Here is a 55,299-nt window from a genome sequence, read left to right on the forward strand (position 1 = left end):
CTTCTGTGAGGCGCTCGCCCTGATCGGTCTGGTCATGCCGTTCGTCTACCCGGCCTCCTGACCCGACCGCAGCGCACGTTTAGACGAAAGGCACTGATATGAGCCCCCTGGTTCAGCTGGCGGCGGAGGAGGCCGAGAACCCCCTCATCCCGCCGATCCCAGAGCTCGTCATCGGCCTCATCGCCTTCGTCATCGTCTTCGGCTTCCTCGCCAAGAAGCTCCTTCCGAACATCAACAAGGTTCTGGAGCAGCGCCGCGAGGCGATCGAGGGCGGTATCGAGAAGGCCGAGGCCGCGCAGACCGAGGCCCAGAGCGTCCTTGAGCAGTACAAGGCGCAGCTGGCCGAGGCCCGGCACGAGGCCGCGCGCCTGCGCCAGGAGGCTCAGGAGCAGGGCGCCACGCTCATCGCCGAGATGCGGGCCGAGGGCCAGCGTCAGCGTGAGGAGATCGTCGCCGCCGGTCATGCCCAGATCGAGGCCGACCGCAAGTCCGCCGCGCAGTCGCTGCGTCAGGACGTGGGCCAGCTGGCCACCGACCTGGCGGGCAAGCTCGTCGGTGAGTCCCTGGAGGACCACGCCCGGCAGAGCCGCGTGATCGACCGCTTCCTCGACGAGCTCGAGGAGAAGGCCGAGGCGGCCCGATGAACGGAGCGAGCCGCGATGCACTGGCAGCCGCACGGGAGCGTCTCGACGCGCTGACGGACTCGACGTCCGTCAACGCGACGCGGCTCGCGGACGAGCTGGCGGCCGTCACCACGCTGCTCGACCGCGAGGGTGGCCTGCGTCGGGTCCTCACCGACCCGGCGCAGTCCGGCGAGGCCAAGGCCGAGCTGGTCCGGCGTCTGATCGGCGGCCAGGTCGGCGCGAACACGGCCGACGTGGTCACCGGCCTGGTCCGGTCCCGCTGGTCGCAGTCCCGCGACCTGGTGGACGCGCTGGAGGAGCTGGCGGCCGACGCCGACCTGACGGCCGCCGAGCAGTCCGGCACGCTGGACGACGTCGAGGACGAGCTGTTCCGCTTCGGCCGGATCGTCTCCTCCAGCACCGAGCTGCGCGCCGCGCTCACCGACCGCAAGGCCGGCACCCCGGCCAAGACCGAGCTGCTGCACCGGCTGCTCGGCGGCCGTGCCAAGCCGGTCACCGAGCGTCTGGTCACGCGCCTTGTGACCGCGCCGCGGGGACGTAGCCTGGAAGCGGGCCTGGAGGCCCTCTCCAAGCTCGCCGCCGAGCGCCGCAGCCGCGTCGTCGCCGTCGTCACCTCGGCGGTGCCGCTGAGCGAGCCGCAGAAGCAGCGCCTGGGCGCCGCCCTCGCGAAGCTCTACGGCCGCACGATGCACCTCAACCTCGACGTCGACCCCGAGGTCGTCGGCGGGATCCGGGTGCAGGTCGGTGACGAGGTCATCAACGGTTCCATCGCGGACCGGCTGGAGGACGCGGCCCGCCGCATGGCGAGCTAGCACCTCGGTAGTCGAGAACAAGCAGTACGTACTTACGACGGCCCGGGTTGGGCCGTACATGAAGAATCCTGGGGGTCGCCCCCAGACCCCCCAAGTGAAACTTCGGGCCCAACAAGGAGAGCAGGGAACCCAGATGGCGGAGCTCACGATCCGGCCGGAGGAGATCCGGGACGCGCTGGAGAACTTCGTCCAGTCGTACAAGCCGGACGCGGCCTCGCGCGAGGAGGTCGGTACGGTCACCCTTGCCGGCGACGGCATCGCGAAGGTCGAGGGCCTGCCCTCGGCCATGGCCAACGAACTGCTGAAGTTCGAGGACGGCACCCTCGGCCTCGCGCTCAACCTGGAAGAGCGCGAGATCGGCGCCATCGTCCTCGGTGAGTTCAGTGGCATCGAGGAGGGTCAGCCGGTGCACCGCACCGGTGAGGTCCTCTCCGTCGCGGTGGGCGAGGGCTACCTCGGCCGCGTCGTCGACCCGCTCGGCAACCCGATCGACGGCCTCGGTGAGATCGAGACGTCCGGCCGCCGTGCCCTGGAGCTGCAGGCTCCGGGCGTCATGGCCCGTAAGTCGGTGCACGAGCCGATGGAGACCGGCTACAAGGCCGTCGACGCCATGACCCCGGTCGGCCGCGGCCAGCGTCAGCTGATCATCGGTGACCGCCAGACCGGCAAGACCGCCCTGGCCGTCGACACGATCATCAACCAGCGTGACAACTGGCGCTCGGGCGACCCGAAGAAGCAGGTCCGCTGCGTCTACGTCGCCATCGGTCAGAAGGGCTCGACCATCGCCTCCGTGCGTGGCGCCCTCGAAGAGGCCGGCGCGCTGGAGTACACGACGATCGTCGCCGCCCCGGCGTCCGACCCGGCCGGCTTCAAGTACCTGGCGCCGTACACCGGTTCGGCCATCGGCCAGCACTGGATGTACGACGGCAAGCACGTCCTCATCATCTTCGACGACCTCTCGAAGCAGGCCGACGCCTACCGCGCCGTGTCGCTGCTGCTGCGCCGCCCGCCGGGCCGTGAGGCCTACCCGGGTGACGTCTTCTACCTGCACTCCCGTCTGCTGGAGCGCTGCGCCAAGCTGTCCGACGAGATGGGCGCCGGTTCGATGACCGGTCTGCCGATCGTCGAGACCAAGGCCAACGACGTCTCGGCGTTCATCCCGACCAACGTCATCTCCATCACCGACGGCCAGTGCTTCCTGGAGTCGGACCTGTTCAACGCCGGTCAGCGCCCCGCGCTGAACGTCGGTATCTCCGTCTCCCGAGTCGGTGGTTCCGCGCAGCACAAGGCGATGAAGCAGGTCTCCGGCCGTCTGCGTCTGGACCTCGCCCAGTACCGCGAGCTGGAGGCGTTCGCCGCCTTCGGTTCCGACCTGGACGCCGCGTCGAAGTCGCAGCTGGAGCGTGGTTCCCGACTGGTCGAGCTGCTGAAGCAGGCTCAGTACCAGCCGATGCCGACCGAGGACCAGGTCGTCTCCGTGTGGGCCGGCACCACCGGCAAGATGGACGACGTCCCGGTCTCCGACATCCGCCGCTTCGAGAAGGAGCTCCTGGAGTACCTGCACCGCAAGGAGCAGGGCCTCATGACCTCCATCAAGGAGGGCGGCAAGATGTCGGACGACACCCTCACCGCTGTTGCCGACGCGATCGCCGAGTTCAAGAAGCAGTTCGAGACCTCGGACGGCAAGCTTCTCGGCGAGGACGCCCCGGCCGCGGCCAAGTGACGTAAGGAAGGGACCTGACTCATGGGAGCCCAGCTCCGGGTCTACAAGCGTCGCATCCGATCCGTCACCGCGACCAAGAAGATCACCAAGGCGATGGAGATGATCGCCGCCTCGCGTGTGGTCAAGGCGCAGCGCAAGGTGCGGGCCTCCGCGCCGTACGCGACCGAGCTCACCCGCGCGGTCACGGCGGTCGGTACGGGTTCGAACACCAAGCACCCGCTCACCACGGAGGCGGAGAACCCGACCCGTGCCGCGGTCCTGCTCCTCACGAGCGACCGCGGTCTGGCCGGTGCCTTCAACTCCAACGCCATCAAGACCGCCGAGCAGCTGACGGCGCGTCTTGAGGCGGAGGGCAAGGAGGTCGACACCTACATCGTCGGCCGCCGCGGTCTGGCCCACTACAACTTCCGCGAGCGCAAGGTCGTGGAGTCGTGGTCGGGCTTCACCGACGAGCCCTCGTACGCGGACGCCAAGAAGGTCGCGGCGCCTCTGATCGAGGCCATCGAGACGGAGACGGCGGACGGCGGTGTGGACGAACTCCACATCGTCTACACCGAGTTCGTGTCGATGATGACGCAGACGGCGCTCGACGCCCGACTGCTGCCGCTGCGCCTCGAAGAGGTCGCGGAGGAGAGGCCCCAGGGCGAGATCCTCCCGCTGTACGACTTCGAGCCCTCGGCGGAGGACGTCCTCGACGCCCTTCTGCCGCGCTATGTGGAGAGCCGTATCTACAACGCGCTCCTCCAGTCGGCCGCTTCGAAGCACGCCGCCACGCGGCGCGCGATGAAGTCGGCGACCGACAACGCGGGCGAGCTGATCAACACGCTCTCCCGGCTTGCCAACGCGGCCCGCCAGGCCGAAATCACCCAGGAAATCAGCGAGATCGTCGGTGGCGCCAGCGCCCTGGCCGACGCGACCGCGGGGAGTGACCGCTAATGACCACCACTGTTGAGACCGCGACGGCCACGGGCCGCGTCGCCCGGGTCATCGGCCCGGTCGTCGACGTGGAGTTCCCCGTCGACGCGATGCCGGAGATCTACAACGCGCTGCACGTCGAGGTGGCCGACCCGGCCAACGCCGGCGAGAAGAAGATCCTGACCCTGGAGGTCGCCCAGCACCTGGGTGACGGCCTGGTCCGCACGATCTCCATGCAGCCCACCGACGGTCTGGTCCGCCAGGCCCCGGTCACCGACACCGGCGACGGCATCACCGTCCCGGTCGGCGACTTCACCAAGGGCAAGGTGTTCAACACCCTCGGTGAGGTGCTGAACGTCGACGAGCAGTACGAGGGCGAGCGCTGGTCCATCCACCGCAAGGCCCCGAACTTCGACGAGCTCGAGTCGAAGACCGAGATGTTCGAGACCGGCGTCAAGGTCATCGACCTCCTCACCCCGTACGTCAAGGGTGGCAAGATCGGTCTGTTCGGCGGTGCCGGCGTCGGCAAGACGGTGCTCATCCAGGAGATGATCTACCGCGTCGCCAACAACCACGACGGTGTCTCCGTGTTCGCCGGTGTCGGCGAGCGCACGCGTGAGGGCAACGACCTCATCGAGGAGATGGCGGACTCGGGCGTCATCGACAAGACCGCCCTTGTCTTCGGCCAGATGGACGAGCCCCCGGGCACCCGTCTGCGCGTGGCCCTCGCGGGTCTGACCATGGCGGAGTACTTCCGCGATGTGCAGAAGCAGGACGTGCTGTTCTTCATCGACAACATCTTCCGCTTCACGCAGGCCGGTTCCGAGGTCTCGACCCTGCTCGGCCGGATGCCCTCCGCGGTGGGCTACCAGCCGAACCTGGCCGACGAGATGGGTCTCCTCCAGGAGCGCATCACCTCGACCCGTGGTCACTCGATCACCTCGATGCAGGCGATCTACGTCCCCGCGGACGACCTGACCGACCCGGCCCCGGCCACCACCTTCGCCCACCTCGACGCGACGACGGTGCTCTCCCGTCCGATCTCCGAGAAGGGCATCTACCCGGCCGTGGACCCGCTGGACTCCACGTCCCGGATCCTGGACCCGCGCTACATCGCGGCGGACCACTACGCCACCGCCATGCGCGTCAAGACGGTCCTCCAGAAGTACAAGGACCTCCAGGACATCATCGCGATCCTCGGTATCGACGAGCTCGGCGAGGAGGACAAGCTCGTCGTCCACCGGGCCCGTCGCGTGGAGCGCTTCCTGTCCCAGAACACCCACGTCGCCAAGCAGTTCACCGGCGTCGACGGGTCGGACGTACCGCTGGACGAGTCGATCGTGGCGTTCAACGCGATCATCGACGGCGAGTACGACCACTTCCCGGAGCAGGCGTTCTTCCTGTGCGGTGGCATCGAGGACCTCAAGGCCAACGCCAAGGAGCTGGGCGTCTCCTGAACTCGCCTGAGTTCGTGTGAGGGGGCGGGCGCGTCCCGCCCCCTCTCTCACGCCCATTAGACTTGTATCCAACACCCGGTGATCCCACCGGGTGGTGACCCGAGGAGCCACCTTTGGCTGCTGAGCTGCATGTCGAGCTGGTCGCCGCCGACCGTCAGGTCTGGTCCGGCGAGGCGACCCTGGTCGTCGCGCGCACCACGTCCGGCGACATCGGCGTCATGCCCGGTCACCAGCCGCTGCTGGGTGTGCTGGAGTCGGGCCCGGTGACCATCCGTACGAGTGAAGGTGGGACGGTCGTCGCCGCGGTGCACGGCGGTTTCATCTCGTTCGCGGACAACAAGCTGTCGCTGCTGGCCGAGATCGCCGAGCTCTCGGACGAGATCGACGTCCAGCGCGTGGAGCGGGAGCTGGAGCGCGCGAAGGCGGAGGGCGACGCCACTGCCGAGCGACGCGCCGACGTCCGTCTGCGGGCGGCGACGTCGCGCTGACACACTGCGCGTATGCGTTGACGTAACTCAGCCGCGGCTGGGACCGGAGCCATCCGGTCCCAGCCGCGGCTGAGGTAGATCTGGGTCTTTTTACGTTCCATTACCTAGGAGACGAGGAGGTCGGTGCCGATGGTCCTCGCTCTGACTGTGTGCGGAATCGTGGTCGCGCTCGTGGTGGTGGGACTCTTCCTGTTCGGGCTGCGGCGCAGACTGATCCAGCGCTCCGGCGGCACCTTCGACTGTTCGCTGCGCTGGGGCGTCCCCGAGAAACCGGACACCAACGGCAAGGGCTGGAGCTACGGAGTCGCCCGCTACAACGGCGACAGCGTCGAGTGGTACCGGGTCTTCTCCTACGCCTACCGCCCCCGCCGGGTCCTGGAACGCGACCGGATCGAGGTGGCCGGCCGCCGCCTGCCGGAGGGCGAGGAGGAACTGGCGCTGCTCTCCGACGCGGTGATCCTCACCTGTGTCCATCGGGGCACCCGCCTCGAACTCGCCATGAGCGAAGACGCGCTGACCGGTTTTCTCGCGTGGCTGGAAGCAGCCCCGCCCGGTCAGCGGGTGAATGTGGCGTAGCCACATTCACCCGCTGGGTGGGGGTCCCCCCGGACGAAGTCTGGGGGAGCGTCAATGTCGCTTAGGGGGTTTTCCCCCGGAGTTCCTACAGGTTGGAGTTGATGGCGCTCACCAGTTCGCCGTCGCTGGTGTCACCGCTGAAGTCCCAGAAGAACGCGCCGCCGAGACTCTGGGACTTGGCCCAGCTCATCTTCCCGGCGATCGTCGACGGCGTGTCGTAGGACCACCAGTTGCTGCCGCAGTGCGCGTACGCCGTGCCCGCGATGGTGCCGGTGACCGGGCAGGACGTCTTGAGCACCTTGTAGTCCTCGATGCCCTGCTCGTAGGTGCCCGGCGCCGGACCGGTCGCCGCACCGCCCGGCGCGTCCTGCGTCACACCCGTCCAGCCGCGGCCGTAGAAGCCGATGCCGATCAGCAGCTTGCTCGCGGGGACGCCCTTGGACTTGAACTTGGCGATCGCGTCGGCCGTGGTGAAGCCGGGCGTCGGGATACCGGCGTAGGTGGTGAGCGGCGAGTGCGGGGCGGTCGGGCCGTCCGCGTCGAAGGCGCCGAAGAAGTCGTACGACATCACGTTGTACCAGTCGACGTACTGGGCCGCGCCCGCGTAGTCCGCGGCGTCGATCTTGCCGCCGGAGGTGCCGTCCGCGGTGGTGGCAGCGGTGACCAGGTTGTTCGAGCCGAACTTGGCGCGCAGCGCGGACATCAGGTTCTTGTAGGCCGCGGCCCCGCTGGTGTCGCAGCTCAGCCCGCAGGCGTTCGGGTACTCCCAGTCGATGTCGATGCCGTCGAAGACATCGGCCCAGCGCGGGTCCTCGACCAGGTTGTAGCAGGAGTCGGCGAACGCGGTCGGGTTGGCCGCGGCCTGGGCGAAGCCGCCGGACCAGGTCCAGCCGCCGAAGGACCACAGGACCTTGATGTTCGGGTATTTGGCCTTCAGCTCGCGCAGCTGGTTGAAGTTGCCGGCCAGTGGCTGGTCCCAGGTGTCGGCGGCACCGCTGACCGACTGGTCGGCGGTGAACGTCTTCTGGTAGTCGGCGTAGGCGTCGCCGATGGCGCACTGGCCGTTGGTGACGTTGCCGAAGGCGTAGTTGATGTGCGTGATCTTGGCCGCGGAACCCGACGTCACCAGGTTCTTGACGTTGTAGTTGCGGCCGTAGATGCCCCACTCGGTGAAGTAGCCGAGCTTGACCTTGGAGCCGGTGGTCGGGGGAGTGGTCGTACCGCCCGTGGTGTGGACGGAGACCGCGCCGCTGACCGGGCCGGTCTGGTTCGCGGTGTCGCGGGCCTGGACCGTGTAGGAGTAGTCGGTACCGGCGGTGAGACCCGTGTCGGTGTACGACGTGGTGGTCACCGTGGAGACGACCTTGCCGTCGCGCAGCACGTCGTAGTTCTTGACGCCCTTGTCGTCGGTGGCGGCGGACCAGCTCAGCTTCACCGAGGTGTCGGCGATGGCGGACGCGGTCGGGGTGCCGGGCGCGGAGGGCGCCGCGTCACCGGGGACGGTGGTGCCGCCGTCACAACTGGCGCCGTTGAGGAGGCAGTTGCTCGGCGCGCCGGAACCCGCGCCGTTGAAGCCGAAGGAGACGGACGCGCCGGGGGCGATGGAGCCGTTGTAGGACTTGTTCTTGGCGGTCCAGTGGGTGCCGGACGAGGTGACGTCCGCGTCCCAGGCGGAGGTGACCGAGGTGCCGGAGGGGTAGTCCCACTCGACGGTCCAGGAACTGATCGACGTGGTACCGGTGTTCTTGACGGTCCACTGGCCGCCGAAGCCGGTGCCCCAGTCCTGGGTCTTGGTGTAGGTGGCGGTGGCCGTCGTCGCGGCCTGGGCGGGGGCCGCGAGGCCGACCAGGCCGGCCAGCGGGAGCAACAGGGTCGCGAACCCTGCCGCGGCTCTGTGTCTGAAGCGCATCCTGCGCCTCCTATGGGGAGTTGGGGGGCGCGACTGAGCCTTCGCACCCACAGTGCCGCGAGAATAGAAAGGTCTGGACCACCGGTCAATAGGTCTGGACCACTATCCGGAAGCGGTGCCGGACGCCCAACTCCTCTGCCGGTGGGGCCGCTTGCCCCGGCTGCGTGGCTCCGGGCCGCCCGGCGGCCGACTGACGTGCGTCTTCGCCGTGGCCTCGGCCGGCTCCGGCCGGCCCGCGACACCGGCGCCGGACGGCCTGCCGTACCCGAGGCGGATCGACGGATCCCGCGGCCGGCCGCCCGAACGGGGACCGTACGCTGGCCGGGCATCAAGTGAGGGAGGCGGCCATGAGCGAGGCGGACACGCCGGGGGCCGTGCTGGTCGTGGACGACGACGCGGCCATCCGGCGCTCCCTGGAGCGCGGGCTGCGGCTGAGCGGCTTCGTGGTGCGGACGGCGGAGAGCGGACCGCAGGCCCTGGCCGCCGTCCGGGACGCCCCGCCGGACGTGCTTGTCCTCGATGTCTCCATGCCCGGCATGAGCGGCATCGAGGTCTGCGAACGGCTCCGTGACGACGGTCAGGACCTCCCCATTCTCATGCTCTCCGCGCTGGACGAGACCGCCGACCGGATAGCCGGACTCCAGGCGGGCGGCGACGACTACCTGGTCAAGCCGTTCGCGCTGCAGGAACTGGTGCTGCGGCTGCGCGCGCTGCTGCGCCGCCGGCCGCCCGCCGGGCGGGAGGTGCTGCGGGTGGCCGGGCTGGTGATCGACCCGGCGGCCCGCACCGCCGCGCGGGACGAACGGCCCCTGGACCTGACCCGCCGCGAGTTCGAACTCCTCGAGGTGCTCGCCCGCAACGCCGGGCTGGTCCTCACCCGGGACCAGCTCCTGGACCGGGTGTGGGGCTACGACTTCGACGTGCGCACCGACACCGTCGACACGTTCGTCAGCTATCTGCGCCGCAAGCTGGAGGCGGACGGGCGGCCCAGGCTGGTGCACACCGTACGCGGCGTGGGTTTCGTGCTGAGGGAGGAGGCGTGAGGCTCTCCACCCGCATCGGGCTCGCCGTCGGGGTGACCGTGCCGCTGCTGGTGCTGGCCTCCGGCTGGCTGCTGCTCCAGCTGGTCGGCCACGACCTGCACAGCGCCGAGGACGACCACCTCCGGGCCCGCGCCACCGCCGTGGCCCAGGACGCCCGCGCCCTGCTGCGGGCCAGCGCGGGCGGCCGGCCCAAGGCGGCCGACACCAGGGAACGACAGCTGTTCAGCGCGGCCCTGGACGTCGGCGTACGGGTCGTCGCCCCGGACGGCACTTTCAGCGGCGGCCCCCAGCCGGACGCCTCGGTCCGGCTGCCGGCACGGGCGGCCCGCACCCCGGTCACCGTCCGGGACGGCTCCACCAGCTGGCGTGCCCTGTCACGGCCGATCACCACCGCCCGCGGCTCGGGCACCCTGTGGGTCTTCGCGCCCGACGCCGCCGACCAGGCCCAACTCCGTCTCGTCCGGCGCCGCGTGCTCGCCACCACCCTGCTCGCCGCCCCCCTCTCCGGCCTGCTCGCCTGGGGCATCGCCACCGGCGCCACCGGCCCCCTGCGCCGCCTCGGCCGCCGTGCCGCCGGCCTCGACCCGCGCACCAGCGCCACCCGGCTGCACCACGAACCGACCGGCGTCACCGAGGTCGACGAACTGGCCGCCACCCTCCAGAAGGCCCTCGCCCGCTACGACGAACAGGCCGCCCGCACCGCCGAAGCCCTGGACACCGCCCGCTCCTTCTCCTCGGCCGCCGCCCACGAGCTGCGCACCCCGCTCATGAGCATGGGCACCAACCTCGACATCCTCGTCGCGCATCCCGACCTCCCCGAGCCGGAACGCGCCGAGGTCCTCACCGACCTGCGTCACGAGCACGCCCGGCTGCTCGGTCTGCTGGTGATGCTGCGCGAGCTGGGGCGCGGCGACCTGGTGGAGGCGGAAGCGCTCCGGACCGTAGACCTCTCCGAGGTCGCCGACGCGGCGGTGGCCGAGGCCCGGCGGCGCACCCCGGACGCCCTGATCACCGTCGACGCGGCCCCCGGGCTCACGGTCCACGGCTGGGAACCGGGCCTGCGGCTGCTGCTCGACAACCTGCTGGCCAACGCGCTGGCCCACGGCCGGGACGCGGACGGCCGGGCATGCGTGGCGGTCGGGCTGCGGGGCGCGGGCGAGCAGGTCGTGATCACCGTCGACGACCACGGACCCGGCGTGCCGCCCGGGGAGCGGGGCCGCGTCTTCGAACGGTTCCGGCGCGGGCCGGGCAGCACCGGCTCGGGGCTCGGCCTGACCCTGGTGGCCCAGCAGACGGCACTGCACCAGGGCGAGGTCACGGTCACCGGCGGTCCGGACGGCGCCGGCGCCCGCTTCCAGGTGCGCATGCCCCGGGCCGGCGGCGAGCTGCCCGCCCACCGGGACTGGCTGATCGGCACAGCCGGGGCAAACCGGTCACAGAGTTTCCCCAAAGACGGTCCCTAGCGTCCGTCGCGTCGGGCGGACCACGGGACCGCCCGGGGAACGGAGGCAGAGATGTATGTACGACGAAGGCGGCGCACCCTCCTCGTGGGGCTGGCCGCGGCGGCGCTGATGACGACCGGCACCGGCGTGGCGACGGCCGACAGCACGCCGGCCCCGGCGGCGACGCCGACCGGTGACGGCGCACAGGCGCTGTGCAAGCGGGCGCCGAAGATCGACCGGCGCATCGACCGCGCGCTGCAGCGGCTGAACGCCGGGGCGGACCGGCGCGGTTCGATCGCCCGGTTGCAGCAGCGGGTGGACAACGCGAAGGCGGCGGGGCACAGCGAGGTCGCCACCTATCTGCAGGACCGGCTGACCTTCCGCAAGTCCCTCGTCCCCACCCTCCGGCAGCGGCAGAGCGATCTGGCCGACGTCCGGACGTGGTGCCGGAACAACGACGCGGGCGCGAGCTGATGCGCACGAGGCTCGCGGCCGCCGCGGTCGCCCTCCTCGCGGGGCTCTGCGTCGGCTGCGCCCACGACGGCGGTACGGCGCAGCACGCCCCCGCGACCCCCTCCGGCTACCCGGAGATGCAGCAGAAGGTGGCCGCGGCCGAGTCCGCGGTCGGGCAGGCGGACAAGGACGCGGCCCAGGACGACACCGGCCGCTGAGAAGCGGGGGAGGGGCGGGGACCGCCCGGACTCAGCGCTCCCCGCCCGGCACCCACAGCACGTCCCCGACGTCCTTGTTGGCCGTGCGGGCGAGAATGAACAGCAGGTCCGACAGCCGGTTCAGGTAGGTCGCGGTCAGCGGGTTCATGCCGCCGTCCTTGCCCTCGGCGCCGTGCACCTCCAGTGCGGCCCACGTCGACCGCTCGGCCCGCCGCACGACCGTGCAGGCCTGGTGGAGCAGGGCCGCGCCGGGGGTGCCGCCGGGCAGGATGAACGAACGGAGCTTCTCCAGCCGCTCGTTGAAGCGGTCGCAGTCCGCCTCCAGCTTGTCGATGTAGAACTGCTCGACCCGCAGCGGCGGGAACTGCGGGTTGGCCACGACCGGCGTCGACAGGTCCGCGCCCACGTCGAACAGGTCGTTCTGCACCCGGGTGAGCACCTTGACGACCTCCTCGTCCAGCCCGCCCAGCGCGATGGCCGTGCCGATCGCCGCGTTCGCCTCGTTGGCGTCCGCGTACGCCGAGATCCGCAGATCGGTCTTGGCGACCCGGCTCATGTCCCCGAGAGCGGTGCTGCCCTGGTCGCCGGTCCTGGTGTAGATGCGTGTCAGATTGACCATGCGACCAGCGTAGTTACGCTCCGGCCGTCCGGAACGCCCGTGTGCCCACCGTCACGGCGAATGTCGTGAAGGCGACGGCGACCAGTACGCCGGACAGCATGTGGCCGGTCGTGTAGGCACCGGCGTACGCGTCGCGCATCGCGTCCACCAGGTAGCGGAACGGAACGAGGTGCGAGAGGACGTCCAGCCAGGCGGGGCCCAGCGAGATCGGCAGCATCAGGCCGGAGAGCAGCATCGACGGCATGGTCACCGCGTTGATCATCGGGCCGAACTCCTGCGGGGTGCTCACCCGCATCGCCGCCGCGTACGACAGCGAGCCCAGTGCGACCGTGAGCAGTGCGACGAAGCCGAAGCCGATGAGCACGCCCGGCAGCGGGGCGCGCAGCCCCAGCGGCATCGCGGCCAGGACCAGCAGCACCGCCTGGAAGACGATCACCGTGGCGTCCCGCAGCACCCGGCCGAGCAGCAGGGCCGGCCGGCTGACCGGCGTCACCCGCATCCGCTCCACGACCCCCTGCGCCTTCTCGACGATGACCCCGAAGCCGGCGAAGGCGGCACCGAACAGGCCGAGTTGGAGCAGCAGTCCGGGGACGAGCACCTGCCAGGAGCTGCTCCGGCCGCCCAGCGGCAGCCGGGTCAGCAGCGGACCGAAGAACAGCAGGTACAGCAGGGGCATCAGCAGGCCGAAGAGCAGTGCGAGCGGCGAGCGCAGGGACTGACGCAGGCAGCGGCCGTAGACCAGCGCGGTGTCGCGGACGAAGGTCATCGGGGTCCTCATCAGGGTCCTCATCGGGGTCCTCATCGGGCTCCTATACGGCGACGGGGGCGGGGTCGGCCGGGGCGGGGCCGCGGCCGGTGACGGCGAGGAAGGTGTCCTGGAGGGAGGCGTCGGGCGAGCCGCCGTGGCGGAGCCTGAGGGCGGCCGGGGTGCCCTCGGCCGCGACCTCGCCGCGGTCGACGATCACCAGCCGGTCGGCCAGGGCGTCCGCCTCGTCCAGGTAGTGGGTGGTGAGGAAGACCGTCGTGCCGTGCTCGTCGCGCAGCCGCCGGACCAGGTCCCACAGACCGGCGCGGCCGCCCGGGTCCAGGCCGGTGGTCGGCTCGTCGAGGAACAGCACGCGCGGGCGGTGCGTCAGCGCCAGCGCGATGTCCAGGCGGCGCCGCTGACCACCGGACAGCGTGGCGATCCGGCGGTCGAGGAGGTCCGTGATCCCCAGGTCGTGCGCCAACTCCTCGGCGCGAACCATCGCCTGGGCCCTCGTCAGCCGGTACAGGCGGCCCTGGGTGACCAGTTCGTCCCGGGCGGCGAGCTGTCCGTCGACTCCGCTCGACTGGGCGACGTAACCGCAGGCGGCGCGCACGCCCGCCGGGTCGGAGGCCAGATCACGGCCCGCCACGGTGGCGCTGCCGCCGGTCGGGGCGAGCAGGGTGGTGAGCATGCGCAGGGTGGTGGTCTTCCCGGCGCCGTTCGGCCCGAGGAAGCCGAGGATCTCACCCTCGTGGACGGTGAGGTCGATGCCGCGGACCGCCTCTACGGGGCCGCGTTTCGTCTGGAAGGTGCGGGCCAGTCCGGCCGCGCTGATGACCGCTGTCATGGCGTCCAGAAAAACAGAGACTCTTAAAGTTTGCAATGACCCCAAGATTTAAGGCTGCCCAGAACGACTAGGATCCGGACATGGCAGAGGGGCTCAGGGAGCGGAAGAAGCGGCAGACCCGGCAGTACATCTCGGACATGGCCACCGGGCTGTTCCTCGAACGCGGCTTCGACGCGGTGACCGTCGCGGAGATCGCGGAAGCCGCCGACGTCTCCGTGAACACCGTCTACAACTACTTCCCGGCCAAGGAGGACCTGTTCCTCGACCGGGCCGCCGCGACGGTGGACCGGCTCTCGCGCTGGGTGCGCGGCCGGGACCCGCAGGAGTCCGCCGCCCGGGCCGTGCTGCGTGAGCTGCGTCGCGAGGTCGAGGCGGTGTCGCCGGGCATCGGCCTGGTCGCGGGCTACGACCGCTTCATGCGCGTGCTGCACGACGCGCCCGCCCTGCGCTCCCGGCTGTGGGGCATGCAGCAGCAGATCCGGGAGCGCCTGGAGCAGACCCTGCGCGAGGAGATCGGCGCCCCCGCCGCCGACCCGCTGCCGGCCCTGATCGCGGGTCAGATCGACTGGGCCCATCAGGCCGTCATGGCGGCCATCGGCCGGGCGATGCTCGAAAAGCGTGATCCGCGTGAAGTGTCCAGAGAAGTCCTGGTCCTCCTGGACGACATCGAGGAGCTGTTGAGCGAGAAGGTGCTCAACTACGCGGTACGTGGCCGGGAATGAACCGTGCCGCAGGGCACGGCTGACGAGACGTGACGGTTGTCTCACGCCCTGAGACCGTGACACGCATTACTTACCGGGTTTCCCGGCCCCTCACGAGCGCTAGGGTCCCGCCCAAGAGGCATACCTCAACAGCGTGTAAGGGGAGCGGAGTGGCACGGAAGCTTGCCGTCATCGGTGCCGGCCTGATGGGTTCCGGCATCGCCCAGGTCGCCGCGCAGGGCGGCTGGGACGTGGTCCTGCGGGACGTCACCGACGAGGCGCTGGACCGTGCCGTGGGAGGCATCCAAACCTCGTACGACAAGTTCGTGAGCAAGGGGAAGCTGGAGGCGCACGACGCCGACGCCGCCCTGGCCCGCATCACCACGACCACCGACCTGGACGCGGTCGCCGACGCCGACATCGTCGTCGAGGCCGTCTTCGAGAAGCTGGAGGTCAAGCACGAGATCTTCCGTGCGCTCGACAAGATCGTGCGCCCGGACGCCGTGCTCGCCTCCAACACCTCCGCCATCCCGATCACCAAGATCGCGGCGGCCACCGAGCACCCCGAGCGGGTCGTCGGTGTCCACTTCTTCTCGCCGGTGCCGATGATGCAGCTCGTCGAACTGGTCCGGGGCTACAAGACCAGCGACGAAACCCTCGCCACCGCGCGGGAGTTCGCCGAGTCCACCGGCAAGACCTGCATCGTCGTCAACCGGGACGTCGCCGGCTTCGTGACGACCCGGCTGATCTCGGCGCTCGTCGTCGAGGCCACCAAGCTGTACGAGTCGGGCGTCGCCACCGCCGAGGACATCGACCTGGCCTGCAAGCTGGGCTTCGGCCACGCCATGGGCCCGCTGGCCACGGCGGACCTCACCGGCGTCGACATCCTGCTGCACGCCACCGGCAACATCTACACCGAGTCGCAGGACGAGAAGTTCGCCCCGCCGGAGCTGATGCGCCGGATGGTTGACGCCGGTGACATCGGGCGCAAGAGCGGGCAGGGCTTCTACACGTACTGAAACATCAGTGCGTCATCAGCCCGGCACCCGTGCCCAGAGCCTCTGAACCGCCTCCGAAAACGCACAGGTCCCGAGAGTTTCACTCTCGGGGGTGAATTCGGTATCGGTTCGCTTACAGATGGCAACCTCTGACCGTCGAACGCAGTCAGAGGTTGCATCACCGGACATCACTTTCACGGAGTAGGACACGCACTCTCGGGGAGCGCATATGCACATCAGGGGCGACCACGCCGAGCTGGTCGTCGGGGGCCGCCTCGACGTGCGCAGCGCGGCGGACGCCCGTACGGTCCTGCACTCGGCCGTCGACGACGGAGTCGGCGATCTGGTGCTGGACCTGTCCGAGCTGGACTCCTGGGACGCCACCGGACTCGGGGTGATCATGGGGGCCCACCGGCGGGCCGGCCGCTGCGGCCGCCGTCTGGTGCTGCGCGGCGTACCGCCGCAGATGCAGCGCCTGCTGGTGGCCACCAGGCTGCACCGGATCCTGGCGATCGAGGGGGGTATCGGGGTGGAGTCGCTGCCCCGGGTCTGACCTCGGGGCCGGGGTGTCACGCCTGCCCCGGGTGTGCGACGGGTGTGCGGCGGCGAACGGGTGGGACACGGTGTGGACCGGGCGACGGGGGAGACCCGGACGGACCGCGCACAAGCCCATGTCGTGCGCAATCCTCACGAGACTGTGATGTCTTGGACGGCGCGGTACCCCGGACTGTCGTAGATACTGTGCGAAGGTTTAGGGTTCGGTCGCCCGCTGCCTAGTCACCCTTCGAGCGCGGGCCCGGACCAGAAGCGACAGCGCAGTGTGCAACAGGCCGGGAGGGGCCCGCATTCACGGCACACCACGCTTTTGGGGGGCTAGGAACCTATGGACCCGATCAACCCGGGACCCGAGGCGTACGGCCACGACGGCGACGGCAGCACGCCGCGCCAGCGCCCGCCGAGGGAATCCCTCACCAACGACTTCGGCCAGAGCGCGCCGGCGCTCGTCCGCACGGCACGGCTGGTCTCCGGCGACTTCCTGCTGACCGTGAACCCGGTCGACGGCAGCGAGATAGAACCCTGCCCGCCGACCGAGCGCCCCGCCAGACCGGAGAAGCGCACCGCCGCCGAGCGCGCCGAGTACGAGCGCGCCGCCCGGCCGCCGGTGCCGCCCGGCCCCGCCCGGCCCGAGCTGCCGCTCCTGGAGCGCCAGGACGACCGCGAGCGTCTGGTACGACTCCTCGCGCGCGGCCGCTCCGTCCGGCTCACCGGCCCCTCGGGCTCCGGCCGTACCGCGCTCCTGGACCTGGTCGCCGACGACTGCTCGGACCTCGCCCCCGACGGCGTGGTCCGCCTCAGCGGCTTCCACCGCACGCCCGCGGACCTGCTCCACGACCTCTTCTGCGCCGTCTACAAGGCGCCCGCGCACCGGCCCGGCCCCGACGAGCTCCTGGAACTGGTGGGTGAGATCGGCGCGGTCGTCGTCCTCGACGACATCGAGTTCGGCGGCTCCGGGCTCGACGAGCTGGTCGACGCCACCCCGGAGTGCGCCTTCCTCATCGCCGCCACCCCGGACGTGCCGGCGCCCACCGCGGACTCGGCGGTCGAGGAGGTCTTCCTCAGCGGCCTGGAGCGGGCCGGGGGAGTGGACATCCTGGAGCGCGCGGTCGGCCGGGTACTCAGCGAGGAGGAGGCCAACTGGGCCGGCGACCTCTGGTTCGAGTCCGAGGGCCTGCCGCTGCGATTCGTCCAGGCGGGCGCGCTGCTGCGCCAGCGAGACCAGCTGCGGGCCAGCGCGGGCGCCGTCGACGAGTTCGGCGTCTTCGCCTCCGACCTGTCCGACCTGTCCGCTCTGTCCGACCTGCCGGTCGACGCGCCCTTCGACGCCGAGACGGCCGAAGAGGTCCCGCTGCCGTCCCTCGGCGAGGCCGCCGCGCCCGCGCCGCTGCTCGCCGCCCGCCTCAGCGCCTCCGCCCGCGCCACCCTGCGCTTCGCGGTCGCCCTCGGCGGTGAGGTCCCGCACCAGGCCCATCTGCCCGCCCTGGTCGGCGACACCCATGCGGACGCCGCCCTCGGTGAACTGGCGGGCTGCGGGCTGGTCTCCCCGGTCGGCTCCCGCTACCGGCTCGCCGCGGGCGTCCTGCAGCAGCTGGAGGCCGCCGGATACGCCGACGACATCGAGACCCAGGCCCTCACCGCCGGCCAGCACTACTCCTGGTGGGCCGGCCACCCCTCCGTCACCCCCGACCGGGTGTGCGCCGAGGCGGACGCGGTCCTCGCCGCCCTGGCGGTCCTCGTCCCGGCCACCGTGCCGCCGGCCGAGGACGAGGAGTCCACCCCGGTACGACTGGCGCGCACCGCCGCGCCCGCGTTCGCGGCCGGGCTGCACTGGAGTGCGTGGGAACGCGCGCTGCGGGCCGGTGCGGAGGCCGCCCGTCTGGCCGGCGAGGTAGGTGAACAAGCCTATTTCCATCACGAGTTGGGGATACTCGCGCTCTGCGGCGACCAGCTGGACCGGGCCCGGGCGGAGCTGGAGGCCTCCATCGGGCTGCGCGGAGCGCTCTCCGACAAGCGGGGTACGACGGCCGGCCGACGCGCGCTGGCGCTGGTCGCCGACCGTTCGGGCGAGGTCATTCCCAGCCTCGCCGCGATGGCGGGCGACGAGATCCCCGACGCCCGCCACGAGGAGTCCATATCCCCGGCGGGCGGTGTCACGACGCCCTTCCCGGCCGTCCACTCCCCGATCTCGGAGACGGTGGTCACCCGCCGCGTCCCGGAGCACTCGCCGGCGGCCCGGGGCGGCAGCGGGCTGGTACGCATGGCCCGCCGCAACCTGGTGGCGGTGGGCTCGGGCGTCCTCCTCACCGCGGTCCTCGGCACGGTGGTGGGGCTCGGCATGACCTCCCACGACAACGCCGACAACCCGGCCAACAACGTGAGCGTCAACCCGTCGGCCGGCGAGGGCACGGGGGACGGCAGTCTGGACGCCGATCCCAAGCAGTCGTCGGGCACGGGCGACACGGGCACGGCGACCACCAGGCCGACGGACCCCGGCCCCGACGGCACGCTCGGCACGTCGGACGACCCGACCCCACCGTCGGACACGGTCACGCCTTCGGTCACGCCGTCGGGGACGAAGGGGTCGTCGAGCGGCAGTCCCACTCACTCGCCGTCCAAGTCGCCCAAGCCGACCCGTTCGACTTCGCATTCGCCGTCGCCGTCCCCGTCGAAGACGACCGAGTCGCCGACGCCGACGGACACCCCCTCGGAGAGCGTCTCCCCGAGCGACACCCCCAGCACGACAGACTCCGCCAGTGGCCCGACCTCCGACACCCCGAGCGTCATCACGTCCAGCGCATCGGAAGGCATCAGCCCGGGAACATCCACCGGCACGGTGATCTGAGCCACGATCGAGGGCCGGTCTCCCGCGTGGAGACCGGCCCTCAGCTGTCTTCGGCGTCAGCCGACCCCGGCGCTCAGAACAACCGCAGCTTGTCGTCCTGTACGCCCCGCAGCGCGTCGTAGTCCAGGATCGTGCAGCCGATGCCGCGGTCGGTGGCGAGGACGCGGGCCTGGGGCTTGATCTCCTGGGCCGCGAAGACGCCTCGCACGGGGGCGAGATGGGGGTCGCGGTTGAGCAGGTCCAGGTAGCGGGTGAGCTGCTCCACACCGTCGATCTCGCCCCGGCGCTTGATCTCGACGGCGACGGTCTGCCCGTCGGCGTCCCGGCACAGGATGTCCACCGGCCCGATCGCCGTCATGTACTCGCGGCGGATCAGGGTGTAGCCCTCACCGAGTGTCTCGATACGGTCGGCCAGCAGCTCCTGCAGGTGCGCTTCCACGCCATCCTTGATCAGGCCCGGGTCCACGCCCAGCTCGTGCGAGGAGTCGTGCAGGACCTCCTCCATCGTGATGATGAGCTTCTCGCCGGCCTTGTTGATGACCGTCCAGACGCCTGCCTCGTCGCCCGCCCCCTCCTTGAGGGTGCACGGCGGCGACATCCAGTTGAGGGGCTTGTAGGCCCGGTCGTCCGCGTGGATGGAGACGCTGCCGTCCGCCTTGACCAGGATCAGACGGGGGGCCGAGGGAAGGTGGGCGGTGAGCCGGCCGGCGTAGTCGACGGAGCACCGGGCGATGACGAGACGCATGGTCGGCAACGCTACTCGACGCCCCGCCCTCCACGCGATTCGCCCGCCCGCCCGCAACCCGGGCCCCGCGGGCCGCGCTGCTTGATCCGCCCTCTCGGCAGGCCCCGGCGACCGTTCCTGACGGGTCGCCTGCACACCCGTGTTCAACCCTGGCCGATTGTGTGCCTAAAGGGACCGTCGCATATACGCAATCTCCTGGTGGCGTCACCGTCCGTTGCCTACCGTAGTGAACGGGAGGTCGCTGTGTGTGTACTCAGCGTGTTCGGTATCGCGAACTCCCCATACCTGTCCGGCAACCCCTGCTGTTCGGGGGTGCGAGAGGAGAACCCATGTCGCTCGACGTCTCACCGGCCCTACTCGAACAGGCCGAGCGAGGCGAGGTCGACGAAGCAGATTTCGTCGACTGCGTCCGGACCTCCCTGCCCTACGCATGGGAGATGATCAGCTCCCTGGTGGCCCAGCTGAAGGTGGACGGCGGAGAGTTCGCCGACAACCAGACGCCCCCGCCGGACGAGCAGGCACGCGGTCAGCTGCTGCGTGCGCTCGCGAGTGACGCCATACGCGGCGCCCTGCAGCGGCACTTCGGTGTGCGGCTGGCCTTCCAGAACTGCCATCGTGTTGCGGTGTTCCCGCTGGACGTCTCGGTGGACGCGAGGCTGGCCCGCTTCACCTCGGTGCGCAGTCAGCTGCTGAACCAGTCCCCGGAGCTCCGGGACTGCTGACGCGGAGCTCCGGTACTGCTGACGCAGTGAGCCGCTTGCTTGCCGCTCCACACGCGGGAGGTGCAATAAGTCACTGGGGCGGCAAGCTCCCCGCGGAGGTGTGCGGTCACCGGAGGTGCGGCAGTACCTCGGCACCCAGCCGTCGTACGTTCTCCTCCGTGGCCGCAAGGTCCCCCGAGCCCTCGGTCAGCAGGGCGAATCGGGAGATGCCGGTCCGCTCGGAGGTCGCCGCGAGCCGGTCGGCACACAGTCGCGGGGTCCCCACCGGGTGCAGTCCGCAGAGCAGTTCGGTGTAGGCGAGCGGATCGCGCATCGAGCGGAACCGGCCGTCCACCGTCACATGGGCCTCCAGGCCCTGCTTCAGCCAGCCCGGCATCGCCTTCGTCAGCGTCTCCACGGCGTCGGTGCGGCGGTCGGCGATCTGGCAGACGCCGGCCGAGACATGGGCCGCGCCGAGGATCTCCTCGGCGGGCCGTCCGGCGGCCCGCGCGTGCTGCCGCCACAGCGCGACCATCTCGGCCTTCTCCTCGTCCCCGACATGCATTCCGAGCAGCATCGCCAACCCCCGCTCGGCGGCCAGCCGGACGCTCGCCGGCGAGGTGCACGCGACCACCACCTCCGGCCCGGGGACCTCCGTCAGCGCCTCCGACGGGCGTGGCACGACCGGGACTTCACGGAACGAGAAGCGCGGCCCGGAGGCCGACACGGCCGGTTCGCGCAGCCAGCGCATCAGCAGTTCGAGTGATTCCGGGAAGCCGCGTTCGTAGGCGTCGAGGCCGCTGCCGAACACCTCCAGATCCACCCAGGGCCCGCCCCGGCCCACGCCGAGGGTGAAGCGGCCGCCGCTCGTCACATGCAGCAGCGCGGCCTGTTCGCCGAGTGCCACCGGGTGGACCGTCGGCAGTACGCTCACCGCCGTACCGACCCGGAGACGCCTGGTGCGGCCCAGCAGTAGAGCGGCCAGCGTGACCGCGGACGGACAGGTGCCGTACGGCACGAAGTGGTGTTCGGCCAGCCAGACCGCGTCCAGACCGGCCTCCTCGGCCACCTCCGCCGTGCGCACCGCCCGGTGCAGCGCCTCCCCCTGGCCCTGGCCCGGGAACTGGGCGGCCAGCACAAAACTACCTACGCGCATCGTTTCTTCCTGCTTTCCTGGCTCCTACCCGGAGCTCCCCCACCGGGCATAACCGTCTGACACGTGCCGAGGACACGGCCTGGCGAAGAGATTTGCGGATTGTCTGGAGAATGGGTCGCCCTGGAGGGGGACTTGTCTGGGTTGGTGCCCTACGCGTACCCCCGGGCGCGCGTCGTAGGCTGGACACAGCCCGTGCTTCCTGTATAGCCCCGAGAGGTGTCCCGTGTCCCCGCGTCGCAACCGACCCCAGGGCCCGAATGGAGCCTCCTCCTCCGGACAGAGCTCCGGCCGGAGCGCCGAGGACGACCGCGCGGACCGCTACGGCGGCTGGCAGTCCAGCGAGAGCTGGCAGGGCGAGGAGTGGAGCGTGCGCCATGTGGCGGGCGCCAGCGCGCTCGGCAAGACGTACCGCTGCCCGGGCTGCGACCAGGTGATCCCCTCCGGTGTCCCGCACGTGGTGGCGTGGCCGGAGCACTCGGGCGTCGACGAGCGCCGGCACTGGCACAAGGCCTGCTGGAACGCGAAGAACCGCCGCACCACGCGGGTGCAGCGGTCCCGGAACGCGCCGAAGTTCTAGGCCGGCGGCTCTGCCGAAGCTTCTACCGGAGGCTCTGGAGGGACGTCACACGTCCCGCTTCTCCAGGAGCAGGTAGGCGCCGCCGAACGCGACGGCGGTCACGAGCAGGATGATCCACAGCGGGTCCCAGCCCGAAGGGCCTGAATCGCTGAGGGAGTTGGAGTAGAACACACTCAGCTGGTTCGGGATCGAGTACTCGAACAGGGCCGTGCGCACCTTCTCCAGCGACTGCGAGAACATGAACAGCGCGATCACCAGCGGGGCGAGCACCGCGCCGATCATGATCGTGATCGCGCCCGCCGAGTGCCGGATGATCGAGCCGATGATCAGCGAGAGCAGCCCGAGCAGCGCGATGTAGAGGCTGACGCCGACGGTGCCCTTCAGCCATTCCCCGCCGGTCGGCGTCCGGGCGACGTCGTTCAGCATCGACACCTGCGTCATGGCCACGAACGCGCTGGCCGTCAGGGTGATCACGAACGCGACCGCGAAGAAGACGATCGCCTTGGCCGCGAGCACGCGGGCGCGGGAGGGGCAGGCCACCATCGTCGTACGGATCATTCCGGTGCCGTATTCGGAGGCCGTGGTCAGCACGCCCAGCGTGATGATGCACATGCTGCCGAGCAGCAGCCCGAAGAAGCCGAGCGACAGCGCGCTCTCCCCGGACAGGTCGTCGGACGAGGCGGAACTGCTGACGACCGAGGCGGTGAGGAGGCCGATGCCGACGACGAGCAGGACGAAGACGCCGAGCGTCCAGATCGTCGAGCGCACCGAGCGGATCTTCGTCCACTCCGAGGCGATGGCGTGCCCGAGGTGGGTGCGCACCACCGGGATCGGCGAGGTGTAGCCGGGGTACGGACCGCCGGGTGCCGCCTGCCAGTCGGGCGCGGCCGGGGCTGCCTGCGGCATCGGGGGCTGGTGGGTGCTCATCGGGCGTCCTCGGGCTTGGTCAGGTCGGCGGGGGCGGAAGCGGGTGCGGGCGCGGGCGCGGGAGCCGGCTGTGACGATTCAGCGGGCACCGGAGCGGGCACCGGCCCCGGGGCGGCGTAGGGGTTGGGAGCGGCCTGAGACGCCCCGTAGGGGGCCTGCGGGGCGCCGTACGCGCCTGCGGGCGCCCCCTGCGCGCCGTAGGCCCCTGCGAACGGCTGGCCGCCCTGCTGGGGCGGCGGCGGGGCGTACCAGCCCGGCTGGCCCTGCCCGGGCACCGGCATCGGCGGCTGCGCGCCGGGCGGCAGCGGCTGCTGGAGGCCGGCCTTCTGGTCGATGCTGGACCGGTAGTCGACGGCGCCCTGCGTCATCCGCATGTACGCCTCCTCCAGGGAGGCCTGGTGCGGGGAGAGTTCCCACAGCCGTACGTCCGCCTCGTGCGCGAGGTCGCTGATCCGCGGCAGCGGCAGGCCGGTCACGCGGAGCGCCCCGTCCTGCTCGGGCATGACATGGCCGCCGGCCTCGGTCAGCGCCGAGCTGAGCTTCTCGCGCAGCTGCGGCTCGGTGTCCGGGGTGCGCACCCGCGCGAAGTCGGCGGAGTTGGCCGAAATGAAGTCCGTCACGCTCATGTCGGCGAGCAGCTGGCCCCGCCCGATGACGATGAGGTGGTCGGCGGTCAGCGCCATCTCGCTCATCAGATGGGAGGAGACGAAGACCGTACGGCCCTCGGCGGCGAGCGACTTCATCAGGTTGCGCACCCAGAGGATGCCCTCCGGGTCGAGGCCGTTGACCGGCTCGTCGAAGAGCAGCACCTGGGGGTCGCCGAGCAGCGCGGCGGCGATGCCGAGGCGCTGGCCCATGCCGAGCGAGAAGCCCTTGGAACGCCTGCCGGCCACGTCCTGGAGGCCGACCACCCCGAGCACCTCGTCGACCCGGCGGGCCGGGATGGCGGACAGCTGGGCCAGGGAGAGCAGGTGGTTGCGGGCGGACCGGCCGCCGTGCACCGCCTTGGCGTCGAGCAGCGCGCCGACCTGACGGGCGGCGTTGGGCAGCCGGCGGTAGGGGTAGCCGCCGATCGTCACCGCGCCCGCGGTCGGGTTGTCCAGACCCAGGATCATCCGCATGGTCGTCGACTTGCCCGAGCCGTTGGGCCCGAGGAAGCCGGTGACGGCGCCGGGCCGCACCTGGAAGGAAAGGTTGTAGACGGCGGTCTTGTCGCCGTAGCGCTTGGTCAGGCCGACAGCCTCGATCATGCTCCGCACCCATCGAAAGGATCAGGACAGCAGGGCAGACGCCCCCGTAAGGGTTAGGAGGATATCCGGGCGCTGACGGTTCCCATCAAGAGCTGGCAAAGCCGGTCCGTATCGGTCCGGTCACTGGGCATCCCGTTTCTTCAGCAATGCGTACCCGCCGGCGAGCACGGCGACCACCCACAGCCCCATGATCCCGAGGCCGCCCCAGGGCCCGTACGGGACGTCGTCGCCGGCCCTCGGCACCACCTGCATGATGTGGCTGCCCGCCTGGTCCGGCAGGAACCGGCCGATCTTCTTGGTGGCGTCGACGTTGCCGAGGACGTTGGAGATCAGGAAGAAGAACGGCATCAGGATGCCGAGGGACAGCATCGGCGAGCGCAGCATCGTGGCCACACCCATGGAGAACATCGCGATGAGGGCCATGTAGAGCCCGCCGCCGACGACCGCGCGCAGCACCCCGGTGTCGCCGAGGTACGCCCGGTGCGAGCCGAGCATGGCCTGGCCGAGGAAGAACGCGGCGAAGCTGGTCACCATGCCGACGACCAGCGCCAGGGCCGTCGCCACCGCGATCTTGCTGAAGAGGAAGGTGGCGCGCTGCGGCACGGCGGCCAGCGAGGTGCGGATCATGCCGGTGCTGTACTCGTTCGACACCACCAGCACCCCGAACACGATCATCGCGAGCTGTCCGAGGGTCAGCCCGGCGAAGCTGATGTTCGTCGGGTCGAAGGAGAGCCGTTCCCGGGCGGGCATGTTGCCGAACTGGCTGTTCGCCAGCGCGGAGAGCAGCATCCCGAGCGCCACGCTGACGACCAGGGCCAGCGACAGCGTCCACACGGTCGAGGAGACCGACCGGATCTTGGTCCACTCGGACCGTACGACCTGAGTGACGACCGCCATCACGCCCCCTTGTCCCAGCCGGAACCCCAGGCCTGCGGCACCGGGGCCGAGTCGGCGTGCGCGTGGTACTCCACGGACTCCGCCGTCAACTGCATGAACGCCTCTTCCAGCGAGGCCTGCTGGATGCTCAGCTCGTGCAGCACGATCCCGTGCTGCGCCGCCAGTTCCCCGACCGGCTCGGACTTCCCGCCCTCCACCTCCAGCGCCCCGGTCCCCGTCTCCACGACGGTGATCCCGGCCCCGTGCAGCACGTCGAGCAGCCGCTCGCGCTGGGGAGAGCGGATCCGGACGTACGACCGCGAGTTCGTCCGGATGAAGTCCGCCATGGAGGTGTCGGCGAGCAGCCGCCCCTGCCCGATGACGACGAGGTGATCGGCGGTCAGCGCCATCTCGCTCATCAGGTGCGAGGAGACGAACACGGTCCGGCCCTGGGCGGCCAGCGACTTCATCAGAGTCCGGATCCAGTGGATCCCTTCCGGGTCGAGTCCGTTCACCGGCTCGTCGAACATCAGGATCCGCGGATCCCCGAGCAGCGCGCCGGCGATCCCGAGCCGCTGCCCCATGCCCAGCGAGAACCCCTTGGCCTTCTTCCGTGCCACCGCCGTGAGCCCGACCATGTCAAGGACCTCGGCCACCCTGCTCTTCGCGATCCCGTTGCTCTGCGCGAGGCACAGCAGATGGTTGAAGGCACTGCGCCCGCCATGCACGGCCTTGGCGTCGAGCAGCGCCCCCATGTACGTCAGCGGGTCCTTGAGCTGCTCGTACCGCCTGCCGTCGATCCGCACCCGGCCGGCCGTGGGGTGGTCGAGCCCGAGGATCATCCGCATGGTGGTGGACTTCCCGGCGCCGTTGGGCCCGAGGAAGCCGGTCACGATGCCGGGCCGTACGGCGAAGGTGAGGTCGTCGACGGCGGTCTTGTCGCCGTAGCGCTTGGTCAGGCCCTCCAGCTCGATCATGCGGCCACGCTATGACCGGCCTCCTGGGGCTGCCACCGGAGCGGGAGCGCCGTCGTCGGGTGCGGCGCCGTGGGGGCCGGTCGCGCGGTTCCCCGCGCCCCTTCCAGGGGCGTCAGGCGCGGCGCCCCTTCAGGGGCGCGGGGAACTGCGCGAGCAACCCCGCACGACCCGCGCTGACGGAGCGAAGACCGGCCGCCCCGGAGACAACCCACCCGCGCCCCACGACGAAGGCCCGCACCCCCGAAGGGAATGCGGGCCTTTGTTGTCGCTAACGATCACCGGGACTGCTGGGCCGGAACCCCACGGGAGATCGGCTCGTCCTCCGCCGGAGAGCTCGCGGCGGCGACCGCCGCACCCGTCAGCGTGGCCAGCATCTCGCGGACGTTGGTCAGCTGGGCGTTGATGCTGTCGCGGCGGTTGGTCAGCGCGGCCAGCTCACGCTCGGATTCCGAGCGGATCCGGTCGGCCTTGGCGTTCGCGTCCGCGACGATGTCCTCGGCCTGACGCTGAGCCGTCTCGACGGTCTGACGCGCCCGGCGCTCGGCGTCGGTGCGCAGCTTCTCCGCCTCGAGGCGCAGCTGCTCCGCGCGGTGCTCGATCTCGGCGAGGCGCTTCTCGGCCTTCTGCTGGCGGGAGGCCAGGTCACGCTCGGACTGCTCACGCCGCTTGGCGAGGTTCGTCTCGAAGTCGGCGGCGGCCTGCGCGGCCTTCGCACGGGTCTCCTCGAAGAGCGCGTCCGCTTCCTCACGCTTGGACTGCGCGTCCTTCTGGGCCTCGGAACGCAGCTGCGACGCGTCGCTCTTGGCCTTCTCGACGATCCGGACGCCCTCGTCCTCGGCCTTCGCCTTGCGCTCCGCAGCGAACGATTCTGCGTCGTTGCGCACCTGCTGGGCCGCCGACTCGGCGAGCTCACGGTGCTGCTCGGCCGCCCGGCGGGCCTCCTCGCGCAGGTCCTTCGCCTCCTCCTCGGCGAGGCGAAGGATCTTCTCGACACGCGCGCCGAGGCCGGCGTACGACGGCTCCGCGTCGCTTACCTGAGCCTGGGCGTTCTGCGTCTCGAGGTGGAGCTCCTCGATGCGCTTTTCCAGAGCGGTGATGCGGGCGAGAGCGCTGTCACGGTCGGAGACGAGCTTGGAGATGCGTTCGTCCACCTGAGCGCGGTCGTACCCACGCCGCACAAGCTCGAAGCCGTAGGGGGAAGTGTCGCTCATGGGGTTCCTGTCGAGTGAGACCGGTGAGGTGATAGGTGGAATCCTAGGGGCCGAAGCGGTGTGTCATCGAGCGGATACGTGTTTGATCTGGAGAATGACACCCCTTTTGGGTGGCTAGCTGTGAGATCGCTTGCCAAAGCCTCTGTCAAAGGTTCGGTCAAATGCCCCAGAAGACTACAGAACCGGCACTGTTCTTTAACCTTCTGACGACTTGCCACCCGATCGAGGGGCGCCCACCGTGCTGCCCGCCTTGACTCCGCCGTCCTTGTTGGACGCCGGGGTCTCGAAGGATTCCAACGCCTCCAGGACGTCCTGGACACGGGAGATCTCGCCGTTGATGTTCTCGCGGCGGCGCTCCAGGATCTCCAGTTCGCGCTTGCCGGCGTCGACCGTGGCACGGGCCTCGCGGATCGCCTCGGCCTTGAGCTCCTCGGCCTCCCGGACCAGCGTGGCCTTCTTCTGCTCGGCCTCCTTGAGCAGCCCCTCGGCCTTCTTGACGGCGGCGATCCGGACCTTGCCCGCCTCGGAGTTGGCCTCCGAGACCAGGTCCTTGGCCTTGGCCTGGGCCTTGGCGAGCTGCTCCTCGGCGGCCTTGATGAGCGCGTCACAGCGGTCGCCGGTGGACTTCATGGTCTCGGCGGCCTCGCGGCGGGCGCGCTCGTGCAGGTCCTCGATCTCGCTGGTGATGCGGTCGCGCAGCTCCTCCGCCCGCTCCCTTATGGCGGTGGCGTCCCGGCGGGCGCCGACGAGCAGCTCGTCCGCGTCCGTGCGGGCCTTCTCCACCAGCGAGTTGCCCTCGACCGTGGCCTCGGACACCAGCCGGTCGGCCTCCTTGCGGGACGCGCCCACCATGCTGTCGGCCTGCGCCTCGGCGTCCGCGGTGGTCTGGTGGGCCTGCTGCTGCGCCTCGGTGAGCAGCTTGTCGGCCTCGGCGGTCGTCTCGTTGATGAGGGTGTCGACCTGCTCGGCCACGTCCTGACGCCGTTTGTTGGCTTCCCTGCGGGCGTCGTCGAGGGTGCGGTCGGCCTCCTCGCGGGCGGCGTTGACCATGCGCTCGGCCTCCGCCTCCGCGTCCGCCTTGAGCCGCTCGGCGTCGCTGCGGGTCCGCTCGGCGTGCAGCTGCGCGGACCCGACCGTCTCGGCGGCCTCGGCCCGCAGCCGCTCCGCGTCCCCGGAGGCGTCCGCGATCAGCTTCTCCGCCTTGGCGATGGCGTCCGCGCGGACGCGGTCGGCCTCGGTGATGGTCTCGTTCTGCAGCCGCTCGGCCTCGTTGCGTGCCTCGGTGATGAGGGTGTCCGCCTGGGTCGCCGCGTCCGAGCGCAGGCGGTTGGCGTCCTCACGGGCCTCGGCACGGGTGCGCGTGGCGTCCTGCTCGGCCTGCGCGGTGGTGTCGGAGGCCTCGGTGCGCACCTGCTGGGCGTGCGCCGCCGCCTCCGAACGCAGCCGCTCCGACTCCGTCATGGCGTCGGCCACGGTCCGCTCGGCCAGCGCCTTCGCCGCCTCGGACGCCTCGGCGGCCTCCCGGCGGATCCGGGTCGCGTCCTCGCTGGCCCGCTCCCGTTCGGCGTAGGCGTCCGCGCGGACCCGGTCCGACTCCTCCTCGGCCTCCCGGCGCGTGCGGTCCGCGACATGCTCGGCGGCCGAACGCAGCCCGGCGATCTCCTCCTGCGCCTGCTCGTGAAGCCCGGAGACCGAGTCCCGTACCTGCTGGGCGTGGAGCTCGGCGGCCGACACCATCTCGGTGGCCCGCCGGTCCGCCTCCTCGACCAGCCGTACGGCTTCGGCCTGCGCCTCCTCGACCCGGTTGCGCGCCTGGGCCAGCAGGTCCTCGCTCTGCTCGCGGGCCCGCTCGCGCTCCTGGTCGGCCTCCTGGCGGGCGGAACCGAGCAGCTCCTCGGCCTCCCGGCGCCGCCGGGTTGCCTCCTCCTGGGCCGCGGCCAGGGTCTCGGACGCCTCGGTGGACAGCCGCTCGGCCGCCGCCTGCGCCTCGGCGCGGACCCGGTCGGCGGTGTCCTGGGCCTCCTGCTTGAGCCGCTCCGCCTCGGCCGCGGCCTCGGACCGCAGCCGTACGGCGATGGACTCGCCCTCCGCACGGGAGGCGGACGCGTCGGCGGCGGCCTCGTCGCGCAGCCGCTGGGCCTCGGTCTCGGCCTGCTGCTGCAGCGTGCGAATGCGCTCGGCGGCCTCGGAGCGGAGCCGGTCGGTCTCCTCGCCGGCCTCCCGGCGGATCCGGCCCGCCTCCTCACGGGCCTCGGTGAGCGACTGCTCGGCGTTCGCGAACCGCTCCTCGGCCTCGGTGTGCAGCCGGGTCAGCTCCTCGGCGGCCTCCGCGCGCCGGGCCTCGACGCCCCGCTCGGTCTCCTCGCGCAGCTCGCGCGCGGCCCGCTCGGCGTCCTCCTTGAGAGCCTCGGACTGCTCCAGGATCTCGGTGCGGTGCCGGTCGGCCTCCTGGCGGGTGCGCTCCAGGGTCTCCTCGGCCTGCCGGCGCAGCGTGGTCGCGCGCTCGATGGCCTCGGTGCGGACCTTCTCGCTGTCCGTGGTGGCGGTCTGCCGCAGCTCGTCCGCGTCGGCCTTGGCCTTGGCGAGCAGCTCCTCGGCGGACTTGGCCCCCTCCTCGATCTGCTGTACCGCCTCGCGCCGGGCCTCGGCGCGGATCGACTCGCCCTCGGCGACCGCTTCGGAACGCAGCTGCTCGGCCTCGCCGCGCAGCCGGCGGGCCTCCTCCTGCAGCTCGACCGTCTTGGCGCGGTACTCCTTGGTGTCGTCCTTCGCCGTGCCCTTGAGCTGCTCGGCGATGTCGTGCGCCTCGGCGCGCAGCCGGTCCGCCTCGGTCTCCGCCTCGGTGCGGATCCGCTCGGCCTCCTCGGCGGCGGCCTTGGTGGTGTTCTTGGCCTCCTCGGCCGCCCTGTTCAGGACGTCCTCGGCGGTCTTGGCGGCCTTGGACAGCTGGGAGGCGCTCTCCTCGGCGGTCAGGGTGCGGGCCTTCTCGGAGGCCTCCGCGATGATCTTCTCGGCCTCGGCCTTGGCGTCCGCGACGACCTGCTCGGCGCTCGCCTTGGTGGCCTCGGCGTCCTTGGTGGCCTCGCTGACCAGCCGGGCGACCTGCTCTTTCGCCGTGCGGGTGCGCTGCTCGTTGGTGGCCTCGGCGCTGGAGAGGGCCTTCGTGGCGTTCGCCTCGGCCTCGGTGACCAGCTTCTCGGCCTCGGACTGCGCCTTGCGCAGCGCCTCCTCGGCCTCGGCCATCCGCTGCTCGGCGGCCCGGCTCAGCTCACCGGCCTGCCGGCGGGCCGTGTCCGACTCCGTCGCGGTGGAGCTGCGCAGCTGCTCCGCGTGGTCGGTGGCCTCCTGGGCCTGCGTGGACGCGGCGTTCAGCAGCCGCTCGGCGTCCCGGCGGGCGCGCAGCAGCAGCTGCTCGGCCTCCGCGCGAGCCGCCTCGGCGTCGCTGGTGACCCGCTGCCGGGCCTCGGTGGCCAGCCGCTCGGCCTCGGCGCGGGCCGCGGTCATGGCCTGCTCGGCCTCGGCCCGCGACTCGTCGAGCAGCCGCCGGGCCTGGGACTCGGTCCGGGCCCGCAGCTGCTCGGCCCACGCCACGTTCTCGTTGACGTGCGACTCGACGGTCTGCCGGCGCTCGGCCAGCTCCTGGTCCAGCTGCTGGCGGCGGGTCACCGCCTCCTGGTGCAGCTCGGCCTGGAGCCGGGCGGCCTGCTCGGCATGCTCCTGGAGGATGCGCTGGGTCTGCGCCCGGGCCTCCGCGGCCACCCGCTCCGCCTCCTGGCGGATCTGGTCGGCCTGCACCTGGGCGTTCCGCAGCAGCTGCTCGGCGTGATAGCCGATGTCACCGCCCTCGAACGCGGGCCGGGACATGATGGTGCGCCGCGCCTCGTGCAACTTGGCGCGCAGCACCTCGACCTGGTAGCCGAGGTCCTCGGCATGCTGGATCGCCTTTTCCCGCTCGGTCTTCAGCCGTTTCATCTCGGCCTCGAACCGAGAGAGGTGGTCGACGTCAGCCGCCGGCTCTCGCTCCTGGCTCTCGTAGCCCCGCACTGCGCGGTCCCATCCGTCCCCTGGTCGCAACCTTCTCCGAACGAGCTCCGTCCATCCGCCGAACGGGGCCCCCGGGGAATGGTGTCAGATCAACGGCGGAGCACGGGCTGCTGCCCCGACGCTCGTCCCCCGAAACCCGGACCCCGGCATGCGGCCGCCCCGGCCCTGCGAACGTGCGAAGGGACGACCGCCCCCAACCCTACCGGCCCATATGTACGAGGGTCAGTGCTCAGGTGACTCAACCGCCGCCGAAGTGACCAGTTCTGTCAGTACTCCGTGGCAATCCTTCGGGTGCAGGAAGGTGATCCGCGACCCCATGGAGCCGATCCGTGGCTCCTCGTACAGAACGCGTACGCCCTTGGAACGGATGTCCGCGGCGTCACCGTCCACATCCGCCGTACCGAAGGCGATGTGGTGCACCCCCTCGCCGTTCTTCGCGAGCCACTTGCCGACCGCCGAGTCCTCCCGGGTCGGTTCCAGAAGCTGCAGGTAGGAGGCGCCTCCGTCGGACGTCTCGTTGATCTTGAGCATGGCCTCCCGCACGCCCTGCTCCTCGTTGACCTCGGTGTGGAACACCTCGAAGCCGTACGTGGCCCGGTAGAACTCGACGGTCGTGTCGAGGTCGTGGCAGGCGATCCCGATGTGGTCGATTCGCGTCAGCATGGATTCAGTGCAGCGCCACCGCGGTGGTTACGCAACGTGCCAGCGATCACACTGACGGCCCGATGACGGCACGGAGTGCCACGCAATACATTCGAAGTAAACCCTCGTTCACTCCTCGGCAGTGCAGCCGGTAAGGGGATTCGCAGCTCATGACTTCTGGAACCACCGGAACCACCTCAGTGATCGTCGCGGGCGCGCGGACGCCCATGGGACGACTGCTGGGCTCGCTGAAGTCCTTCTCCGGAGCCGACCTGGGCGGCTTCGCGATCAAGGCCGCCCTCGACCGTGCGGGGATCGGCGGCGACCAGGTGCAGTACGTGATCATGGGCCAGGTGCTGCAGGCCGGCGCGGGCCAGATCCCGGCCCGCCAGGCCGCCGTGAAGGCCGGCATCCCGATGAGCGTCCCGGCGCTCACCATCAACAAGGTCTGCCTCTCCGGCCTCGACGCCATCGCCCTGGCCGACCAGCTGATCCGCGCCGGCGAGTTCGACATCGTGGTCGCGGGCGGCCAGGAGTCCATGACCAACGCCCCGCACCTGCTCCCCAAGTCCCGCGAGGGCTTCAAGTACGGCGCCATCGAGATGCTCGACGCGATGGCGTACGACGGCCTGACCGACGCCTGGGAGAACATCCCCATGGGCGAGTCGACCGAGAAGCACAACACCCGCCTCGGCCTCGGGCGCGAGGAGCAGGACGCGGTGGCCGCCCTGTCCCACCAGCGGGCCGCCGCCGCGCAGAAGAACGGCGTCTTCGAGGCCGAGATCACCCCGGTCGAGATCCCGCAGCGCAAGGGCGAGCCGGTCGTCTTCAGCAAGGACGAGGGCATCCGCGGCGACACCACGGCCGAGTCGCTGGGCCGGCTGCGCCCCGCGTTCACCCGTGACGGCACGATCACGGCCGGATCCTCCTCGCAGATCTCCGACGGCGCGGCGGCCGTGGTCGTGATGAGCAAGGCCAAGGCCGAGGAGCTGGGCCTGGAGTGGCTCGCCGAGATCGGCGCCCACGGCAACGTGGCGGGACCGGACAACTCCCTGCAGTCCCAGCCGTCCAACGCCATCAACCACGCCCTCAAGAAGGAGGGCCTGGAGGTCGGCGACCTGGACCTCATCGAGATCAACGAGGCGTTCGCCGCGGTCGCCGTGCAGTCAATGAAGGACCTCGGGGTGTCCACCGAAACGGTGAACGTCAACGGCGGTGCCATCGCCCTGGGCCACCCCATCGGCATGTCCGGCGCCCGTCTCGTCCTGCACCTCGCCCTGGAGCTCAAGCGGCGCGGCGGCGGGGTCGGCGCGGCCGCGCTGTGCGGTGGCGGCGGCCAGGGTGACGCCCTGATCGTGCGGGTACCGAAGGCCTGAGCACGCTTCTCCGAGCCGGCGGAAGCGAACGGAAGCGAACGGAAGCGAACGGAGCTGTGATGCAGGACGTCTCCTCACTGGTGGCCCAGGCCAGGGAGGGCCGACCGCGTGCGGTGGCCCGGCTCATCTCCCTGGTGGAGGGGGCGTCCCCGCAGCTCAGGGAGGTCATGGCGGCGCTCGCGCCGTTGACGGGCAACGCGTATGTCGTCGGCCTGACGGGCTCCCCGGGGGTCGGCAAGTCGACCTCCACCTCGGCCCTGGTGACCGCCTACCGCAAACAGGGCAAACGTGTCGGCGTGCTGGCCGTCGACCCGTCCTCGCCCTTCTCCGGGGGCGCCCTGCTCGGTGACCGCGTCCGCATGTCCGACCACGCCTCGGACCCCGGCGTCTACATCCGCTCGATGGCCACGCGAGGCCACCTCGGCGGCCTCGCCTGGGCCGCCCCGCAGGCCATCCGCGTCCTGGACGCCGCGGGCTGCGACGTGATCATCGTCGAGACGGTCGGCGTGGGCCAGTCGGAGGTGGAGATCGCCTCCCAGGCGGACACGTCCGTCGTCCTGCTGGCCCCGGGGATGGGCGACGGCATCCAGGCGGCCAAGGCCGGAATCCTGGAGATCGGCGACGTGTACGTGGTCAACAAGGCCGACCGGGACGGCGCGGACGCCACCGCCCGCGAACTGAACCACATGCTCGGGCTCGGCGAGTCCCGGGGCCCCGGCGACTGGCGCCCCCCGATCGTCAAGACGGTCGCGGCTCGCGCCGAGGGCATCGACGAGCTGGTGGAGGCCCTGGAGAAGCACCGCGCGTGGATGGAGGAGCGGGGCGTCCTGGCGGAACGCCGACTGGCCCGCGCCGCCCGCGAGGTCGAGACCATCGCCGTGACGGCGCTGCGCGCACGCATCGGCGACCTCCACGGGGACCGCCACATCGGCGCACTCGCGGAACGCATCGTCACCGGCGAACTGGACCCCTACCGCGCGGCCGACGAACTGGTGGCAGGCCTGACGGAGGGCTGACACCGACCGGGCCGACACCGCGGGGCTGACCGGAGGGCTGACGCCGGCCGGGCCGACATCGCGGGGCTGGCCGGAGGGCTGACGTCGGCCGGGCTGACATCGCGGGGCTGGCCGGAGGGCTGACGCCGCCGGGTCGATGCCGCGGGGCTGGCCGGAGGGCTGACGCCGCCGGGTCGATGCCGCGGGGCTGGCCGGAGGGCTGACGCCGGCCAGGCCGACACCGCGGGGCTGGCCGGAGGGCTGACGCCGGCCAGGCCGATGCCGCGGGGCTGGCCGGAGGGCTGACGCCGGCCGGGCCGACACCGCGGGGCTGGCCGGAGGGCTGACGCCGGGCGGGCCGATGCCGCGGGGGTGCGGGCTGCGGTGCGGTCGCGGGCCGACGGCGGCTGATCGGGCCCACGCGGCGGAGCGGCCTATGTCCCGGCCCCGCGCCCCTGAAGGACCGGGCGTTTCCCGGCGGCCCCCGTGGTCGCGGCCGCTGGTCTGGGGCTCGTCCTGAGCGGTGCCGACCTGCTGGTGATGGCCTTCGCCGAGCAGCGGTCGTACGGCACCGAGGTCGTCGCCTGGGTCCTGGCCGCGCTCTCGGTGGGCAGCGCGGTGGGAGGCCTGCTGAACGGGGCGGTGGACTGGCGCCGCCCGGCCGCCGAACGGCTGGCATGGCTGACGGTGGCCCTGGGGTCGGCGCTGGCCCTGGCCGGGTCGGCCCCCGGTGTCTGGTCCCTGGCCCTGGCCATGACGGCCACGGGCGTGTTCGTGGCACCGACGCTGACGACGGCGTACCTGCTGGCCGACGAGATGGCCGGCGAGTCCGCACGGACCCGGGCCGGCGCCTGGGTGAACGCGGCGGTGAACGCCGGAAGTTCGGCCGGCCCGGTGGCCGCCGGGCCGGTGCTCGGCCACCTGCCGCTGGGACTCTGCTTCGCCCTGGCCGGAGCCACGGCCCTGACCTCGGCCGCAGCGGTGGCGGCGGTGGCGGCGGTCACCCGGCCACGCACCTGACGAGGAACGGCGGACGAGACCTGAACCCTCGTCCGCCGCCCCTCCTCAGATGCCGTTCGCCGTCACGGGCGCCCGCGTTGTCCCCGCAGGTGTTCGGCGATCGGCTTCAGGCCCTTGTCGAGCTCTATGAGTGCCTCCGGCGACAGCAGGTCGATGAAGTGCCGTCGCACGGAGGCGACATGATGTGGCGCCACCTTCTTCATCGTCTCCATGCCGTGCTCGGTGAGGACGGCGAACAGCCCGCGGCGGTCGGACTCGCAGTTCTCGCGGCGTACCAGGTTCGCGTTCTCCATACGGGTGATCTGGTGGGAGAGCCGGCTCTTGGACTGGAGCGTCGCTGCCGCGAGGTCGCTCATCCGCAGCCGGTAGTCCTCGGACTCGGACAGATTCACCAGGATCTCGTAGTCGTTCATTGTCAGGCCGAACGGCTGCAGATCCTTTTCGAGCTGGTACGTCAACAGCCTGTTGACCTCCAGGTGGGTGCGCCAGGCGCACTGCTCCGCATCGGTCAGCCAGCGCGTGGCCGTCTCGGTCTCCATGTATGAAGTCTACCTAAAATGTTGAAAGGCGAACTAGTGAGGGTGGTGTGACTGCGCGCACGCGTTCGATGTCACACTCCGCAGACTACCGCTCACAGCCCGAAGCGACGTTGCAGGTCCCCCAGCTGTCCGGGAAGGCGCGGTGTGCCCTGCTGCTGTGAATGACCTGTGAAAGGCCCTCCACCGCCGGGTACTCCGGGCTCGTGTGGAACCGCTCCCGTCGCCTGCTCCGCCATCAGGGTCTCGGTCGACTGGAGCAGTACCGTGCCGGCCCCTACGAACTCGAACTGGTGCTCCTCCCCGGAGGCCCCGCCGAGGCCCGTCATCGCACGTAGACCGCCCATGACCCCGGTCAGGTAACCGTGGTCGTAGTGGTGGCACGGGGAGGGGCAGTCGGCCCATCCCACGAGCGCCTGCGGGTCCACCCGGATCGGGGGTTCCATGAACACCACCGGACCGTTGGACGCGGCCACAAACTTTCCGGTTCCGATAAGGGTCAGAAAACCCGGCACGATCGACTGTTTGAGCGCGAGACTTGGCTGAAAAGCGAGCAGGTTGCCAGAGCGAATGGTCAGGTTGCCCTCGTCCAGATCGTACGAATTGACGTCGAAGGCCCGGTCGGCGAGGAGCATCTTGCCCGAGCCCTCCGCCACCACCCAGTCGCTCGCGTGCAGAGGCGAATGGAAGGAAGTGCGCACCAGACGGTCCAGACGGCCGTGTCCGACGCCGTTGAAGTCGATCGAGCCGTAGTAGGCGATCATCTTCCCCTTCTGCAGGAACCACTGGCCGCTCTTGAGCTCCACGCAGAAGGTGTACTTGTTGACGTTGTCGTCGACGGGGAGGGTCATGGGGTCGTGGACGACCGGCCCGGCGGCACCGTACGCGCTCACAGCTTCTCCTCCGACGCCTGGACGTACACCGTGCCGTTTCCGCTGAGCTCCAGCTGGAACGCCTCGCCGGAGCCGCGGCCCACCATGTCCCGCCAGCCGAGCGCGGTCGACAGCTTGTTGCGGACGTCGCCGTGGTGGGCGACGTAGGCCTGCGGGTCGACATGGACCGGGCGCTGCGGGGTGATCGGGACCTCGAAGACCCCGCCGTGGGCCATCACGGCGACCGCGCCCCGGCCCTTGAGGGTGGTCGTGAACAGGCCTTGGCCGGTGACCTGGCCGCGCACCATGCCCATCACGCCGCCCTGGGCGCCCATGAACATCGTGCCCTGCTGGAGCGTGCCCTCGAAGGCGAGCAGCCGGTCGGCCTCGACGTAGAGGGTGTCGCCGGTGAGGGTGATGACCTGGACGTGATGGCCGCCGTGCCCGAAGAAGACCGTGCCGCTGCCCTCGACGGTCATCAGCGGGGTGGCCTCGCCCGCGACCCGGCGGCCGATCATGGACATCAGGCCGCCCTGGCCGCCCTGGATGTTGGGTGTGAAGGACACCTCGCCCTTGTAGGCGAGCATCGCCCCGCGCTGGCTGTAGAGCCGCTGCCCGGGCATGACGGTCGCCTCGACCATCTTGGAGTTCACCTCGCGCAGGGCCATCTCACACGTCCCCCGCGATCGTGTTCCGCTCGCTCGGCTGCACGTACACCAAGCCGTCCCCCTCGAACCGGATCTGGAAGGCCTCGCCGCCGCCCTCCCCGAGGAGCGTGCGGAATGTCACACCCGACTGGAAGGACTGGCGGAGGTTGCCCTGGTGGGCGATGTAGGCGCCCGGGTCCACGGTCAGCGGATACTGCGCGCTGACCCGGAGCACCACGGCCGGCCCGTCCGACATGATCGCCGCCTGGCCGTGGCCCTCGACCGTGGTCGTGAACAGGCCGTTGCCCTGGGAGGCGCCGCGCAGGCCCGTGAAGGTCGTGCCGGTGCGCAGGCCGGCGTCGGTCGCGAGCAGGTTGCTCGACTCGACGTACAGCTTGTCGCCCTGGAGGCCGACCAGGTTGATCTCGGACGCCCGGTCCGCGAACCAGCACGTCCCGTGCCCCTTCACCTCCATCACCGTCATCTGCTCGCCGGTGAGCCGCCGGGTCACCATCCCCCGTAGCCCCTCACCGCCGCCGCTCAGTTTCTTGAACGCCATCTGCCCGTCGTACGCGACCATCGAGCCGTTCTTCGCCTTCACGGCGTCCCCGGTCATCTCGACGGCGAGCACCTTGCTGCCTTGGAGTCGGAACATCGCCACGCTGCGAAGGTAGCCGCAGGCCGACGCCACCAACAGGTCCCAGGGGTGGACGCCGTCCCGGATCCGACCCCTAGGGGCCGGCCGCGGACCCCGGAGACAGCGCCCCGAGGGGGCCCGTCCGGGAGCGGGCCGCCCACCCCCGCGCGGGGGCGGTGAGACTCCTTTGCCACAATGGGTGAACGTTTGTGCTTGCGTTCACAAAGAGTGGACGTCTCTCCCACCGAAGGTGACTCGTGGACATCAAGACCGCCACCGCCATCCGCCGCCTGCGCCTGGTCTCCGCCCCGGAGGCCGTCTCCTTCCTGATCCTCCTCGTCTGCTCGGTGCTGAAGCGGACCACGGACTTCAACGCGGTGCCCGTGATGGGCGCGATCCACGGTGTCCTGTTCGTCCTGTACGTGATCTTCTGGGCCGACGCCTGGAACCGCACCAAGTGGTCCCCGGGCACCGCCGCCTTCTACTTCGTCCTCTCCGTCCTGCCGACCGGCGGCTTCTTCGCCGAGCGCAAGCTCAAGCGCGCCGCCGAGGACGCGCTCATCGCCGCCCGCGCCCGCCAGGAAGGGGTCGTGAACGCATGATCGTCGCCTTCTCCGTGACGCCGCTGGGCGTCGGCGAGGACGTCGGGGAGTACGTCGCCGACGCCGTCCGGGTGGTCCGCGAGTCCGGACTGCCCAACCGCACCGACGCCATGTTCACCTCCGTCGAAGGCGAGTGGGACGAGGTCATGGACGTCGTCAGGCGCGCCGTCGCCGCCGTCGAGGCGCGCGCCCCGCGGGTCTCCCTGGTCCTGAAGGCGGACATCCGCCCCGGTGTCACCGACGGCCTGACCAGCAAGGTGGAGACGGTCGAGCGGCACCTCGCCCGGTAGCCGGCAGCCGCGGTCACAGCCGCAGCCGGACGTAGCGACCCCGGTCCCTCAGGGCCGGGGTTTTCTTGTCCCCGGCGATTGAGCGATCGCTCAAAAACCGGTACCGTCATCTCGGAGGGGTTGAGCGGTCGCTCAAAAAACTCAAAAGACCAGGTGACGGGGGTACGACACCAATGGGGCTCTATATAGAGGCGCACATCCGCGCCGACCTCGACGAACTGTGGGCACACACCCAGGACCCGGCCCGGCACCAGCGCTGGGACCTCAGGTTCACCGAGATCGACCACCTCGCGCGCGTGCCGGGCGAGCCGCAGCGCTTCCGCTACGCCACCCGGGTGCTGCCGTTTCTCACGATCGCCGGGACCGGGATCTCGGCGGGGGAGAAGGAGCGCCCCGACGGCACCCGCACCTCCGCCCTGCGCTTCGCCTCCCCGCACCCGCTCTCGCTGCTCGCCGAGGGCAGCGGCTACTGGCGTTACGTCCCGGTCGCCGACGGCGTCCGCTTCCTCACCGGCTACGACTACCGGCCCCGCTGGGGCGGCTTCGGCGCGCTCGCCGACCGGTTCGTCCTGCGCCCCCTGATGGGCTGGGCGACCGCCTGGTCCTTCGACCGGCTGCGGCTGTGGCTGGAGCGCGGGATCACCCCGGAGCGGGCGCGGTGGAACTGGCTGGCCGAGCTGGCGGCCCGTGCGCTGACGACCGCCGGCTGCGCCGCGGGCCTGAGCCGGGGGCCGGTCCTCGACGCCCTCTCGCCCACCGTCGCCTTCCTGGTCCCGCTGCTCCTCGTGGTGGCCCTCTCCCTGGCCCTCTTCGGGCCCCCGCTCGCCACCACCCCGGCCGCCCGCCGCTGCCGGCGCACCCCGCCCACCCGGGTGACCGCACCCCGGGTCCTGCGCACCCTGGAGAGGCAGCCGTGACGTCCATGTTCCGTACCGTGCTGGGCGACGGCTTCGACCGCTTGCATCCGCAGCTCCGACGGCGCTTCTCGGTCGGCCTGACCAGCGGTGAGGCCTGCACCGGCCGGGGTGTGATGGAACGGATCTGGCACGGGCCGGCGTTCGTGAAGCCGTTCCTGGCGCTGGGCGCCACCCGGAACATCCTGGTCCCGAAGGCGGGCCGGAACATTCCGTTCGTGATCGAGAACGTGCCCTACGTCGACACCTACGGTCGTGAGACGGTGACCTTCGTGCGCACCTTCGACCTGGCCGGCCGTGCCCGCCGCTTCGACGCCCAGATGGTGCTCAGCCCCAAGGGCGACCGCATCCTCGACTACCTCGGCACCCACCAGCACCTCGCCAGCGAGCTGCACTTCCACGCCGAGCCCGACGGCTCCCTGCTCATCCGCTCCGGCGAACACCGGTTCAGGGAGGGCCCGGTGGACGTCCGTGTCCCGGAGCTCGCCGGCGCCACCGCCGAGGTGCGCGAGTCCTACGACGACCGGGCCGGCCGCTTCCGTATCCAGGTACGGGTGGTGAACCGGTACCTCGGTCCGCTCTTCGGCTATCAGGGCTCCTTCGAGGCGTCGTACACCGATGTCCGCCGGTGCGGGGTCCGGCCGGGGCTGCGGCCGGTCCGTGAGGAGCCGCGCGCGTGAGCCCGGAGACCGCCAAGTCCCTGGAGACGAAGAACAAGCTGCTGGAGGGCGCGCTGCGGACGCTCACCGAGCAGGGGATCGCCAAGACCTCGGCCCGTACGGTGGCGGCGGCCGCCGGGGTCAACCAGGCGCTGGTCTTCTACCACTTCGGCTCCGTGGACGAGCTGCTCGCGGCGGCCTGCCGGTACGGCGCCGCACAGGCCGTCGACCGCTTCCGCCCCCGCCTCGCCGCGGTCGGCTCGCTCTCCGAACTCCTCGCCGTCGGGCGGCAGATCCACGAGGAGGAGCGCGCGGGCGGCCATGTCGCCCTGCTCGGACAGCTGCTGGCCGGCGCCCAGACCCAGGAGGCACTCCGCCCCGCCACCGCGGCCGGCCTCGACCTGTGGATCGCGGAGATCGAGACGGTGCTGGTCCGGGTCCTCGCGGCCACGCCGTTCGGCGAGTTCGCCGACCCGGCCGGGCTCGCCCGCGCGGTCGCCGCGTCCTTCGTGGGCATCGAACTCTACGAGGGCGTCGACGCGTCCGGCGCCCACGCGGCCCTGGACGCCCTGGAGCAGCTCGGCGCACTGGTGGCCGCACTGGACGACCTCGGCCCGGTGGCCCAGCGTGCGGTCCGGCACCACCTGCGCCGGGTCGGCCGCCGCTAGGGGCTGTCCGGCGGATCAGGCCACGGACGCGGCGACCCGTGGCGGGCGCCGGGGGTGATGTGCTGCTGCGGCCTCGCGGCGGCGGCCCGGCGGACGTCGCGGCCGGTGTCGTAGTGGCCGCTGTGCGGCCGTCTCGGCGCTCCCTTCCGGAGTGCGCCGTCGGCGGCGCGGGCCGAGGTGACCGAAAGCCGAGACACGGCTGACCGGTATATGACCGGCCGGTAGGGTCGGTGGCGTGCCGAAGCCTCTCAGTCTTCCCTTCGACCCCATCGCCCGTGCCGACGACCTCTGGAAGCAGCGCTGGGGAAACGTCCCGTCGATGGCCGCGATCACGTCGATCATGCGGGCCCAGCAGATCCTGCTGGCCGAGGTCGACGCGGTGGTCAAGCCGTACGGACTGACGTTCGCGCGTTACGAGGCGCTGGTGCTGCTCACCTTCTCCAAGGCCGGTGAGCTGCCGATGTCGAAGATCGGCGAGCGCCTGATGGTGCACCCGACCTCGGTGACGAACACCGTCGACCGGCTGGTCAAGTCCGGTCTGGTCGACAAGCGGCCCAACCCCAACGACGGGCGCGGCACGCTCGCCACGATCACCGAGAAGGGCCGCGAGGTGGTCGAGTCGGCCACCCGGGACCTCATGGCGATGGACTTCGGGCTCGGGGCGTACGACTCCGAGGAGTGCGCGGAGATCTTCGCGATGCTGCGTCCGCTGCGGGTCTCGGCGCACGACTTCGACGAGGCGTGACCCGACCCTGCCGCGAGGCCGACCCGGGACAAGATCTCCCGGAACGGGTGGTTACGCTCGTCCCCATGAAAAAGAGCGTGCTGACCCGCTACCGCGTCCTGGCCTATGTCACCGGTGTGCTGCTGGTGCTGCTGTGCCTGAGCATGATCGCCAAGTACGGGCTGGACATCGACGGTGCGGCCGACGTCACGCGGGTTGTCGCCATCGCGCACGGCTGGCTCTACGTCGTCTACCTGGTCTTCGCCTTCGACCTGGGCTCCAAGGCGAAGTGGCCGGTCGGCAAGCAGCTGTGGGTGCTGCTCGCCGGCACCATCCCGACCGCGGCGTTCTTCGTGGAGCGCAAGGTCACCCGCGAACTCGACGACAGGATCGCCGGGGGCGCCCCGGCCGTGGCCAAGGTCTGATCCCACCGCCGTACGGACGACCGTGCGGCGGTTCGCCATCGACATTTACTAGGACGTCCTAGTAAATTTGAGTTATGGACGCTGACGCCATCACGGAGGGCCGCCTACGCTGGCAGGCCCGCTACGACGCGGCCCGCAAGCGGGACGCGGATTTCACCACGCTCTCCGGGGATCCCGTGGAGCCGGTGTACGGGCCCCGCCCAGGGGACACCTACGAGGGATTCGAGCGGATCGGCTGGCCGGGGGAGTACCCCTTCACGCGCGGGCTGTACCCGACCGGCTACCGGGGGCGGACCTGGACCATCCGCCAGTTCGCCGGGTTCGGCAACGCCGAGCAGACCAACGAGCGGTACAAGATGATCCTCGCCAACGGCGGCGGGGGTCTGTCCGTGGCCTTCGACATGCCGACCCTCATGGGCCGCGACTCCGACGACCCGCGCTCGCTCGGCGAGGTCGGGCACTGCGGGGTGGCCATCGACTCCGCCGCCGACATGGAGGTCCTGTTCAAGGACATCCCGCTGGGCGACGTCACGACGTCGATGACGATCAGCGGTCCGGCGGTCCCGGTCTTCTGCATGTACCTCGTCGCCGCCGAACGGCAGGGCGTCGACCCGTCGGTCCTCAACGGCACGCTCCAGACCGACATCTTCAAGGAGTACATCGCCCAGAAGGAGTGGCTCTTCCAGCCCGAGCCCCATCTGCGGCTCATCGGCGACCTGATGGAGTACTGCGCGGCGGGCATCCCCGCGTACAAGCCGCTGTCCGTCTCCGGCTACCACATCCGTGAGGCCGGTGCGACGGCCGCGCAGGAGCTGGCGTACACCCTCGCGGACGGCTTCGGGTACGTGGAGCTGGGGCTCAGCCGCGGCCTGGACGTCGACGTCTTCGCGCCCGGACTCTCCTTCTTCTTCGACGCGCACGTCGACTTCTTCGAGGAGATCGCCAAGTTCCGCGCGGCCCGCCGGATCTGGGCGCGCTGGATGCGGGACGTGTACGGGTCCCGGTCGGAGAAGTCGCAGTGGCTGCGCTTCCACACCCAGACGGCGGGTGTCTCGCTGACCGCCCAGCAGCCGTACAACAACGTGGTGCGGACGGCCGTGGAGGCGCTGGCGGCGGTCCTCGGCGGGACCAACTCGCTGCACACCAACGCGCTCGACGAGACCCTCGCGCTGCCGAGCGAGCAGGCCGCCGAGATCGCGCTGCGCACCCAGCAGGTGCTCATGGAGGAGACCGGCGTCGCCAACGTGGCGGACCCGCTGGGCGGTTCCTGGTACGTCGAGCAGCTGACCGACCGGATCGAGGCCGACGCCGAGAAGATCTTCGAGCAGATCAAGGAGCGCGGGCTGCGCGCCCACCCCGACGGGCGGCACCCGATCGGGCCGGTCACCTCGGGCATCCTGCGCGGGATCGAGGACGGCTGGTTCACCGGCGAGATCGCCGAATCCGCCTTCCAGTACCAGCGTTCGCTGGAGAAGGGCGACAAGCGGGTCGTCGGCGTCAACGTGCACACCGGCTCCGTCACCGGGGACCTGGAGATCCTGCGGGTCTCGCACGAGGTGGAGCGGGAGCAGGTGCGGGTGCTGGACGAGCGCAGGACCGCACGCGACGAGGGTGCGGTGCGCACCGCCCTGGACGCGATGCTCGCCGCCGCCCGTTCCGGGGCCAACATGATCGAGCCGATGCTCGACGCGGTCCGCGCAGAGGCGACCCTGGGCGAGATCTGCGGGGTGCTGCGGGACGAGTGGGGGGTGTACACGGAGCCGGCGGGGTTCTAGGCGCCCGGCCGCGGGAGGCGGCGTTCCGGAGCGGGTACGGGCGTCCGCGTGGGGTGACCGTGACGAGCCGCAGCTCCACGGTCACCGCCACCGGCGAGGACGGCCTGCTGCCCGTGATGCTCATGCCGGCCGACCAGGCCGGTGCCACGGCCACCGCGAGCGCGCCGACGGAGCGGGTCCACCCGGAACGGGCCCGTGATCAGGACCGTGTCCTCCAGGGGCACGTGCGGGAGAAGGGGGACGGCCCCGTCACCGTCCGGGAGTCCGGTGTGGGCCGCTGACGCTACGGTCTGGCCCCGCCCGGGCCACCCGCGTCGTCCGCCGCGCCCGCCAGGCCCAGCAGCAGGATCCGGGTCAGGCCGCGCACCCACTCCTCGTCCGCCGGTTTGCCGCTCACCAGGGCGCGGTGCACCACCGAGCCTGCCACCAGGTCGAAGATGAGGTCCGCCGTGCGGTCCGCCTCGCACGGGTCGGGCTGCTCGGGCAGTTCCCCGCGCCGCTGGGCACGCTCCCGGCCCTCCAGGACCAGCCGCTTCTGGCGGTCCACGATGGACGCGCGGATACGTTCCCGCAGCGCGTCGTCGCGGGTCGACTCGGCCACCGCCGCCATCAGCCCGCTCTTCGCCTCCGGGCGGTCCAGGATCGCCGCGAACTGCAGCACCACGCCCTCGATGTCGTCGGCGAGGCTGCCCCGGTCGGGGAGTTCGAGCTCGTCGAACAGTTCCGCGACCGCGTCGACGACGAGTTCGTTCTTGCCGGCCCAGCGGCGGTAGAGGGTCGTCTTCGCAACCCCGGCCCGCGTCGCCACGTCTCCCAAGGTGAGCTTGGACCAGCCCAGTTCCACCAGCGCCTGCCGCGTCGCCGCCAGGATCGCGGCGTCCGCTTCGGCGCTGCGCGGGCGCCCGGTACGGGTGGCGGGGGTGCGGCTCTGCATCCCACGACCATAACCGGCGGTTCATGTGACGTCGTGAGGGAGATCACCGGGAAGGGGTGTCGCGCGGGGTCCGCATGGCATTACGCTACGACTCGTAGCGAAAGCTCGTGGCTGACCGCACGGGCGACGACCACGGCGCCGGGTGGGGACCCGGCGCCCACATCAGACGTTTGTTCGGCCTGGCTTTCACAACGCTTTTCACACACGCGCGGGAACGGGGGAGGATAGGCGCATGCAGCCACGGAACATGTCCATGAGCGGCGTCGTCGACCTCGCCGCGGTGAAGGCGGCCCAGGAGGCCAAGGCCAAGGCCGAGCAGACGCGCGCCGAAGCGGCCCGGCACGGTGGAGCCGGTGCCGTCGCCCCGGCCGACCTGGTCATCGACGTCGACGAAGCCGGCTTCGAACGCGATGTCCTGCAGCGGTCCGCCGAAGTCCCCGTCGTCATCGACTTCTGGGCCGAGTGGTGTCAGCCCTGCAAGCAGCTGAGCCCGGTCCTGGAGCGGCTCGCCGTCGAGTACAACGGCCGCTTCCTGCTGGCCAAGATCGACGTCGACGCCAACCAGATGCTGATGCAGCAGTTCGGGATCCAGGGGATCCCGGCGGTGTTCGCGGTGGTCGCCGGGCAGGCGCTGCCGCTCTTCCAGGGCGCCGCCGGTGAGGACCAGATCCGGGGCACCCTCGACCAGTTGGTCCAGGTCGCCGAGGAGCGCTTCGGGCTGACCGGCCTGACGGTCGACCCCGACGCGCAGCCGGGCGCCGCCCCGGCGGCCGGGCCCGCGATGCCCGCCGGTCCGTACGACGCGCTCCTCGAAGCCGCCGTCCAGGCGCTGGACGCGGGCGACCTGGGCGGTGCGATCCAGGCGTACCAGAACGTCCTGAGCGACGACCCGGGCAACAGCGAGGCCAAGCTGGGGCTGGCGCAGGCCGAACTGCTCAAGCGTGTGCAGGGGATGGACCCGCAGCGGGTGCGCACGGACGCGGCCGAGAAGCCGGCCGACGTCGAGGCGCAGATCGCGGCCGCCGACCTGGATCTGGTGGGCGGCCATGTGAAGGACGCCTTCGGGCGGCTGATCGAGACCGTGCGGCGGACGGCCGGCGACGACCGGGACGCCGTACGGCGGCGGCTCCTCGAGCTCTTCGAGGTCGTCGGCACCGACGATCCTCTGGTGGTGGACGCACGTCGGGCACTGGCGCGGGCGCTGTTCTGAACACGGTCCTGACCAGTCGCTAAACGTCACGTCCTGTGATGCCGGAGTGAAAGATTTGCCGACGCGGGGTCACAGCGGCCGCTCTTTACCAAATCTTGGTAATCGCGGTCGCTGTTACTCGCAGTAAATCAGGGGCCTTGGTCTGTCTGGTTCTGTCCAGGGATCAACTGTTTTGTTCTGCCCCCGAATGCCACCCAGCGTTGCTCTCCGAGACCAGTGGGTCGTCCTTCGGTTATCCGGCCGTTACTACCCAGTAACGAAGCCCCTTGTGCGGGCGGCGAGAATGCACCACGATCGGCGACGCTCGGTCCATTGCCGTACCCCGACAGCCAGTCGGGCCGCGGGCTCATCTGGGTCCCCACCGAGCAGAGTCGGCGGCAGTGACGCCGGCTCTTGGGCAGGGGGGTCTTCGCCGCGAGGCGGAGCCTGTCCAGCAGGGTTGTGCGTGATGCGTGTCAGGCGCGACCAGTGGTTGTCGCTCGGGGGTGATCGCCGGTGATCGAGGTGCGGTACGTGCCTCCGAGTGCGGGCGCTCCCCTTCCGAGGACGTAGCACTTCTCCCATCCCTGCCCGGCCGAGCCGCCGTTGGGGGCGATTCCGGGCCAGGAGATGTACGTCCGAGAAGGAGGAAATATGGAGTCCCAGGTGCGTGGCGGGACCAGATGGAAGCGGTTCGCTGTGGTCATGGTGCCCAGCGTGGCCGCCACGGCGTGTATAGGTGTCGCCCTCGCGCAGGGCGCTCTCGCCGCGTCGTTCAGCGTGTCGGGCCAGGAGTTCAAGGTCTCGGCCGACCAGCTCGAAGGTGACGGCTTCGTCCAGTACGGTGCCGTCGACTCGGGCGTCACCCTCGCGGGCGACAAGACGATCCACCCGGTGGCGGTCTCGGCGTTCAACAGCGCGGAGATCACCAACCTGTGCCAGTCCGTGGTCACCCCGAACGTGCCGATCTTCGGGAACGTCAGCCTGATCCTGCGGGCGGGCGCCGACACGAAGAAGCCGGTCGAGGCCACCAAGCTCTACATTGACGTCAACGACCTCAGTGCCGACGCGACGTTCACCGGTCTCAACATCGGTGTCGCGGCCGGGAGCACGACCAAGGGTCCCGGCATCAAGTCGGACGAGGTCGCCAACAAGCAGACGAACCCGAACGGGTTCGCGCAGGAGGCGGACCACGCCTCGCTGTCCGGCGTGAAGCAGACGGCGTGGGCCACCACTGCCGGAACCTTCAAGCTGAGCGGTCTGCACATGTCGATCTCGACGAAGGGTTCGGAGTGCTACTAAGCACTCCGTGACGGGCGGGGGCGCCGACGGCACCCCCGCCCTCCACCTTCTTCCCGCGGTCTTCACATGCGGTGCACCACAACGACACCGCCCAACCACAGCACCACCACCACAGCAAAGCCGCACCAGGGAGCTGTTTTCCATGAGCGCCGAGACTCCTGCCGCACCCGGCCAGTTCAGCCGCCGGAGGCTGCAGTTCCGCTCCTGGCGGGGCACGCGGCCGTTCTGGGCCGGTCTGTACATCCTGATCGCGGGTTTCCCGATCATGTACTTCCCGTACGCGCACCTTCAGCTGGGTCACCTCACCATCGCGATGTCGACCACCGCCGGTGCCGGGTCCCTGATCATCGGTGTGCTGCTCGTAGTCCTCGGCATCAGCGTCTGGTTCCAGAAGCACATCCGCACGTTCGCGGGTGTCGCCGCGATCCTGCTGGCGCTGGTGTCCCTCCCCGTGTCCAACTTCGGTGGCTTCATCATGGGCTTCCTCTTCGCCCTCGTCGGCGGAGCGATGGCCGTGGCCTGGTCGCCGGGTGCGCCGCCGCAGCCGGAGGTCGCCTGGGCGCCGGGTGCGCCGCAGCCGGAGGGCGACGTTCCGCCGGCCGGGGACCACACCCCCGGCGAGGGCCCCCACTTCACGGGCTCGGACGGCGTGGGCGAGGCGAATGACCTGTCAGGAACGAGCCCGCTGAACGGGGCGAACGGGAGGCACAGTGCCGGCTGACGAGGTGACCCACGGGACTGATGTGGACGCGTCCCGTGTGAGAACCGGGCCGCGCCACGCGGCACCCAAGAAGCCGCTGTTCACCAGGTTCCACATGCCGGCCGGCAAGGCGATAGCCTCCGTGGCGATGCCGACGGCCGTGATCATGGGCATGGGGTTCACGTCGACGCTCGCGATCGCCGACACGAACAACACGTCGTCGACGTCGTCGAAGAGCCTTGCGGAGGACTACAAGGACTGCGTCTCCGCTCTGGACTCCGCCTCGCCCTCCGCGAGCGCGAGCGACGACTCCAAGGCCTCGGCCACGCCGTCCCCCTCGGCGTCGTCCGACGCCAAGGATTCGACGTCGTCGGGCACGGACAAGGACTCGGGCAAGTCCTCGTCGTCGGATTCAGGTTCCGACGACACGAAGACCCCGACCGCGACCCCGTCCAAGTCGTCCTCGTCGTCGGACGACGCGGGCTCCTCCGGCTCCGACGGCACGGCCACCCCTTCGCCGTCGGCCTCCGCGAGCAGCGGCAGCGGCGGCCTGCTGGACTCCATCGGGGGCGCCATCACCGGCATCCTCGGCGGCGGCAGCACGACGGGTTCGTCCTCGTCGGACTCCACCGCGAGCCCGACGCCGTCGGCCTCCGCGTCGACCGCGTCGTCCTCGGACAAGTCGTCGAGCACGGGCAAGGACGACAGTGCCTCCGGCACCGTCAAGGACACGGTCACCAAGGCCGCCAAGACGGTCACGGACACCGTGAAGGACACTACCGACGCGGCGACCAAGGCGGCCGGTGAGGTCACCAAGGACGCCACCAAGGCGGCCGGTGACGCCACCTCCAGCGCCTCGCCGAGCCCGTCCGCGAGCTCCAGCACGTCGGCCGACGACTGCAAGGCCGCCACGGACGACGTGAGCGGTGTCGACAACAAGGTGGCGGTCGCGGACGACCCCTGGTATCTGAATGCCAGTTCGCTGCTGCTGAAGAGCGCCGACTACCAGGGTGTCGTGCAGGTGAAGACGGCCAGTGGCAAGACCAAGAAGGTGCTGAAGTACGTCATCTCCGGCGGCACCGACATCGGCGACCTGCACCAGACGGTCAAGGACACGACCATCGGCAAGACCTACCACGTGCAGGCCGCGTCCGGTTCGACGTCCACGATCCGCGACGGCGACACCACGATGTACACGGAGTCCATCTCGGGGAACCTGTTCGGGCTGATCCCGATCACGTTCACCCCGGACAGCCCGCCGCCGCTGAACATCCCGCTGATCTACTTCACCAACGTGAAGGTCGTCCAGGCAGCCCAGTTCGGTGGCACCCTGCATGTGCCCGGGATGCACCTCTACACCACCGACGGCACCGGCTGAGCCCCGGCCAGAGACCCGTTCGGGAGCCGCGAAACACCTGTGGGCGCCCCCCGCTGCTGAGGGGGCGCCCACAGGTGTTTGTGCCGGTCGGGATCCCGAGCCGATCTTTGGTGGTCGACAGGTGATCAAAATTCGATAATATGTTCGACGTTGCAGCCGGGTGGCCGCAGCGCGAGCCCGGCGACGATCACTTCGTCACGGACGGGTTCATCCGACAATCGGGGAGGGCCCGTGAAGAAAGTCTGTTCCGTCCTGGCGGTACTCGGTGCGGCACTGGCGCTCGTGTTCGTCACGAGCACCTCGTCCTTCGCGGGCACGGACGGTCCGCAGGTGTGCAACTCCGGCCCCCAGTCGACCTGCGTGAAGTTCTACAACGACGGGGACCTCATCCGCGTCTGGGACACCGACTGCGACAACCACGCCGCGGTGGCGGTCGTCCAGATCCCGGAGGCCGGGATCAACGAGAACGTGTGGAACACCGCCGGTTGCGACACCTACGTCGACAGGGCGTACGGTACGTCGGTTCCCGAGGGCTACGCCGTGTACTACAAGGCCTGCTACGGCGTGTATTCGACGAAGGTCATCACCCGTTGCTCCGGCCAGGCCAGCGGCCGCGCCTGATCGTCGGACGACTCCGGGTCGTCGAGCACCGAGGGCGCCCCCTGTGACAGGGGGCGCCCTCGGTGTCGTACAGGGTCCTTCAGCGGGCCGTCACTTGCCGGAGCCGCCGACGTGGTGGACGCGCAGCATGTTCGTGGTGCCCGGGACGCCGGGGGGCGAGCCGGCCGTGATGATGACCGTGTCGCCCGGGTTGAAGCGGTTGATCTTGGCGAGCTCCTGGTCGACCATGTCGACCATCTCGTCCGTGCTGTTCACGAACGGCACCACGTGCGACTCGACGCCCCAGCTGAGTGCCAGCTGGTTGCGGGTGTTCTCGTCGGTGGTGAAGGCGATGATCGGCTGCTGGGCGCGGTAGCGGGAGAGGCGGCGGGCCGTGTCGCCGGACTGGGTGAAGGCGACCAGGCCGCGACCGCCGAGGAAGTCGGCGATCTCGCAGGCCGCACGGGCCACCGAACCACCCTGCGTGCGCGGCTTCTTGCCGGGGACGAGCGGCTGCAGGCCCTTGCTCAGCAGCTCCTGCTCCGCCGCGACGACGATCTTCGACATCGTCTTGACGGTCTCGACCGGGTAGGCGCCGACGGAGGACTCCGCCGAGAGCATGACCGCGTCCGCGCCGTCCAGGATCGCGTTGGCCACGTCGGAGGCCTCGGCGCGGGTCGGCCGGGAGTTGGTGATCATCGACTCCATCATCTGGGTCGCCACGATCACCGGCTTGGCGTTGCGCCGGCAGAGCTCGATCAGGCGCTTCTGCACCATGGGGACCCGCTCCAGCGGGTACTCGACGGCGAGGTCGCCACGGGCGACCATCACACCGTCGAACGCCATCACGACGTCCTCCATGTTCTGCACCGCCTGCGGCTTCTCCACCTTGGCGATGACGGGGACCCGGCGGCCCTCCTCGTCCATGACCCGGTGGACGTCGTTGACGTCCTTGGCGTCCCGGACGAAGGACAGGGCGACCAGGTCGCAGCCCATCCGCAGGGCGAACCGCAGGTCCTCGATGTCCTTCTCGCTCAGCGCGGGCACGTTGACGGCCGTGCCGGGCAGGTTGATGCCCTTGTGGTCGGAGACGACACCGCCCTCGATGACGATCGTCTTCACCCGCGCGCCCTCGACGTCCAGGACCTTCAGCTCGACGTTGCCGTCGTTGATGAGGATCTGGTCGCCGCGCGAGACGTCGCCCGGCAGGCCCTTGTAGGTCGTACCGCAGATGTGCTTGTCGCCCGGGACGTCCTCGGTCGTGATGACGAACTCGTCACCGCGCTCCAGCTCGACCGGGCCCTCGGCGAAGGTCTCCAGACGGATCTTCGGGCCCTGCAGGTCGGCGAGGACCCCGATGGCCCGGCCGGTCTCCTTGGAGGCGGCCCGGACACGGTCGTAGCGGCCCTGGTGCTCGGCGTGCGAGCCGTGGCTGAAATTGAAACGAGCCACGTTCATGCCGGCCTCGATCATGGCGACGAGCATCTCGTGGGTGTCGACCGCGGGGCCGAGAGTACAGACGATTTTCGAACGGCGCATGGGGCGATCCTATCGGTTTGTTTCGCTGCGGAATATTCCGTCTGGCGGAAGATACAAATGGGCGCCGATATGCTCAGCTGTTATTTCTGCCCGCACAGACCAACGCGTAGGTCTGGGTGGCGATCTCCAGTTCCTCGTCCGTCGGCACCACGGCGACGGCGACACGCGCGTCGGCCGGCGATATCAGCCGCGGCCCGTCCGCCCGTACGGCGTTCAGCTCCGGGTCCACAGCCAGTCCCAGCCCCTCCAGCCCGGCCATGGCCGCCTCCCGGACGGGTGCGGCGTTCTCGCCGACCCCCGCCGTGAACGCCACGGCGTCCACCCGGCCGAGCACCGCGTAGTAGGCGCCGATGTACTTCTTCAGACGGTGAATGTAGATGTCGAAGGCGAGCTTCGCCTGTTCGTCGCCCTCGTCGATCCGGCGCCGGATCTCCCGCATGTCGTTGTCACCGCACAGTCCGAACAGACCGCTCCCCTTGTTGAGAAGAGTGTCGATCTCATCCATGGACATTCCGCCAACACGTGCCAAATGGAAAATGACGGCGGGATCCAGATCACCGGAACGCGTACCCATCACCAGCCCCTCCAAAGGCGTGAGCCCCATGGAGGTGTCCACGCACCGGCCGCCCTCGACCGCCGAGGCGGACGCCCCGTTGCCGAGATGCAGCACGATGACGTTCACCTCTTCGGGTGTCTTTCCGAGCAGCCGCGCGGTCGCCCGGGACACGTAGGCGTGCGAGGTGCCGTGGAAGCCGTAGCGGCGGATCCGGTGCCGGTCGGCGATCTTCGGGTCGATCGCGTAGCGGGCCGCCGACTCCGGCATGCTCGTGTGGAACGCCGTGTCGAAGACGGCGACCTGCGGCAGGTCCGGGCGCAGCGCCCGCGCGGTACGGATGCCGGTCAGATTGGCCGGGTTGTGCAGCGGGGCGACCGGGATCAGCCGCTCGATCTCGGTGAGCACCTCGTCGTCGACGACCGTCGGCTCGGTGAAGAACATCCCGCCGTGCACCACCCGGTGCCCGATCGCCGCCAGCTCCGCCGAGTCCAGCCCGAGCCCGTCGCCGGACAGCTCCTCCGAGACGGCCTTCAGAGCCGCGTCGTGGTCGTCGATCGGCCCGCTGTGCTCACGGGTGTCCCCGCTGGTGAGGCAGGTGTGCCTGAGCCGCGAGGTCTGCTCGCCGATGCGCTCGACGAGGCCCGCCGCGAGCCGGCTGCCGTCCCGCATGTCCAGCAGCTGGTACTTCAGCGACGAGGAACCGGAGTTGAGGACGAGGACACGGGTGGGGCTCACAGGGCGGACGCCTTCTCGTTGGAGGAATCGAGGGTCTGGGCCTGGATCGCCGTGATGGCGACGGTCGTGACGATGTCCTGGACGAGGGCCCCCCTGGACAGGTCGTTGACGGGCTTGCGCAGCCCCTGGAGCACCGGTCCGACGGCGATCGCGCCGGCCGACCGCTGCACGGCCTTGTAGGTGTTGTTGCCGGTGTTGAGGTCCGGGAAGATCAGCACGCTGGCCTGCCCGGCGACCTCGGAGCCCGGCAGCTTGGTGGCCGCGACACTCGGCTCCACGGCCGCGTCGTACTGGATCGGCCCCTCGATCTTCAGGTCGGGCCGCCGCGAGCGCGCCAGCTCGGTCGCCTCCCGCACCTTGTCCACGTCCGCCCCCGAACCCGACGTGCCCGTGGAGTACGACAGCATCGCGATCCGCGGCTCCACCCCGAACTGGGCGGCGGTGGCGGCCGACTGGATGGCGATGTCGGCGAGCTGCTCGGCGTTCGGGTCCGGGTTGACCGCGCAGTCGCCGTAGACCAGCACCTTGTCGGCGAGGCACATGAAGAACACCGACGAGACGATCGACGAGCCCGGCCTGGTCTTGATGATCTCGAAGGCCGGGCGGATGGTCGCCGCCGTGGAGTGCACGGACCCGGAGACCATGCCGTCCGCCAGCCCCTCCTGGACCATCAGCGTGCCGAAGTAGTTGACGTCGGTGACCACGTCGTACGCCAGCTCCACCGTCACGCCCCGGTGGGCCCGCAGCAGGGCGTACCGCTCGGCGAAGGTGTCGCGCAGTTCGGAGGTGGCCGGGTCGATCAGCTGGGCGTCCGCGAGGTCGATACCGAGGTCGGCGGCCTTCTTGCGGATCTGGTCGACGGGCCCGAGCAGGGTCAGGTCGCAGACGCCCCGGCGCAGCAGCACCTCGGCCGCGTGCAGGACGCGCGGCTCGGTGCCCTCCGGCAGGACGACCCGCCGCCTGTCGGAACGGGCCTGCTCGAGCAGCTTGTGCTCGAACATCATCGGGGTGAGCCGGCCGCTGCTCGGCGCCGAGACCCGCTTGTCGAGGCCGGCGGTGTCGACGTGCCGCTCGAACAGGCCGAGCGCGGTCTCCGCCTTGCGCGGGGTGGCCGCGTTCAGCTTGCCCTCCAGGGAGAACAGCCGGGCGGCGGTCGGGAAGCTGTTGCCGGGCACCGAGAGGACCGGGGTGCCCGGGGCGAGCCGGGCGGCGAGGGTGAGGATCTCGTCGGAGGGCCGCTCGTTCAGGGTGAGCAGCACGCCGGCTATCGGCGGGGTGCCGGCGCTGTGCGCGGCGAGCGAGCCGACGACCAGGTCGGCGCGGTCGCCCGGGGTCACCACCAGGCAGCCCGGGGTCAGCGCGGGCAGGAAGTTCGGCAGCATCGCGCCGCCGAAGACGAAGTCCAGCGTGTCCCGGGCCAGCCCCGAGTCGTCGCCGAGCAGCACCTTCGCGTCGAGCGCGTGGGCGATCTGGGCGACCGTCGGCGCGGACAGCGCGGGCTCGTCCGGCAGCACGTACACCGGCACCGGCAGCCGCCCGTCGATCCGCTCGGCTATCTCGTCCCGGTCCTCGCGGGCGACCCGGTTGGCGACCATCGCCAGCACGTCACAGCCGAGACCGTCGTACGCCCGGAACGCGTTCCAGGTCTCCGCGAGCACCGACTCGGTGTTCTGGTCGCGGCCGCCGACCACCGGGATCACGGAGGCGCCGAACTCGTTGGCGAGCCGGGCGTTGAGCGACAGCTCGTCCGGGAACTGGGTGTCGGCGAAGTCGGTGCCGAGCACGAGGACGACGTCGTAGTCGCGGGCGACCAGGTGGAACCGGTCGACGAGGGTGGAGACCAGTTCGTCGGCGCCCTGCTCCGCCTGGAGGGCGGACGCCTCGTGGTAGTCCATGCCGTACACGGTCGCCGGGTCCTGGGAGAGCCGGTATCGCGCACGCAGCAGTTCGAACAGACGGTCGGGACCGTCGTGGACGAGGGGGCGGAAGACACCGACCCGGTCGACCTGCCGGGTCAGGAGCTCCATCATGCCCAGCTCCACGACCTGGCGGCCGTCGCCGCGGTCGATCCCGGTCACGTACACGCTGCGCGTCACGTGTGCACTCCGTTTCCTGTGTGGTCCCTGT

At 70.6% G+C, this 55,299-nt stretch carries 56 protein-coding genes (1 of these 56 cut by a window edge); 35 read left to right on the plus strand and 21 right to left on the minus strand.

What is annotated here, in order from left to right:
* The 8 genes from ACWDGI_RS38435 to ACWDGI_RS38470 all read left to right on the plus strand — a co-directional run.
* Positions 1-61 carry the end of an ATP synthase subunit c family protein gene (locus tag ACWDGI_RS38435; protein ID WP_067003022.1) on the plus strand. Its footprint begins 188 nt before the window's first position, so 61 of the gene's 249 nt are visible here — the last part of the coding sequence; its start codon lies off the left edge, out of view; the stop codon is at positions 59-61.
* Between the two features lie 37 nt (positions 62-98).
* Positions 99-644: a F0F1 ATP synthase subunit B gene (locus ACWDGI_RS38440; RefSeq protein ID WP_351936896.1), complete on the plus strand. Its 546-nt coding sequence runs from the start codon at positions 99-101 to the stop codon at positions 642-644.
* Positions 641-1,456, plus strand: coding sequence for a F0F1 ATP synthase subunit delta (locus ACWDGI_RS38445; RefSeq protein WP_450767278.1), 816 nt, complete (start codon positions 641-643; stop codon positions 1,454-1,456). The genes ACWDGI_RS38440 and ACWDGI_RS38445 overlap by 4 nt, the downstream gene beginning before the upstream one ends.
* A gap of 133 nt (positions 1,457-1,589) precedes the next feature.
* On the plus strand, positions 1,590-3,179 hold the full coding sequence (gene atpA / locus ACWDGI_RS38450; protein ID WP_360477400.1) for a F0F1 ATP synthase subunit alpha: 1,590 nt from the start codon (positions 1,590-1,592) through the stop codon (positions 3,177-3,179).
* 21 nt (positions 3,180-3,200) lie between these two features.
* A complete protein-coding gene (locus ACWDGI_RS38455; protein ID WP_450767281.1) occupies positions 3,201-4,115 on the plus strand; it encodes a F0F1 ATP synthase subunit gamma in 915 nt (304 codons plus the stop codon).
* Complete coding sequence (atpD, locus tag ACWDGI_RS38460) at positions 4,115-5,551, plus strand: F0F1 ATP synthase subunit beta (protein WP_450767283.1); 1,437 nt, start codon at positions 4,115-4,117, stop codon at positions 5,549-5,551. Before ACWDGI_RS38455 ends, atpD begins: the two co-directional genes overlap by 1 nt.
* 113 nt (positions 5,552-5,664) lie before the next feature.
* On the plus strand, positions 5,665-6,039 hold the full coding sequence (locus tag ACWDGI_RS38465) for a F0F1 ATP synthase subunit epsilon (protein WP_351321965.1): 375 nt from the start codon (positions 5,665-5,667) through the stop codon (positions 6,037-6,039).
* 129 nt (positions 6,040-6,168) lie between these two features.
* On the plus strand, positions 6,169-6,615 hold the full coding sequence (locus ACWDGI_RS38470) for a DUF2550 domain-containing protein (RefSeq protein ID WP_450767285.1): 447 nt from the start codon (positions 6,169-6,171) through the stop codon (positions 6,613-6,615).
* Between the two features lie 85 nt (positions 6,616-6,700).
* Here the strand turns inward: ACWDGI_RS38470 and ACWDGI_RS38475 are convergent, their stop codons facing one another.
* Complete coding sequence (locus ACWDGI_RS38475; protein WP_450767287.1) at positions 6,701-8,524, minus strand: glycosyl hydrolase family 18 protein; 1,824 nt, start codon at positions 8,522-8,524, stop codon at positions 6,701-6,703.
* A gap of 347 nt (positions 8,525-8,871) precedes the next feature.
* On the opposite strand from ACWDGI_RS38475, the gene ACWDGI_RS38480 reads away from it, so the two are divergent.
* The 4 genes from ACWDGI_RS38480 to ACWDGI_RS38495 are packed head-to-tail and all read left to right on the plus strand — an operon-like array spanning position 8,872 to position 11,680.
* Positions 8,872-9,567 carry a response regulator transcription factor gene (locus ACWDGI_RS38480; protein WP_450767289.1) on the plus strand — a complete coding sequence of 232 codons (696 nt, stop codon included), beginning with the start codon at positions 8,872-8,874 and terminating at the stop codon, positions 9,565-9,567.
* Entirely contained in the window at positions 9,564-11,030 is a 1,467-nt protein-coding gene (locus tag ACWDGI_RS38485; RefSeq protein ID WP_450767291.1) for a sensor histidine kinase, read from the plus strand. Before ACWDGI_RS38480 ends, ACWDGI_RS38485 begins: the two co-directional genes overlap by 4 nt.
* A gap of 51 nt (positions 11,031-11,081) precedes the next feature.
* Positions 11,082-11,483 (plus strand): hypothetical protein, encoded by a 402-nt coding sequence (locus tag ACWDGI_RS38490; protein ID WP_450767293.1) that lies wholly within the window; start codon positions 11,082-11,084, stop codon positions 11,481-11,483.
* Positions 11,483-11,680: a hypothetical protein gene (locus tag ACWDGI_RS38495; RefSeq protein ID WP_450767295.1), complete on the plus strand. Its 198-nt coding sequence runs from the start codon at positions 11,483-11,485 to the stop codon at positions 11,678-11,680. The genes ACWDGI_RS38490 and ACWDGI_RS38495 overlap by 1 nt, the downstream gene beginning before the upstream one ends.
* Before the next feature lie 31 nt (positions 11,681-11,711).
* Here ACWDGI_RS38495 and ACWDGI_RS38500 read toward each other — a convergent pair whose 3' ends face one another.
* From ACWDGI_RS38500 to ACWDGI_RS38510, 3 genes are read right to left on the minus strand one after another with little or no spacing between them, the layout of a single operon-like run.
* Positions 11,712-12,299, minus strand: coding sequence for a cob(I)yrinic acid a,c-diamide adenosyltransferase (locus ACWDGI_RS38500; protein ID WP_450767297.1), 588 nt, complete (start codon positions 12,297-12,299; stop codon positions 11,712-11,714).
* Between the two features lie 13 nt (positions 12,300-12,312).
* On the minus strand, positions 12,313-13,077 hold the full coding sequence (locus ACWDGI_RS38505) for an ABC transporter permease (RefSeq protein WP_450767299.1): 765 nt from the start codon (positions 13,075-13,077) through the stop codon (positions 12,313-12,315).
* A 31-nt stretch (positions 13,078-13,108) separates the two neighbouring features.
* Complete coding sequence (locus ACWDGI_RS38510; RefSeq protein WP_450767301.1) at positions 13,109-13,894, minus strand: ABC transporter ATP-binding protein; 786 nt, start codon at positions 13,892-13,894, stop codon at positions 13,109-13,111.
* A gap of 80 nt (positions 13,895-13,974) precedes the next feature.
* Between ACWDGI_RS38510 and ACWDGI_RS38515 the strand changes: the two genes are divergently transcribed.
* From ACWDGI_RS38515 to ACWDGI_RS38530, 4 genes are all read left to right on the plus strand, one after another.
* Positions 13,975-14,616 carry a TetR/AcrR family transcriptional regulator gene (locus tag ACWDGI_RS38515; RefSeq protein WP_450767303.1) on the plus strand — a complete coding sequence of 214 codons (642 nt, stop codon included), beginning with the start codon at positions 13,975-13,977 and terminating at the stop codon, positions 14,614-14,616.
* A gap of 149 nt (positions 14,617-14,765) precedes the next feature.
* On the plus strand, positions 14,766-15,614 hold the full coding sequence (locus ACWDGI_RS38520) for a 3-hydroxyacyl-CoA dehydrogenase family protein (RefSeq protein WP_450767305.1): 849 nt from the start codon (positions 14,766-14,768) through the stop codon (positions 15,612-15,614).
* A gap of 208 nt (positions 15,615-15,822) precedes the next feature.
* The gene (locus ACWDGI_RS38525) at positions 15,823-16,146 is read left to right on the plus strand and encodes an STAS domain-containing protein (RefSeq protein WP_186284954.1); all 324 of its coding nucleotides are present in this window, start codon (positions 15,823-15,825) and stop codon (positions 16,144-16,146) included.
* A gap of 330 nt (positions 16,147-16,476) precedes the next feature.
* Positions 16,477-18,993, plus strand: a complete 2,517-nt coding sequence (locus ACWDGI_RS38530; protein WP_450767307.1) for an ATP-binding protein — start codon at positions 16,477-16,479, stop codon at positions 18,991-18,993.
* A 73-nt stretch (positions 18,994-19,066) separates the two neighbouring features.
* On the opposite strand, the gene nucS is transcribed toward ACWDGI_RS38530, so the two are convergent.
* The gene (gene nucS, locus ACWDGI_RS38535) at positions 19,067-19,738 is read right to left on the minus strand and encodes an endonuclease NucS (RefSeq protein ID WP_450767309.1); all 672 of its coding nucleotides are present in this window, start codon (positions 19,736-19,738) and stop codon (positions 19,067-19,069) included.
* A gap of 329 nt (positions 19,739-20,067) precedes the next feature.
* On the opposite strand from nucS, the gene ACWDGI_RS38540 reads away from it, so the two are divergent.
* Positions 20,068-20,460: an SCO5389 family protein gene (locus tag ACWDGI_RS38540; RefSeq protein WP_351710524.1), complete on the plus strand. Its 393-nt coding sequence runs from the start codon at positions 20,068-20,070 to the stop codon at positions 20,458-20,460.
* A gap of 106 nt (positions 20,461-20,566) precedes the next feature.
* Here ACWDGI_RS38540 and ACWDGI_RS38545 read toward each other — a convergent pair whose 3' ends face one another.
* Entirely contained in the window at positions 20,567-21,595 is a 1,029-nt protein-coding gene (locus ACWDGI_RS38545; RefSeq protein WP_450767311.1) for an LLM class flavin-dependent oxidoreductase, read from the minus strand.
* Positions 21,596-21,818: 223 nt separating this feature from the next.
* On the opposite strand from ACWDGI_RS38545, the gene ACWDGI_RS38550 reads away from it, so the two are divergent.
* Positions 21,819-22,172, plus strand: a complete 354-nt coding sequence (locus tag ACWDGI_RS38550) for an ATP/GTP-binding protein (RefSeq protein WP_450767313.1) — start codon at positions 21,819-21,821, stop codon at positions 22,170-22,172.
* A 45-nt stretch (positions 22,173-22,217) separates the two neighbouring features.
* Here the strand turns inward: ACWDGI_RS38550 and ACWDGI_RS38555 are convergent, their stop codons facing one another.
* The 7 genes from ACWDGI_RS38555 to mce form a co-directional block, all read right to left on the minus strand.
* Positions 22,218-23,099 carry an ABC transporter permease gene (locus tag ACWDGI_RS38555; protein WP_450767315.1) on the minus strand — a complete coding sequence of 294 codons (882 nt, stop codon included), beginning with the start codon at positions 23,097-23,099 and terminating at the stop codon, positions 22,218-22,220.
* Positions 23,096-24,349 carry an ABC transporter ATP-binding protein gene (locus ACWDGI_RS38560; protein ID WP_450767317.1) on the minus strand — a complete coding sequence of 418 codons (1,254 nt, stop codon included), beginning with the start codon at positions 24,347-24,349 and terminating at the stop codon, positions 23,096-23,098. Before ACWDGI_RS38560 ends, ACWDGI_RS38555 begins: the two co-directional genes overlap by 4 nt.
* A gap of 120 nt (positions 24,350-24,469) precedes the next feature.
* Entirely contained in the window at positions 24,470-25,246 is a 777-nt protein-coding gene (locus tag ACWDGI_RS38565; protein ID WP_450767319.1) for an ABC transporter permease, read from the minus strand.
* A complete protein-coding gene (locus ACWDGI_RS38570) occupies positions 25,246-26,202 on the minus strand; it encodes an ABC transporter ATP-binding protein (RefSeq protein ID WP_450767321.1) in 957 nt (318 codons plus the stop codon). Before ACWDGI_RS38570 ends, ACWDGI_RS38565 begins: the two co-directional genes overlap by 1 nt.
* A gap of 275 nt (positions 26,203-26,477) precedes the next feature.
* A complete protein-coding gene (locus tag ACWDGI_RS38575; RefSeq protein WP_360477452.1) occupies positions 26,478-27,413 on the minus strand; it encodes a coiled-coil domain-containing protein in 936 nt (311 codons plus the stop codon).
* Positions 27,414-27,608: 195 nt separating this feature from the next.
* Positions 27,609-31,457: a polarized growth protein Scy gene (gene scy, locus ACWDGI_RS38580; protein ID WP_450767323.1), complete on the minus strand. Its 3,849-nt coding sequence runs from the start codon at positions 31,455-31,457 to the stop codon at positions 27,609-27,611.
* A gap of 222 nt (positions 31,458-31,679) precedes the next feature.
* Complete coding sequence (gene mce, locus ACWDGI_RS38585) at positions 31,680-32,120, minus strand: methylmalonyl-CoA epimerase (protein ID WP_450767325.1); 441 nt, start codon at positions 32,118-32,120, stop codon at positions 31,680-31,682.
* A 149-nt stretch (positions 32,121-32,269) separates the two neighbouring features.
* Here mce and ACWDGI_RS38590 point away from each other — a divergent pair, with 149 nt between their 5' ends.
* The 3 genes from ACWDGI_RS38590 (at position 32,270) to ACWDGI_RS38600 (ending at position 35,490) form a co-directional block, all read left to right on the plus strand.
* Positions 32,270-33,475, plus strand: coding sequence for an acetyl-CoA C-acetyltransferase (locus ACWDGI_RS38590; RefSeq protein ID WP_450767326.1), 1,206 nt, complete (start codon positions 32,270-32,272; stop codon positions 33,473-33,475).
* A gap of 59 nt (positions 33,476-33,534) precedes the next feature.
* Positions 33,535-34,491 carry a methylmalonyl Co-A mutase-associated GTPase MeaB gene (meaB, locus tag ACWDGI_RS38595; protein ID WP_450767328.1) on the plus strand — a complete coding sequence of 319 codons (957 nt, stop codon included), beginning with the start codon at positions 33,535-33,537 and terminating at the stop codon, positions 34,489-34,491.
* Positions 34,492-34,956: 465 nt separating this feature from the next.
* The gene (locus tag ACWDGI_RS38600; protein ID WP_450767330.1) at positions 34,957-35,490 is read left to right on the plus strand and encodes an MFS transporter; all 534 of its coding nucleotides are present in this window, start codon (positions 34,957-34,959) and stop codon (positions 35,488-35,490) included.
* A gap of 62 nt (positions 35,491-35,552) precedes the next feature.
* Here ACWDGI_RS38600 and ACWDGI_RS38605 read toward each other — a convergent pair whose 3' ends face one another.
* From ACWDGI_RS38605 to ACWDGI_RS38620, 4 genes are all read right to left on the minus strand, one after another.
* Complete coding sequence (locus ACWDGI_RS38605) at positions 35,553-36,029, minus strand: MarR family winged helix-turn-helix transcriptional regulator (RefSeq protein ID WP_351710553.1); 477 nt, start codon at positions 36,027-36,029, stop codon at positions 35,553-35,555.
* A 92-nt stretch (positions 36,030-36,121) separates the two neighbouring features.
* The gene (locus ACWDGI_RS38610; RefSeq protein ID WP_450767332.1) at positions 36,122-36,919 is read right to left on the minus strand and encodes an AIM24 family protein; all 798 of its coding nucleotides are present in this window, start codon (positions 36,917-36,919) and stop codon (positions 36,122-36,124) included.
* On the minus strand, positions 36,916-37,566 hold the full coding sequence (locus ACWDGI_RS38615; RefSeq protein WP_450767334.1) for an AIM24 family protein: 651 nt from the start codon (positions 37,564-37,566) through the stop codon (positions 36,916-36,918). The genes ACWDGI_RS38610 and ACWDGI_RS38615 overlap by 4 nt, the downstream gene beginning before the upstream one ends.
* Position 37,567: 1 nt before the next feature.
* The gene (locus ACWDGI_RS38620) at positions 37,568-38,200 is read right to left on the minus strand and encodes an AIM24 family protein (protein WP_360477636.1); all 633 of its coding nucleotides are present in this window, start codon (positions 38,198-38,200) and stop codon (positions 37,568-37,570) included.
* Between the two features lie 239 nt (positions 38,201-38,439).
* Between ACWDGI_RS38620 and ACWDGI_RS38625 the strand changes: the two genes are divergently transcribed.
* The 9 genes from ACWDGI_RS38625 to ACWDGI_RS38665 all read left to right on the plus strand — a co-directional run bounded on the left by ACWDGI_RS38625 (position 38,440) and on the right by ACWDGI_RS38665 (position 44,520).
* Positions 38,440-38,784: a DUF3817 domain-containing protein gene (locus tag ACWDGI_RS38625; RefSeq protein WP_450767336.1), complete on the plus strand. Its 345-nt coding sequence runs from the start codon at positions 38,440-38,442 to the stop codon at positions 38,782-38,784.
* Positions 38,781-39,074, plus strand: a complete 294-nt coding sequence (locus ACWDGI_RS38630; protein ID WP_133025253.1) for an MTH1187 family thiamine-binding protein — start codon at positions 38,781-38,783, stop codon at positions 39,072-39,074. Before ACWDGI_RS38625 ends, ACWDGI_RS38630 begins: the two co-directional genes overlap by 4 nt.
* A 173-nt stretch (positions 39,075-39,247) precedes the next feature.
* The gene (locus tag ACWDGI_RS38635; protein WP_450767338.1) at positions 39,248-39,991 is read left to right on the plus strand and encodes a hypothetical protein; all 744 of its coding nucleotides are present in this window, start codon (positions 39,248-39,250) and stop codon (positions 39,989-39,991) included.
* Positions 39,988-40,668 carry a DUF4166 domain-containing protein gene (locus tag ACWDGI_RS38640; RefSeq protein WP_450767340.1) on the plus strand — a complete coding sequence of 227 codons (681 nt, stop codon included), beginning with the start codon at positions 39,988-39,990 and terminating at the stop codon, positions 40,666-40,668. Before ACWDGI_RS38635 ends, ACWDGI_RS38640 begins: the two co-directional genes overlap by 4 nt.
* On the plus strand, positions 40,665-41,315 hold the full coding sequence (locus ACWDGI_RS38645; RefSeq protein ID WP_450767342.1) for a TetR/AcrR family transcriptional regulator: 651 nt from the start codon (positions 40,665-40,667) through the stop codon (positions 41,313-41,315). Before ACWDGI_RS38640 ends, ACWDGI_RS38645 begins: the two co-directional genes overlap by 4 nt.
* Before the next feature lie 235 nt (positions 41,316-41,550).
* Positions 41,551-42,060, plus strand: a complete 510-nt coding sequence (locus ACWDGI_RS38650) for a MarR family winged helix-turn-helix transcriptional regulator (RefSeq protein WP_450767344.1) — start codon at positions 41,551-41,553, stop codon at positions 42,058-42,060.
* A gap of 65 nt (positions 42,061-42,125) precedes the next feature.
* Positions 42,126-42,464 carry a DUF3817 domain-containing protein gene (locus tag ACWDGI_RS38655; protein WP_450767346.1) on the plus strand — a complete coding sequence of 113 codons (339 nt, stop codon included), beginning with the start codon at positions 42,126-42,128 and terminating at the stop codon, positions 42,462-42,464.
* Between the two features lie 74 nt (positions 42,465-42,538).
* Positions 42,539-44,239 (plus strand): acyl-CoA mutase large subunit family protein, encoded by a 1,701-nt coding sequence (locus ACWDGI_RS38660; protein ID WP_450767348.1) that lies wholly within the window; start codon positions 42,539-42,541, stop codon positions 44,237-44,239.
* A 59-nt stretch (positions 44,240-44,298) separates the two neighbouring features.
* Positions 44,299-44,520, plus strand: coding sequence for a hypothetical protein (locus ACWDGI_RS38665; RefSeq protein WP_450767350.1), 222 nt, complete (start codon positions 44,299-44,301; stop codon positions 44,518-44,520).
* A 2-nt stretch (positions 44,521-44,522) separates the two neighbouring features.
* Here ACWDGI_RS38665 and ACWDGI_RS38670 read toward each other — a convergent pair whose 3' ends face one another.
* Complete coding sequence (locus ACWDGI_RS38670; protein WP_450767352.1) at positions 44,523-45,173, minus strand: TetR/AcrR family transcriptional regulator; 651 nt, start codon at positions 45,171-45,173, stop codon at positions 44,523-44,525.
* Between the two features lie 232 nt (positions 45,174-45,405).
* Here ACWDGI_RS38670 and ACWDGI_RS38675 point away from each other — a divergent pair, with 232 nt between their 5' ends.
* The 5 genes from ACWDGI_RS38675 to ACWDGI_RS38695 all read left to right on the plus strand — a co-directional run bounded on the left by ACWDGI_RS38675 (position 45,406) and on the right by ACWDGI_RS38695 (position 50,363).
* A complete protein-coding gene (locus ACWDGI_RS38675; protein WP_450767353.1) occupies positions 45,406-46,383 on the plus strand; it encodes a tetratricopeptide repeat protein in 978 nt (325 codons plus the stop codon).
* A 633-nt stretch (positions 46,384-47,016) separates the two neighbouring features.
* Positions 47,017-47,664, plus strand: a complete 648-nt coding sequence (locus tag ACWDGI_RS38680; RefSeq protein ID WP_450767355.1) for a DUF6230 family protein — start codon at positions 47,017-47,019, stop codon at positions 47,662-47,664.
* Between the two features lie 142 nt (positions 47,665-47,806).
* Entirely contained in the window at positions 47,807-48,385 is a 579-nt protein-coding gene (locus ACWDGI_RS38685; RefSeq protein WP_450767357.1) for a DUF6114 domain-containing protein, read from the plus strand.
* Positions 48,375-49,742 (plus strand): hypothetical protein, encoded by a 1,368-nt coding sequence (locus ACWDGI_RS38690; RefSeq protein ID WP_450767359.1) that lies wholly within the window; start codon positions 48,375-48,377, stop codon positions 49,740-49,742. The genes ACWDGI_RS38685 and ACWDGI_RS38690 overlap by 11 nt, the downstream gene beginning before the upstream one ends.
* Before the next feature lie 231 nt (positions 49,743-49,973).
* Positions 49,974-50,363: a hypothetical protein gene (locus ACWDGI_RS38695; protein WP_450767361.1), complete on the plus strand. Its 390-nt coding sequence runs from the start codon at positions 49,974-49,976 to the stop codon at positions 50,361-50,363.
* A gap of 90 nt (positions 50,364-50,453) precedes the next feature.
* Here ACWDGI_RS38695 and pyk read toward each other — a convergent pair whose 3' ends face one another.
* The 3 genes from pyk to pta form a co-directional block, all read right to left on the minus strand.
* On the minus strand, positions 50,454-51,881 hold the full coding sequence (gene pyk, locus ACWDGI_RS38700) for a pyruvate kinase (protein ID WP_450767363.1): 1,428 nt from the start codon (positions 51,879-51,881) through the stop codon (positions 50,454-50,456).
* Positions 51,882-51,954: 73 nt separating this feature from the next.
* Positions 51,955-53,172 (minus strand): acetate kinase, encoded by a 1,218-nt coding sequence (locus ACWDGI_RS38705; RefSeq protein WP_450767365.1) that lies wholly within the window; start codon positions 53,170-53,172, stop codon positions 51,955-51,957.
* Complete coding sequence (pta, locus tag ACWDGI_RS38710) at positions 53,169-55,268, minus strand: phosphate acetyltransferase (protein ID WP_450767367.1); 2,100 nt, start codon at positions 55,266-55,268, stop codon at positions 53,169-53,171. Before pta ends, ACWDGI_RS38705 begins: the two co-directional genes overlap by 4 nt.
* Positions 55,269-55,299 lie beyond the last annotated feature (31 nt).

Source organism: Streptomyces sp. NPDC001220 (genome assembly GCF_053597895.1).

Bases quoted from the DNA above. Each gene is read 5' to 3' on its own strand.
- ACWDGI_RS38440 (WP_351936896.1), top strand. From the start codon at position 99: ATGAGCCCCCTGGTTCAGCTGGCGGCGGAGGAGGCCGAGAACCCCCTC.
- ACWDGI_RS38445 (WP_450767278.1), top strand. From the start codon at position 641: ATGAACGGAGCGAGCCGCGATGCACTGGCAGCCGCACGGGAGCGTCTC.
- atpA (WP_360477400.1), top strand. From the start codon at position 1,590: ATGGCGGAGCTCACGATCCGGCCGGAGGAGATCCGGGACGCGCTGGAG.
- ACWDGI_RS38455 (WP_450767281.1), top strand. From the start codon at position 3,201: ATGGGAGCCCAGCTCCGGGTCTACAAGCGTCGCATCCGATCCGTCACC.
- atpD (WP_450767283.1), top strand. From the start codon at position 4,115: ATGACCACCACTGTTGAGACCGCGACGGCCACGGGCCGCGTCGCCCGG.
- ACWDGI_RS38470 (WP_450767285.1), top strand. From the start codon at position 6,169: ATGGTCCTCGCTCTGACTGTGTGCGGAATCGTGGTCGCGCTCGTGGTG.
- ACWDGI_RS38475 (WP_450767287.1), bottom strand. From the start codon at position 8,524: ATGCGCTTCAGACACAGAGCCGCGGCAGGGTTCGCGACCCTGTTGCTC.
- ACWDGI_RS38480 (WP_450767289.1), top strand. From the start codon at position 8,872: ATGAGCGAGGCGGACACGCCGGGGGCCGTGCTGGTCGTGGACGACGAC.
- ACWDGI_RS38490 (WP_450767293.1), top strand. From the start codon at position 11,082: ATGTATGTACGACGAAGGCGGCGCACCCTCCTCGTGGGGCTGGCCGCG.
- ACWDGI_RS38495 (WP_450767295.1), top strand. From the start codon at position 11,483: ATGCGCACGAGGCTCGCGGCCGCCGCGGTCGCCCTCCTCGCGGGGCTC.
- ACWDGI_RS38500 (WP_450767297.1), bottom strand. From the start codon at position 12,299: ATGGTCAATCTGACACGCATCTACACCAGGACCGGCGACCAGGGCAGC.
- ACWDGI_RS38505 (WP_450767299.1), bottom strand. From the start codon at position 13,077: ATGAGGACCCCGATGACCTTCGTCCGCGACACCGCGCTGGTCTACGGC.
- ACWDGI_RS38510 (WP_450767301.1), bottom strand. From the start codon at position 13,894: ATGACAGCGGTCATCAGCGCGGCCGGACTGGCCCGCACCTTCCAGACG.
- ACWDGI_RS38515 (WP_450767303.1), top strand. From the start codon at position 13,975: ATGGCAGAGGGGCTCAGGGAGCGGAAGAAGCGGCAGACCCGGCAGTAC.
- ACWDGI_RS38525 (WP_186284954.1), top strand. From the start codon at position 15,823: ATGCACATCAGGGGCGACCACGCCGAGCTGGTCGTCGGGGGCCGCCTC.
- ACWDGI_RS38530 (WP_450767307.1), top strand. From the start codon at position 16,477: ATGGACCCGATCAACCCGGGACCCGAGGCGTACGGCCACGACGGCGAC.
- nucS (WP_450767309.1), bottom strand. From the start codon at position 19,738: ATGCGTCTCGTCATCGCCCGGTGCTCCGTCGACTACGCCGGCCGGCTC.
- ACWDGI_RS38540 (WP_351710524.1), top strand. From the start codon at position 20,068: ATGTCGCTCGACGTCTCACCGGCCCTACTCGAACAGGCCGAGCGAGGC.
- ACWDGI_RS38545 (WP_450767311.1), bottom strand. From the start codon at position 21,595: ATGCGCGTAGGTAGTTTTGTGCTGGCCGCCCAGTTCCCGGGCCAGGGC.
- ACWDGI_RS38555 (WP_450767315.1), bottom strand. From the start codon at position 23,099: ATGAGCACCCACCAGCCCCCGATGCCGCAGGCAGCCCCGGCCGCGCCC.
- ACWDGI_RS38560 (WP_450767317.1), bottom strand. From the start codon at position 24,349: ATGATCGAGGCTGTCGGCCTGACCAAGCGCTACGGCGACAAGACCGCC.
- ACWDGI_RS38565 (WP_450767319.1), bottom strand. From the start codon at position 25,246: ATGGCGGTCGTCACTCAGGTCGTACGGTCCGAGTGGACCAAGATCCGG.
- ACWDGI_RS38570 (WP_450767321.1), bottom strand. From the start codon at position 26,202: ATGATCGAGCTGGAGGGCCTGACCAAGCGCTACGGCGACAAGACCGCC.
- ACWDGI_RS38575 (WP_360477452.1), bottom strand. From the start codon at position 27,413: ATGAGCGACACTTCCCCCTACGGCTTCGAGCTTGTGCGGCGTGGGTAC.
- mce (WP_450767325.1), bottom strand. From the start codon at position 32,120: ATGCTGACGCGAATCGACCACATCGGGATCGCCTGCCACGACCTCGAC.
- ACWDGI_RS38590 (WP_450767326.1), top strand. From the start codon at position 32,270: ATGACTTCTGGAACCACCGGAACCACCTCAGTGATCGTCGCGGGCGCG.
- meaB (WP_450767328.1), top strand. From the start codon at position 33,535: ATGCAGGACGTCTCCTCACTGGTGGCCCAGGCCAGGGAGGGCCGACCG.
- ACWDGI_RS38605 (WP_351710553.1), bottom strand. From the start codon at position 36,029: ATGGAGACCGAGACGGCCACGCGCTGGCTGACCGATGCGGAGCAGTGC.
- ACWDGI_RS38615 (WP_450767334.1), bottom strand. From the start codon at position 37,566: ATGGCCCTGCGCGAGGTGAACTCCAAGATGGTCGAGGCGACCGTCATG.
- ACWDGI_RS38620 (WP_360477636.1), bottom strand. From the start codon at position 38,200: ATGTTCCGACTCCAAGGCAGCAAGGTGCTCGCCGTCGAGATGACCGGG.
- ACWDGI_RS38630 (WP_133025253.1), top strand. From the start codon at position 38,781: ATGATCGTCGCCTTCTCCGTGACGCCGCTGGGCGTCGGCGAGGACGTC.
- ACWDGI_RS38635 (WP_450767338.1), top strand. From the start codon at position 39,248: ATGGGGCTCTATATAGAGGCGCACATCCGCGCCGACCTCGACGAACTG.
- ACWDGI_RS38655 (WP_450767346.1), top strand. From the start codon at position 42,126: ATGAAAAAGAGCGTGCTGACCCGCTACCGCGTCCTGGCCTATGTCACC.
- ACWDGI_RS38660 (WP_450767348.1), top strand. From the start codon at position 42,539: ATGGACGCTGACGCCATCACGGAGGGCCGCCTACGCTGGCAGGCCCGC.
- ACWDGI_RS38670 (WP_450767352.1), bottom strand. From the start codon at position 45,173: ATGCAGAGCCGCACCCCCGCCACCCGTACCGGGCGCCCGCGCAGCGCC.
- ACWDGI_RS38675 (WP_450767353.1), top strand. From the start codon at position 45,406: ATGCAGCCACGGAACATGTCCATGAGCGGCGTCGTCGACCTCGCCGCG.
- ACWDGI_RS38680 (WP_450767355.1), top strand. From the start codon at position 47,017: ATGGAGTCCCAGGTGCGTGGCGGGACCAGATGGAAGCGGTTCGCTGTG.
- ACWDGI_RS38685 (WP_450767357.1), top strand. From the start codon at position 47,807: ATGAGCGCCGAGACTCCTGCCGCACCCGGCCAGTTCAGCCGCCGGAGG.
- pyk (WP_450767363.1), bottom strand. From the start codon at position 51,881: ATGCGCCGTTCGAAAATCGTCTGTACTCTCGGCCCCGCGGTCGACACC.